The organism is Azospirillum ramasamyi, from assembly GCF_003233655.1.
GTDB classification, from domain to species: domain Bacteria; phylum Pseudomonadota; class Alphaproteobacteria; order Azospirillales; family Azospirillaceae; genus Azospirillum; species Azospirillum ramasamyi.
In genome coordinates this window covers 822380-877353 of record NZ_CP029830.1, presented here as the reverse complement: position 1 = coordinate 877353, position 54974 = coordinate 822380, and the positions used below count along the sequence as shown (strand labels likewise).

At 68.6% G+C, this 54974-nt stretch carries 58 protein-coding genes and 2 tRNA genes (2 of these 60 running past the window's edge); 31 read left to right on the top strand and 29 right to left on the bottom strand.

The annotated features are described in order from the left end of the window. From DM194_RS16435 to DM194_RS16400, 9 genes are all read right to left on the bottom strand, one after another. Positions 1-87 carry the 5' portion of a hypothetical protein gene (locus DM194_RS16435; RefSeq protein ID WP_246024363.1) on the bottom strand. It extends 300 nt beyond the left edge of the window, so only the first 87 of its 387 coding nucleotides appear in the window; the start codon lies at positions 85-87; the stop codon falls past the left edge of the window. Then, positions 51-1694, bottom strand: a complete 1644-nt coding sequence (gene tnpC / locus DM194_RS16430) for an IS66 family transposase (protein ID WP_111068036.1) — start codon at positions 1692-1694, stop codon at positions 51-53. Before tnpC ends, DM194_RS16435 begins: the two co-directional genes overlap by 37 nt. Before the next feature lie 79 nt (positions 1695-1773). Then, positions 1774-2121 carry an IS66 family insertion sequence element accessory protein TnpB gene (gene tnpB / locus DM194_RS16425; protein ID WP_111065522.1) on the bottom strand — a complete coding sequence of 116 codons (348 nt, stop codon included), beginning with the start codon at positions 2119-2121 and terminating at the stop codon, positions 1774-1776. Then, a complete protein-coding gene (gene tnpA / locus DM194_RS16420; RefSeq protein ID WP_111068035.1) occupies positions 2118-2528 on the bottom strand; it encodes an IS66-like element accessory protein TnpA in 411 nt (136 codons plus the stop codon). Before tnpA ends, tnpB begins: the two co-directional genes overlap by 4 nt. A gap of 120 nt (positions 2529-2648) precedes the next feature. Beyond that, a complete protein-coding gene (locus DM194_RS28215) occupies positions 2649-2810 on the bottom strand; it encodes a hypothetical protein (RefSeq protein ID WP_162630090.1) in 162 nt (53 codons plus the stop codon). Then, positions 2810-3088 carry a hypothetical protein gene (locus tag DM194_RS16415; RefSeq protein WP_111068605.1) on the bottom strand — a complete coding sequence of 93 codons (279 nt, stop codon included), beginning with the start codon at positions 3086-3088 and terminating at the stop codon, positions 2810-2812. Before DM194_RS16415 ends, DM194_RS28215 begins: the two co-directional genes overlap by 1 nt. Positions 3089-3091: 3 nt before the next feature. Beyond that, positions 3092-3865, bottom strand: coding sequence for a hypothetical protein (locus DM194_RS16410; protein WP_111068604.1), 774 nt, complete (start codon positions 3863-3865; stop codon positions 3092-3094). 673 nt (positions 3866-4538) lie between these two features. Beyond that, the gene (locus DM194_RS16405; protein ID WP_111068603.1) at positions 4539-4784 is read right to left on the bottom strand and encodes a hypothetical protein; all 246 of its coding nucleotides are present in this window, start codon (positions 4782-4784) and stop codon (positions 4539-4541) included. Positions 4785-5072: 288 nt separating this feature from the next. Then, positions 5073-5336: a hypothetical protein gene (locus DM194_RS16400; protein WP_111068602.1), complete on the bottom strand. Its 264-nt coding sequence runs from the start codon at positions 5334-5336 to the stop codon at positions 5073-5075. A 129-nt stretch (positions 5337-5465) separates the two neighbouring features. Between DM194_RS16400 and DM194_RS16395 the strand changes: the two genes are divergently transcribed. The 7 genes from DM194_RS16395 (at position 5466) to DM194_RS16360 (ending at position 13540) form a co-directional block, all read left to right on the top strand. Next, positions 5466-5786, top strand: coding sequence for a hypothetical protein (locus DM194_RS16395; RefSeq protein WP_111068601.1), 321 nt, complete (start codon positions 5466-5468; stop codon positions 5784-5786). Positions 5787-6430: 644 nt separating this feature from the next. Beyond that, positions 6431-6823, top strand: a complete 393-nt coding sequence (locus DM194_RS16390; RefSeq protein ID WP_246024362.1) for a ribbon-helix-helix domain-containing protein — start codon at positions 6431-6433, stop codon at positions 6821-6823. A 1-nt stretch (position 6824) separates the two neighbouring features. Further along, the gene (locus DM194_RS16385) at positions 6825-7007 is read left to right on the top strand and encodes a hypothetical protein (RefSeq protein WP_111068599.1); all 183 of its coding nucleotides are present in this window, start codon (positions 6825-6827) and stop codon (positions 7005-7007) included. A 478-nt stretch (positions 7008-7485) separates the two neighbouring features. Then, positions 7486-8433, top strand: a complete 948-nt coding sequence (locus DM194_RS16375; protein WP_246024361.1) for a tyrosine-type recombinase/integrase — start codon at positions 7486-7488, stop codon at positions 8431-8433. Between the two features lie 225 nt (positions 8434-8658). Beyond that, entirely contained in the window at positions 8659-10011 is a 1353-nt protein-coding gene (gene glmU / locus DM194_RS16370) for a bifunctional UDP-N-acetylglucosamine diphosphorylase/glucosamine-1-phosphate N-acetyltransferase GlmU (protein ID WP_111068596.1), read from the top strand. Positions 10012-10067: 56 nt separating this feature from the next. Further along, the gene (gene glmS, locus DM194_RS16365) at positions 10068-11894 is read left to right on the top strand and encodes a glutamine--fructose-6-phosphate transaminase (isomerizing) (RefSeq protein WP_111068595.1); all 1827 of its coding nucleotides are present in this window, start codon (positions 10068-10070) and stop codon (positions 11892-11894) included. A gap of 641 nt (positions 11895-12535) precedes the next feature. Next, positions 12536-13540 carry a LacI family DNA-binding transcriptional regulator gene (locus tag DM194_RS16360; protein WP_246024360.1) on the top strand — a complete coding sequence of 335 codons (1005 nt, stop codon included), beginning with the start codon at positions 12536-12538 and terminating at the stop codon, positions 13538-13540. 106 nt (positions 13541-13646) lie between these two features. On the opposite strand, the gene DM194_RS16355 is transcribed toward DM194_RS16360, so the two are convergent. Next, on the bottom strand, positions 13647-14663 hold the full coding sequence (locus DM194_RS16355; protein WP_111068593.1) for an oxidoreductase: 1017 nt from the start codon (positions 14661-14663) through the stop codon (positions 13647-13649). Positions 14664-14809: 146 nt separating this feature from the next. After that, positions 14810-15883 carry an NAD(P)-dependent alcohol dehydrogenase gene (locus DM194_RS16350; protein WP_111068592.1) on the bottom strand — a complete coding sequence of 358 codons (1074 nt, stop codon included), beginning with the start codon at positions 15881-15883 and terminating at the stop codon, positions 14810-14812. Positions 15884-16491: 608 nt separating this feature from the next. Here DM194_RS16350 and groES point away from each other — a divergent pair. Together groES and groL are read left to right on the top strand one after the other, a co-directional pair. Further along, positions 16492-16821 (top strand): co-chaperone GroES, encoded by a 330-nt coding sequence (gene groES, locus DM194_RS16345; protein WP_111068591.1) that lies wholly within the window; start codon positions 16492-16494, stop codon positions 16819-16821. 18 nt (positions 16822-16839) lie between these two features. Then, positions 16840-18465, top strand: a complete 1626-nt coding sequence (groL, locus tag DM194_RS16340) for a chaperonin GroEL (RefSeq protein ID WP_111068590.1) — start codon at positions 16840-16842, stop codon at positions 18463-18465. A gap of 246 nt (positions 18466-18711) precedes the next feature. Here the strand turns inward: groL and DM194_RS16335 are convergent, their stop codons facing one another. After that, the gene (locus tag DM194_RS16335; protein WP_162630089.1) at positions 18712-19698 is read right to left on the bottom strand and encodes a sensor histidine kinase; all 987 of its coding nucleotides are present in this window, start codon (positions 19696-19698) and stop codon (positions 18712-18714) included. A gap of 266 nt (positions 19699-19964) precedes the next feature. On the opposite strand from DM194_RS16335, the gene DM194_RS16330 reads away from it, so the two are divergent. Further along, positions 19965-21104: a PQQ-dependent sugar dehydrogenase gene (locus tag DM194_RS16330; protein WP_111068588.1), complete on the top strand. Its 1140-nt coding sequence runs from the start codon at positions 19965-19967 to the stop codon at positions 21102-21104. Between the two features lie 35 nt (positions 21105-21139). Beyond that, the gene (locus DM194_RS16325; RefSeq protein WP_111068587.1) at positions 21140-21622 is read left to right on the top strand and encodes a GNAT family N-acetyltransferase; all 483 of its coding nucleotides are present in this window, start codon (positions 21140-21142) and stop codon (positions 21620-21622) included. Between the two features lie 43 nt (positions 21623-21665). On the opposite strand, the gene DM194_RS16320 is transcribed toward DM194_RS16325, so the two are convergent. From DM194_RS16320 to DM194_RS16290, 7 genes are read right to left on the bottom strand one after another with little or no spacing between them, the layout of a single operon-like run. Then, a complete protein-coding gene (locus DM194_RS16320; RefSeq protein ID WP_111068586.1) occupies positions 21666-22727 on the bottom strand; it encodes an ABC transporter substrate-binding protein in 1062 nt (353 codons plus the stop codon). Positions 22728-22760: 33 nt separating this feature from the next. Further along, complete coding sequence (locus tag DM194_RS16315) at positions 22761-23894, bottom strand: NAD(P)/FAD-dependent oxidoreductase (RefSeq protein WP_111068585.1); 1134 nt, start codon at positions 23892-23894, stop codon at positions 22761-22763. Continuing rightward, a complete protein-coding gene (locus tag DM194_RS16310) occupies positions 23894-25279 on the bottom strand; it encodes an FAD/NAD(P)-dependent oxidoreductase (protein ID WP_111068719.1) in 1386 nt (461 codons plus the stop codon). Before DM194_RS16310 ends, DM194_RS16315 begins: the two co-directional genes overlap by 1 nt. Further along, positions 25276-25566, bottom strand: coding sequence for a (2Fe-2S)-binding protein (locus tag DM194_RS16305; RefSeq protein ID WP_111068584.1), 291 nt, complete (start codon positions 25564-25566; stop codon positions 25276-25278). Before DM194_RS16305 ends, DM194_RS16310 begins: the two co-directional genes overlap by 4 nt. A gap of 39 nt (positions 25567-25605) precedes the next feature. Then, positions 25606-26400 carry an ABC transporter permease gene (locus DM194_RS16300; protein WP_111068583.1) on the bottom strand — a complete coding sequence of 265 codons (795 nt, stop codon included), beginning with the start codon at positions 26398-26400 and terminating at the stop codon, positions 25606-25608. Positions 26401-26407: 7 nt separating this feature from the next. Then, positions 26408-27322, bottom strand: coding sequence for an ABC transporter permease (locus DM194_RS16295; protein ID WP_111068582.1), 915 nt, complete (start codon positions 27320-27322; stop codon positions 26408-26410). After that, positions 27322-28413: an ABC transporter ATP-binding protein gene (locus DM194_RS16290; RefSeq protein WP_111068581.1), complete on the bottom strand. Its 1092-nt coding sequence runs from the start codon at positions 28411-28413 to the stop codon at positions 27322-27324. Before DM194_RS16290 ends, DM194_RS16295 begins: the two co-directional genes overlap by 1 nt. 191 nt (positions 28414-28604) lie before the next feature. On the opposite strand from DM194_RS16290, the gene DM194_RS16285 reads away from it, so the two are divergent. The 7 genes from DM194_RS16285 to DM194_RS16255 all read left to right on the top strand — a co-directional run bounded on the left by DM194_RS16285 (position 28605) and on the right by DM194_RS16255 (position 35827). After that, positions 28605-29474 carry an IclR family transcriptional regulator gene (locus DM194_RS16285; protein ID WP_111068580.1) on the top strand — a complete coding sequence of 290 codons (870 nt, stop codon included), beginning with the start codon at positions 28605-28607 and terminating at the stop codon, positions 29472-29474. 19 nt (positions 29475-29493) lie between these two features. After that, positions 29494-29664, top strand: a complete 171-nt coding sequence (locus tag DM194_RS16280; RefSeq protein ID WP_111068579.1) for a DUF2256 domain-containing protein — start codon at positions 29494-29496, stop codon at positions 29662-29664. Between the two features lie 332 nt (positions 29665-29996). Next, positions 29997-30992 (top strand): BMP family protein, encoded by a 996-nt coding sequence (locus DM194_RS16275; protein ID WP_111068578.1) that lies wholly within the window; start codon positions 29997-29999, stop codon positions 30990-30992. Positions 30993-31009: 17 nt separating this feature from the next. Next, complete coding sequence (locus DM194_RS16270; protein WP_111068577.1) at positions 31010-32578, top strand: ABC transporter ATP-binding protein; 1569 nt, start codon at positions 31010-31012, stop codon at positions 32576-32578. After that, the gene (locus DM194_RS16265) at positions 32568-33617 is read left to right on the top strand and encodes an ABC transporter permease (protein ID WP_111068576.1); all 1050 of its coding nucleotides are present in this window, start codon (positions 32568-32570) and stop codon (positions 33615-33617) included. Before DM194_RS16270 ends, DM194_RS16265 begins: the two co-directional genes overlap by 11 nt. Before the next feature lie 6 nt (positions 33618-33623). After that, positions 33624-34547 carry an ABC transporter permease gene (locus DM194_RS16260; protein WP_111068575.1) on the top strand — a complete coding sequence of 308 codons (924 nt, stop codon included), beginning with the start codon at positions 33624-33626 and terminating at the stop codon, positions 34545-34547. Beyond that, a complete protein-coding gene (locus DM194_RS16255) occupies positions 34547-35827 on the top strand; it encodes an amidohydrolase family protein (RefSeq protein WP_111068574.1) in 1281 nt (426 codons plus the stop codon). Before DM194_RS16260 ends, DM194_RS16255 begins: the two co-directional genes overlap by 1 nt. 63 nt (positions 35828-35890) lie before the next feature. Here DM194_RS16255 and hisC read toward each other — a convergent pair whose 3' ends face one another. Both hisC and pheA read right to left on the bottom strand, forming a co-directional pair. Next, positions 35891-36982 carry a histidinol-phosphate transaminase gene (gene hisC, locus DM194_RS16250; RefSeq protein ID WP_111068573.1) on the bottom strand — a complete coding sequence of 364 codons (1092 nt, stop codon included), beginning with the start codon at positions 36980-36982 and terminating at the stop codon, positions 35891-35893. Between the two features lie 150 nt (positions 36983-37132). Continuing rightward, positions 37133-38029 (bottom strand): chorismate mutase, encoded by an 897-nt coding sequence (pheA, locus tag DM194_RS16245; RefSeq protein WP_111068572.1) that lies wholly within the window; start codon positions 38027-38029, stop codon positions 37133-37135. Between the two features lie 194 nt (positions 38030-38223). On the opposite strand from pheA, the gene metX reads away from it, so the two are divergent. From metX to DM194_RS16225, 4 genes are all read left to right on the top strand, one after another. Beyond that, positions 38224-39441, top strand: coding sequence for a homoserine O-acetyltransferase MetX (gene metX, locus DM194_RS16240; RefSeq protein ID WP_111068718.1), 1218 nt, complete (start codon positions 38224-38226; stop codon positions 39439-39441). A gap of 20 nt (positions 39442-39461) precedes the next feature. Continuing rightward, positions 39462-40073 (top strand): methionine biosynthesis protein MetW, encoded by a 612-nt coding sequence (gene metW / locus DM194_RS16235; protein ID WP_111068571.1) that lies wholly within the window; start codon positions 39462-39464, stop codon positions 40071-40073. Between the two features lie 80 nt (positions 40074-40153). Then, on the top strand, positions 40154-40417 hold the full coding sequence (locus DM194_RS16230) for a DUF3072 domain-containing protein (RefSeq protein WP_111068570.1): 264 nt from the start codon (positions 40154-40156) through the stop codon (positions 40415-40417). A gap of 129 nt (positions 40418-40546) precedes the next feature. Next, positions 40547-41146, top strand: coding sequence for a PRC-barrel domain-containing protein (locus DM194_RS16225; protein ID WP_111068569.1), 600 nt, complete (start codon positions 40547-40549; stop codon positions 41144-41146). Between the two features lie 50 nt (positions 41147-41196). Here DM194_RS16225 and DM194_RS16220 read toward each other — a convergent pair whose 3' ends face one another. Then, positions 41197-42621 (bottom strand): MFS transporter, encoded by a 1425-nt coding sequence (locus DM194_RS16220; protein ID WP_111068568.1) that lies wholly within the window; start codon positions 42619-42621, stop codon positions 41197-41199. 152 nt (positions 42622-42773) lie between these two features. On the opposite strand from DM194_RS16220, the gene DM194_RS16215 reads away from it, so the two are divergent. Together DM194_RS16215 and DM194_RS16210 are read left to right on the top strand one after the other, a co-directional pair. Next, complete coding sequence (locus DM194_RS16215; protein WP_111068567.1) at positions 42774-42959, top strand: hypothetical protein; 186 nt, start codon at positions 42774-42776, stop codon at positions 42957-42959. Positions 42960-42962: 3 nt separating this feature from the next. Next, a complete protein-coding gene (locus DM194_RS16210) occupies positions 42963-43160 on the top strand; it encodes a hypothetical protein (RefSeq protein ID WP_111068566.1) in 198 nt (65 codons plus the stop codon). Positions 43161-43203: 43 nt separating this feature from the next. Here DM194_RS16210 and cueR read toward each other — a convergent pair whose 3' ends face one another. Both cueR and DM194_RS16200 read right to left on the bottom strand, forming a co-directional pair. After that, positions 43204-43590 carry a Cu(I)-responsive transcriptional regulator gene (gene cueR / locus DM194_RS16205; RefSeq protein ID WP_111068717.1) on the bottom strand — a complete coding sequence of 129 codons (387 nt, stop codon included), beginning with the start codon at positions 43588-43590 and terminating at the stop codon, positions 43204-43206. 8 nt (positions 43591-43598) lie between these two features. Further along, positions 43599-46097 (bottom strand): heavy metal translocating P-type ATPase, encoded by a 2499-nt coding sequence (locus DM194_RS16200; RefSeq protein WP_111068716.1) that lies wholly within the window; start codon positions 46095-46097, stop codon positions 43599-43601. A 164-nt stretch (positions 46098-46261) separates the two neighbouring features. Between DM194_RS16200 and DM194_RS16195 the strand changes: the two genes are divergently transcribed. Together DM194_RS16195 and DM194_RS16190 are read left to right on the top strand one after the other, a co-directional pair. After that, positions 46262-46822 (top strand): hypothetical protein, encoded by a 561-nt coding sequence (locus tag DM194_RS16195; RefSeq protein ID WP_111068565.1) that lies wholly within the window; start codon positions 46262-46264, stop codon positions 46820-46822. A gap of 76 nt (positions 46823-46898) precedes the next feature. Next, positions 46899-47552 carry a trimeric intracellular cation channel family protein gene (locus DM194_RS16190; protein WP_342792451.1) on the top strand — a complete coding sequence of 218 codons (654 nt, stop codon included), beginning with the start codon at positions 46899-46901 and terminating at the stop codon, positions 47550-47552. A gap of 194 nt (positions 47553-47746) precedes the next feature. On the opposite strand, the gene DM194_RS16185 is transcribed toward DM194_RS16190, so the two are convergent. Further along, the gene (locus DM194_RS16185) at positions 47747-49009 is read right to left on the bottom strand and encodes an ABC transporter substrate-binding protein (RefSeq protein WP_111068564.1); all 1263 of its coding nucleotides are present in this window, start codon (positions 49007-49009) and stop codon (positions 47747-47749) included. 278 nt (positions 49010-49287) lie between these two features. On the opposite strand from DM194_RS16185, the gene DM194_RS16180 reads away from it, so the two are divergent. Together DM194_RS16180 and DM194_RS16175 are read left to right on the top strand one after the other, a co-directional pair. Next, on the top strand, positions 49288-50088 hold the full coding sequence (locus DM194_RS16180; protein ID WP_111068563.1) for a metallophosphoesterase: 801 nt from the start codon (positions 49288-49290) through the stop codon (positions 50086-50088). A gap of 168 nt (positions 50089-50256) precedes the next feature. Continuing rightward, on the top strand, positions 50257-51000 hold the full coding sequence (locus DM194_RS16175) for a substrate-binding periplasmic protein (protein ID WP_111068562.1): 744 nt from the start codon (positions 50257-50259) through the stop codon (positions 50998-51000). Between the two features lie 58 nt (positions 51001-51058). Here the strand turns inward: DM194_RS16175 and DM194_RS16170 are convergent. The 3 genes from DM194_RS16170 to DM194_RS16160 all read right to left on the bottom strand — a co-directional run bounded on the left by DM194_RS16170 (position 51059) and on the right by DM194_RS16160 (position 52523). Further along, positions 51059-51135: transfer RNA gene (locus DM194_RS16170), tRNA-Pro, on the bottom strand. Between the two features lie 177 nt (positions 51136-51312). Continuing rightward, positions 51313-51389, bottom strand: a tRNA-Pro gene (locus DM194_RS16165). Between the two features lie 117 nt (positions 51390-51506). After that, positions 51507-52523 carry a polyprenyl synthetase family protein gene (locus DM194_RS16160; protein WP_111068714.1) on the bottom strand — a complete coding sequence of 339 codons (1017 nt, stop codon included), beginning with the start codon at positions 52521-52523 and terminating at the stop codon, positions 51507-51509. Between the two features lie 100 nt (positions 52524-52623). Here DM194_RS16160 and DM194_RS16155 point away from each other — a divergent pair, with 100 nt between their 5' ends. Genes DM194_RS16155 through DM194_RS16145 form a run of 3 tightly spaced genes read left to right on the top strand, consistent with a single transcriptional unit; the run spans position 52624 to position 54557 of the window. Continuing rightward, positions 52624-52830: a putative signal transducing protein gene (locus DM194_RS16155; protein WP_111068561.1), complete on the top strand. Its 207-nt coding sequence runs from the start codon at positions 52624-52626 to the stop codon at positions 52828-52830. A 32-nt stretch (positions 52831-52862) separates the two neighbouring features. Next, complete coding sequence (locus tag DM194_RS16150) at positions 52863-53609, top strand: tRNA1(Val) (adenine(37)-N6)-methyltransferase (protein WP_246024358.1); 747 nt, start codon at positions 52863-52865, stop codon at positions 53607-53609. Between the two features lie 60 nt (positions 53610-53669). Continuing rightward, a complete protein-coding gene (locus tag DM194_RS16145; protein WP_111068559.1) occupies positions 53670-54557 on the top strand; it encodes a S49 family peptidase in 888 nt (295 codons plus the stop codon). Between the two features lie 42 nt (positions 54558-54599). On the opposite strand, the gene DM194_RS16140 is transcribed toward DM194_RS16145, so the two are convergent. Further along, on the bottom strand, positions 54600-54974 hold the 3' portion of the coding sequence (locus DM194_RS16140; protein WP_111068558.1) for a hypothetical protein. It continues 33 nt past the right edge of the window; only the last 375 of its 408 coding nucleotides appear in the window; the start codon falls outside the window, past its right edge — the gene reads right to left on this strand; it ends in the stop codon at positions 54600-54602.

The following is a 54974-nucleotide window of genomic DNA, read 5'->3' as shown; positions in this document are numbered from 1 at the left end:
GGACAGCGAGGCGATGTCGATCCGCTGTAAGCATCCGCTGAGTGCCGCGGTCAGGCAGCTTTCGTCTGCTCGCGGATTGCCTTCCATTCCCAGGGGAGGAGTTCGTGCAGGCGGGTTTGGGGGATGTCGTTGATGCGGGCCAGGACGTCGGCGAGCCATGCCTGGGGATCGACGTCGTTGAGCTTCGCCGTGGTGATCAGGCCGTACATGATCGCCGCCCGCTGCCCGCCGCGATCGGAGCCGCAGAACAGCCACGCTTTCCGGCCCAAAGCGATCCCGCGCAGGCCGCGTTCGGCGGCATTGTTGGTCAGGCACAGCCGGCCGTCGCCGAGGAAGCGCGTGAAGCCGTCCCAGCGCGTCAGCATGTAGTCCATCGCCTTGGCCACGGGGGCATGGCGGGAGAGCCGGGCGCGCTCCGTCCGCATCCAGTTCTCCAGCGTGGCCACCAGGGCGACGCCGTGCTCCTGGCGGGCCGCCAGCCGCTCGGCCGCGGGCTTGCCGTTCAGGGCGCGCTCGAGATCGAAGAGGGCGTCGATGTGGGTCACGGCTTCCAGGGCCAGCGGTGAGATCGGCGGGGCATCCTTGCCGCGTCTGGTGTTCGCGGCGATGTCGGCCAGCTTGAAGAAGCCGCGCCTTGCATGCGCCCAGCACAGTGCGGCGCTGATCGGCCCCGGTCGGCGCTCAGGTTCGTACAGCCGGTTATAGCCGGCGAACGCATCGGCCTGCAGCCAGCCCGTGAAGCCGGCCAGGTGCCGTTCGGGATGCTCGCCCTTGCGGTCTCGCGAATAGTGGAACAGCGCTGCCGGTGGGGCTTGGCCGGCAAACGGCCGGTCATCACGCACATACACCCACAGCCGCCCGGTGTCGGTCTTGCCTTTGGCCAGCACGGGCACGGGCGTGTCGTCTCCATGCAGCCGCTCGGCTGCCAGTACATGCGCGGCGATCAGGTCGTGCAGCGGCTTCAGCACCGCGGCGGCGGCGCCCACCTGGTCGGCCAGGGTGGACAGGCTGAGCGGCACGCCCTCGCGCGCAAAGCGTTCGGCCTGCCGGTTCAGCGGCTGATGCTGGCCGAACTTCTCGAACAGGAGGGTGGCCAGCAGGTTGGGGCCGGCCCAGCCCCGTGGGGTGGCGTGGAACGGCGCCGGCGGCTGGCTGATCGTCTCGCAGGCCCGGCAGGAGAACCGCTCGCGCACCGTCTGGATCACCTTCCACTGGCGCGGGATCACCTCCAGCGTCTCGGTGATCGTCTCGCCCAGCTTGCACAGCTTGTCCGAGCCGCAGCACGGGCAGCTCGCCGGTGCCGGCACAACGACGCGCTCGCGCGGCAGGTGGTCGGGGAAGGGCTGGCGTGATGGCCGTTTGCGGGTAAAGGCCGCCACCGCGGTGGTTTTGGCAGCGGCCTGCTCGGCCGCCAGTTCGTCCTCGCCGGCCGTCGCTTCCAACTCTTCGAGCTGGAACTCCAACTGGTCCAGCAGACGCGCCTTGCGCTCGGAGCGCGTCCCGTAGAGTTCGCGCCGGAGTTTCTCGATTTCCAGCTTCAGGCCGGCGATCAGCGCCTCGGTGTTCGACGCCATCGCCTTGGCCCGCGCCGCTTCGGCTTCCGCCGCATCCGCCCGCGCCTCGGCCTGCGCCAAGGCAGCGCGCAAGTTGGCGACGTCGTCGGCCGAGGTGGAGGGGAGCGGGGCGGCGGTCATGGCGCCAGTTTACCTGGGAACGCGCCGTCGAGCCGCCGCAATCGCCCCTGAACCGGTGCGTCGATTCACCGTGTCGCAGTCACCCCGCGGCCTCGGGACGCCAGGTCTTCTGCGGGTTGCGCCAGTCGATGCCTTCGAGCAGATAACCCATCTGCCCAACCGAGATCGACACCGCGCCGTCCGCCGGCGTGGGCCAGATGAAGCGGCCCCGCTCCAGCCTCTTCATGAACAGGCAACTGCCCTGGCCGTCATACCAGATGATCTTCACCAGATCGCCGCGGCGCCCGCGGAAGATGAAGAGATGGCCGCTGTGCGGGTCTTGGGCGAAGCGTTCCTGCACCAGCAGCGCCAAACTCGCCCAGCCTTTGCGCATGTCGGTGTGTCCGCTGGCCAGCCACACCCGCACGCCACTCGGCACCGGGATCATGCCAGGGCACCGACGACGGCCGCCGCCAGAGCCGGATCGACCGGCCCTTCCAGACGCAGGCGTGCCCCGCTGGGCAGGATGACCTCGAGGATCGCCGGGCTCGTGGTCGGACCCGCTGGAGGCGGCAATGGTTCAGGGGGCTCCAAGACCGGCGGTTCTGTTACGGTCGGCTCCGGCGTGATGGTCACTGCGACGAAGCTGGACGGTTCGGCCACCGCGCTCCCGCTCGCCTGCATCAGCCCTCGCCAGCGGTATAGCAGACTTTCGTGCACGCCCAGCCGGCGGGCCGCTTCCGTCACCACCACGCCGGGGCGGAACGCCTCCTCGACCATTCGGACCTTCTCCGCCGGCGTGTAATTTCGCCGCCGCTCCGTCCCCGTCAGAACCTCGACCCGCTGATAAGCCATGACGTTTGCAACTCGTTTGCGTCCGCGCAATGACGCGCCACGCAAAACTCAGACGTCGGACCCTATTTTGCCAAGGCGGCACTCACCGGAGGCGTACCCTGTTCATCGATTCCACGCTACCTAACCGGATCGGGGCGGCTCCCAGCGTAAGCCCGGAAACAGGATCGTCACGTCCGCCCGTCGCCCCAGCAGCCAGCGGGCGGCGCAGCGCCCCAGTTCCCACCCGAAGCCGCCCAGCATGGCGGCGCCGAGCAAGGCGAAGACCAGCCCCAGCCCGGCCATCACCGCTCCCCCTCGGGCTGTCGGCAACGCGGATCGGCGTGGCGCAGCCGGATCAGGTCCGCCGTGGTCAACAGGCGCTCGTCCACCCGGTGCAGCGCGCCGCAGCGATAGACCCGATGGCCGGTGGCGCGCAGGGCCTGGACGGCGCGATAGAGGGCGTCGGCCTCGCGCTGGGGCTGCACCGGCCGGTGGCGCGCGGTGCGGGGCGGATCGCCCAGATCCAGGCGGAACTGCCGGTCGGGCTGGCGGCGGGACAGGGTGCCGGGCTGGACGGGCATGGCTCAGGCTCTCCCCTCGATCAGCGGGAAGGCCGAATCGGCGGCAGCCGGCGGAACGGCGACCGTGATGTCCACCGCCTCGACATGGAACAGCCGCAGCAGCTCCAGCTCGTAAGCCACCCGAATCCGGTCGGCGACGCAGCGATTCGGCGCGGTGACGGTCAGCCTGCGATCCCCGGATAGCCCAAGCCTGCATCCCCGGAACCACGTCGCATGCTGGACGGCGCCGATCCGGCGGGCGATTCGGGCGTGGCCGTCGCGCTCGATGGCGGCGGCGGATGGCGGCGGGCTGGTGACGGCGCTCGCGTGTGGGCTCGCGCACGTGGGTTCACGGGTTTTATCACAGGGTTTGGCGACACCGCTGTCGGGCGATGGATCGTCGGACGGATCGGGGGCGTCGCCGGCCGGGCCGTCCTCGCGCTCCAGCCAGTCCAGGCACAGGCGCATGCGGGTGGGCTGGCCCCGGCCGCCGGCGCGGTCGCGGACGATGACGCCGGCGGCCAGCAGCGCGCTGCGCGCCCGCTCCACATCGCGGGTGGACAGGGCGCAGAGCCGCGCCACCGCCTCCACCCCGGTCCAGGTCAGCAGCAGGCCCAGCGCCTCGAACATCTGGCGGTTGACGCGCTCCAGCATCACCAGGGCGACCAGCTTGTCGCGCGGCTTCAGCGCCGGGCAGGCCAGAACGGCGCAGCGGAAGCGGCCGACTGTCTCGCGGAAGGCGGCTTGTGGCTTGGCGGCGGGGGTTGCGGGGGTGGTCGAGACAGATGGCGAGGACATGGGGGCACCTCCCCGGCGGCGCGGTGGCCGGCCGGCGGCAATGCGGCTCCCTGCGGGCGCACGAAGCCGTGGCTGCAAGGAACAGCGGATTTTAATCCTGATTTCTGATGCCCTCCGGACACGCATCGCCGCGTTCCCGCCGTGGGCACGGCAGGGGCATGGGGCATTGGCGATGATTGCGGTCCTGGCGGGGCGGCCTCGGCGGGGCCGTCCCGTCTCAGGGCGGGGCGCGCGGATACAAGGCAAGGCTCCGGCGTTCACCGCCGCGCGGGCGCGCAACGGTGGGGACAAGACGGGTGCGGCGCGGCCACCGGCAAGGGCGGACGCTGGGCACCGGATGACGGGGGCTTACGGGGAGAAGCCGGCGCCGGTCAGGGCGGCGCGCGTGGCGATGCCATCGGGCAAAACTCCAGGGTTCACCGGCGCGAGGGCGCGCGGCGTCAGGGGGTGAAGACGCGCATCGCTTCCGGCCGTCTGGCGGCCGAAAGCGGCACGGTCTTCAAAGTCGATGGGGGCGGCTGACTGGTGACCGTCGAGCGGCCGCACGGCGGGCCGCGCGCCATGGCGCAGCCGGCGCGATGACGGGCCTTGGGGCAGGCCTCGCGGGGGAAGCGGTTGGTTTTCTGGATAGATCTGGGATCCGAAGGGGAGCTGGCAGTCGGGCGGCGCCCGATCATGCGGATCCCCGCTGCGGCGATGCCGACCGCAGGGCCTGCAAGCGGGTGGTGGCGCGCTGCATCAGCGCCAGCAGCTCGGCCGCGTCGTCGTCGGGCAGATCGGCGAGGGAGTCGCGGTGGCAGAGCGTCCGCACCAGGCGGTCGACGCTGCACCATGTCACCGCGGCGGCGGCCTCGAAGGCTGGCCAGGCGGCCAGGACGGCGCGCTGCGCGTCGGTGAGGGCCGGGTCAGCGGGGGGCATGGCCGGCCTCAGACAGGGAAAGCGGCCGGAGTCTGATGGCGACTCCGGCCGCGGCCGCTCCGCCGGTACGGACAAGGAACCCGGCGGATCGGTGGCTGTGGCGGCGGGCAATGCGGCCGGTCGGACTCGGGATGCTCCCGATTGACCGCGCCGGGCGGCCGGCGCCTGATCCGGCGATGGGACACTGTCGCGCCCAAGCCGGAGCTTCGGGGTTGCGCAGTCGCTCAGCGCGAGCGATGCTTCCCGCCGAAACAACCATGGGTGTGGGGCCTTGCCGGATCTCCCTGTTCATGTCCGCCTCTTTTTGCGCGGCTTTCCCAGGATCGGCGCGCAGAGGCCGCTGGTGGCCAGCGCGACGGGATCGGTCATGAAATCGTGGGGAATCACCGCTTCCATGGCCCGCAGGGTCGTGGCGGTGGGGTTGCTTTCCTGGCGGAGCACGTCACGCACGGTGCTGGGCGGCACGGCGGCGGCTCGGCCGAATGACTGCGCGTTCCAGCCCTGATGCCGGGCGAAGGCGCAGATCCGATGAATCGAGGCATCGATGTGCATGATGTGTTTCACGCCCAGCAAGATTTAACGCTATACCGTGGATTCTAAGGGGGTTCATCGGTGCCGCACGAGAAAGATTCATCGGCACAGCGTTCTCGCGCTATTGCACGAGGTCCTCATAATGCCGGCATGGATACGCCGCCCAAGACCGACATCGCCGCAGTTCTCAATCGTGTTCTTCAGACGCACAAGGAGCGCCTGCGGTCCAAGAACCATTGGGCTGGCTTGTCGAAGCTGCCAGCCACAACGGTTCTGGACGCATTCAATGGCGCCAACAGCACCATCGACACCTTGACCAAGCTTGCGGACGGCGCCGGCCTGTCGCTGGCCGAACTGCTGGCCTACGGCGATCCCGATTGGGAAATGCGGGTGAAGACCCGCCGGACCTTCCGCTCATGGTCTACCGAGGATTTCGATGCCCTGATCCGGGTTCTTGAGCGGCGCACCTAGCCGCGCGACTGCGCCTCATCCTGATCCAGCGATCGATCAGCGGCAGGATCTTGTCCGCGCCCTCGCGGCGGCATAACTGCGTCACCGGCTCGACCGCGCGGTCCTCGCGCGCCTTGCGATGCGATAAGTCTTCGATCTTCTCGTTCTTCGGTGTGCTCGGCACCACCAACCCCCCATAAATCAACACTCCACCGGGGCCGGCCCCGGTAGGACAGGTGTGCGGCTGGGCACGGGTGCGCGCCCCGGCTCAGCACGGCTCATCGATGCGGTTGGCAGCCGCGTGGGTAGGGAGATGGCGTCTCCCTGCCTCCGCCTTCCCGGCTGGGAAGGCGAAAGGCCGCGGCATCCTATGGCGCCGCCCAGTCCAAACAAACGAAAAAGCTGCATCCTTTCTCGAACGGTTTCCGAAGGTTGCGCGATAGCAGCCGACGGCGAAGACAAGCTCCACCGGGCGGCACGCAGGCGGGGCTCCAGATTGGTCGCTTTACCGTGATTTTTGCCATTGACGAAATCACGGCATACCGCCCATCCCAGTACAGGGTATGGCGTGGACGCCAGCACCCTTGGATGCAGGCGCTGTTGGAGTGCGACCGATGAAGGGAGCGATCAAGGTCCCGTTACAACGCAGGGACGGACCGCAGAACATGGCGATGGTTCGAAGCTTCGGCGATCTGTCCGGGAAGATGGAGCGCACGCTGCGCCACATGGCCCCAGCGCTGCCGAAGGACGGCGCCACGCCGCTGGTCACCGACAACGTGGTCATCGCCAACCGCCGGCTCTCGCACCGGACCTCGATGCGGCTGGACGTCACGTCCTGGCTGCTGCTCGACCACATCGCCGAGCTGGAGGGCTACGCGAACCGCGACGTGCTGGTCAGCGCGGTGCATGAGCGGTTCCACGCCACCGAACTGCCGCTGACGGCGATGGTGCGGCTGTTCCTGCAAACCTACACGGCGCCGGCGGCGGTGCTGGAGTTCCTGGGCGCGGCGCGGCGGCCATGTGGGCGCGGCTTCGTCGCCAACCCGCTGAAGAACTGACATGACCGCCGCAGGGCAAGAGACCGCCGCCGTGGCTGGCCGCATCCAGTGGCATCTGGAAGAAGCCGGCCGCGCAGAGCTGGAGGCGGGAAACACCGGCCTTCCCCTCCGCCGCCTGCGCCTGCTGTCGACCGCGCGCTATCACCGTGACTGCGCCGCACTGGCGCGGGAGGAACTGTCGTGAACATGACTCTGTCGGATTTCCTCGCGGGACCTGGCGGCAATCTGGTCCGCCGCCTCGGCCTGCCAGCCGATCTCATTGCCGGCTGCACGTGCTGGGCGGGTTGAGCGCAGTGGCGATCGCCCACAACAGCCGGACCGACGGCGGCGTGTGGCGGGCGGCAGAGCGGCTGTTCGGTGTCCTGTCCTCCGCGAGCGGGCGGTCCTGCTGGCACTGCTGGGTGCGCTCGATTTCAGCAGCCTCGCGGACCAGCTCGCCGGCAGGTCCGGAACCTGGACCCTGATGGACGTCACCCATGGCAGGCACCGCGACGCGGTCGCTCCCTGCATCCTTCGTCGTGATCCCTGACATGCCCTTTCAACGGACTGGCCGCAGGGGGCGGCAAATGCGGGAGGCGGACCGGTGAACGCCCAGGAACGCGAATTGGCCTTTCTCCGCCGCCGGGTGGCCGATCCCGATCAGGCATTCGAAAGGGCAAGTCATGCCGCGCGAGAAAATCGTAAGGCGGCGCCTGGCAAGCGGTGAAGTGAGAGAGTACCGCTATCCAGAGCGCCGTTACGAACCAAGAACCGTGGGCGCCATCGTCGAGGAATACCGGCGGTCGCCCGAATACACCAAGCTCGCTCCTTCGACGAAGAAGGACTATCTGGGCGTCCTCGGCAAGTTCGAGGAGGTGCTGCATGTTCCCATCGTGGATGTCCGGCGGCGGCACATCCTCGGGATGCGCGACAGCTACGCGGACCGGCCGGGGCTGGCGAACAGCATCATCAGCATCTGGTCGATCCTGCTGAAGTTCGCTGTCGACCGGGAGTATGTGCTGGCGAACCCGGCCGCCGGCGTCGAACGGCTCCCGCTTGGTGAATGGGAGCGGTGGCCGGACCGGGCGGTCGATTTCGCCCTTGCCCACTTCAAGGAGCCTATGCGCCGGGCCGTGGTGCTGGCGCTCTACACCGGCCAGAGGTCATCGGACCTCATCAAGATGCGGTGGGACGACTATGACGGCACCGCGATCCAGGTTACCCAGAAAAAGACCGGTACCCGCCTGTGGGTACCGTGCCACGCGGACCTAAAGGCCGAGTTGACGGAGTGGAAGAGAAACGCTACCTCCGTGACAATACTGGTCAACCCCGCTTCCGAACAGCCCTGGAACAGAATAGGATTTTCCAATGCCGTACGTTTGGCAATCAAAGCACATCCAGAGCTGAAAGGTTACGTTTTCCATGGCCTGCGCAAAGCCTCTGCCTCGCTGCTGGCAGAAGCAGGCTGTTCGGCTCTGGAGATCGCGGCCATCACCGGGCATATGTCGTTGAAAAATCTCGAAATCTATACACGTCAGGCGGACCAGCGACAAAGGGCGAACGCCGCCATCGCGAAGCTGGAAAACTACCGACGGAAAACGCAGGAAAATTGGGCGGGCAACCCGTTGTAAACATTTGATTATTGCAGATTGAAACAAAAGTTGACTTGGGCTTCCTGCGCGGGCTGTGGCACACCACTCTCGGAATTGCCGATGATGCCGTGCGCACTCCGGAAGATGCGTCGCCCGCAGGAGCAGTGATGTCTTAACCTTTCCCGGCACAAGTACGGCGCTTTCGTCACTCCGCTTCCCCAAACCCTTTCCCGTCCACATCAAGGTCCGACCAGGAACACCCCCATGGCCCATCGTCCGCTCGCCTGCGTGATCCTCGCCGCCGGCAAGGGCACGCGCATGAAATCCGATCTGCCCAAGGTGCTGCACCGGGTGGCCGGCCGGCCGATGGTCGGGCATGTGCTGGCCGCGGTGAAGACGCTCGACCCCGATCATGTCGTGGTGGTGGTCGGCCCCGGCATGGACAGCGTCGCCGCCGCCGTCGCCCCCTACCCCACCGCGGTCCAGCACGAGCAGTGCGGCACCGCCGACGCCGTACGCGCCGCCTTCGGCCTGCTGGAAGGCTTCACCGGCGACGTCATCGTCCTGTACGGCGACACGCCGCTGGTCACGCCGGACACGCTGCGCGCGCTGGTGCAGGCGCGCCGGCAGGCCGCCGATCCGGCGGTGGTGGTGCTGGGCATGCGGCCCGACGATCCCGGCGCCTATGGCCGCCTGATCCTGAACGCCCGCGGCGGGCTGGAGAAGATCGTCGAGTATCTCGACGCCAGCGAGGAGGAGCGCGCGGTCACCCTGTGCAACGCCGGCCTGATGGCGTTCGACGGCGCCCGCATGTTCGACCTGATCGGCAGCGTCGGCAACGACAACGCCAAGTCCGAATATTACCTGACCGACGTAGTCCAGATCGCGCGGCGCGCCGGCATGGCCTGCGCCGTGGTGGAGGCCGCCCCGGCCGAGGTGGTCGGCGTCAACTCCCGCGCCGAGCTGGCGGAGGTGGAAAAGCTGCTGCAGCGCCGCCTGCGCAAGGCCGCGATGGACAACGGCGCCACGCTGATCGATCCCGACAGCACCTTCCTCAGCGTCGACACCAGGCTCGGCCGCGACGTGGTGGTCGGTCCCGGCTGCTTCTTCGGCGCCGGGGTGACGGTGGGCGACCGGGTGGAGATCAAGCCCTACTGCCATCTGGAGGGCGTGCGCATCGACAGCGGCGCCGTCATCGGCCCCTATGCCCGGCTGCGTCCGGGCGCGGAAATCGGCCCGGACGTCCACATCGGCAATTTCGTCGAGGTCAAGAACGCGGTGATCGAGGCCGGGGCCAAGGCCAACCACCTGACCTACATCGGCGACGCCCGCGTCGGGGCCAAGGCCAACATCGGCGCCGGCACCATCACCTGCAACTATGACGGCTTCGCCAAGAGCCGGACGGAGATCGGCGCCGGGGCCTTCATCGGCTCCAACAGCGCGCTGGTCGCCCCGGTGGTCATCGGCGACGGCGCCATCGTCGGCGCCGGCAGCGTGGTGACGATGGCGGTGGAGGCCGACGCGCTGGTGGTCGCCCGCGGCAGCCAGAAGTCTTACGCCGGCTGGGCGCAGCGTTTCCGCGAACGGAAGAAAAACGAGAAAGCGAAAAAGGCGTAAGGTCGGTTCGGGTCCTCACTCTCCGGTCGGCATCTTCTTTCAGGAGCATCAGGTCCATGTGCGGCATCATCGGCATCAACGGCATCCACGACGCGTCCCCCCGGCTGGTGGAAGGTCTGCGCCGGCTCGAATACCGCGGCTATGACAGCGCGGGTGTCGCCACCCTGGTGAACGGCCACATCGAGCGCCGCCGCGCCGAAGGCAAGCTGGTCAACCTGGACATGAAGCTGCGCGACCAGCCGCTGTCCGGCACGGTCGGCATCGGCCACACCCGCTGGGCGACCCATGGCGGCCCGACGGAGAACAATGCCCACCCCCACGCCACCAAGCGCGTCGCCGTCGTCCACAACGGCATCATCGAGAATTACCAGGAGCTGAAGGACGAGCTGACCGGCCACGGCTATGTCTTCGAAAGCGCCACCGACACCGAGGTGATCGTCCATCTCGTGACCTATTACCTGGACCAGCACGGCATGACGCCGGTCCAGGCGTCGGCCGCCGCCTTCAAGCGCTTCACCGGCGCCTTCGCCCTGGTGCTGATCTTCGCCGGCGAGCATGAACTGATGATCGGCGCCCGCCACGGCACGCCGCTGGCCGTCGGCTATGGCGACGGCGAGATGTATCTGGCGTCCGACGCCTTCGCGCTGGCGCCGCTGACCAACCGCATCTGCTATCTGGAGGACGGCGACTGGGTCGAGGTCAGCCGCACCGCCGCCATCGTCCACGACGCCTCCGACGCGGTGGTGGAACGGGCGGTGAAGACCACGGCGGTGTCCGGCGCCCTGATCGGCAAGGACGGCTACCGCCACTACATGCTCAAGGAAATCTACGAGCAGCCGCAGGTCATCGGCGACACGCTGAACGCCTACATCAACCCGGAAACCGGCACCTTCACTTTGCCGGACTTTCCCTTCGATCTGGCCGGCGCGTCCAAGCTGACCATCGTCGCCTGCGGCACCGCCTATTACGCCGGCTTCGTCGCCAAATACTGGTTCGAGACGCTGGCCCGCATCCCGGTCGAGGTCGACATCGCCTCGGAGTTCCGCTACCGCGAGGCCCCGCTGCCGCCGGGCGGCATCGCGCTGTTCATCTCGCAGTCGGGCGAGACGCTGGATACGCTGGAGGCTCTGCGTTACTGCAAGCGCCAGGGCCAGAAGATCCTGTCGATCGTGAACGCCCCGGAAAGCACCATCGCGCGGGAATCCGACGCCGTGCTCTACACCATGGCGGGGCCGGAGATCGGCGTCGCCTCGACCAAGGCCTTCACCACCCAGCTGACCACGCTGGCCTGCCTTGCCGTCACCGTCGGCCGCGCCCGCGGCGCCATCGACCAGGAGCGGATGCAGCAGATCGCCCACGCCCTGCGTGAAGTCCCCGCCCGCGCCGCCGACGTTCTGGCCCATGACGAGCGGCTGAAGGAACTGGCGCAGGAGGTGTCGGAGGCCCGCGACGTGCTGTATCTGGGCCGCGGCGCCATGTACCCGCTGGCCCTGGAAGGCGCGCTGAAGCTGAAGGAGATCAGCTACATCCATGCCGAGGGCTATGCCGCCGGCGAACTGAAGCACGGCCCTATCGCGCTGATCGACGACAATGTCCCGGTGATCGTCCTGGTCCCGTCCGACGCCCTGTTCGAGAAGGTGGTGTCGAACGTGCAGGAGGTCTGCGCGCGGTCCGGCAAGGTCCTGCTGCTGGCCGACAAGCGGGGCATCGATAAGCTGAAGGACAAGGTCCGCTGGTCCGTCGAACTCCCGGCCTGCGACCCGCTGGTTGCCCCGCTGCTGTACGCAATTCCGGTGCAGCTGCTGGCCTATCACACCGCGGTGCTGAAGGGGACGGATGTCGATCAGCCGCGCAATCTGGCGAAATCGGTGACTGTCGAATAGGGCAAAAGAAACGGAGCCTCTTGTTGTCGGCGGACGTGATAGCTTGCACCTGCCGGTCCGAACGGGGTTTCAGATAAAATACTTGCGCATGCTTGAGCTTTGCAGCGCCCCGGAAAAGCGTGTCCTCAGTTGAGGAAGCGCTTTTCCGGGGAGCGAGCATGGCTCGAAATCACTGCGATTTGGGCGAAGACAAGATCGCGCGCTTCCACAAGGTAAGGACTTGGTAGCGGGTGTGGAGCCGATTACGTGCCCCGGTTCGCCGTTCGTGATGTGACGTCGGGGGGATGCTCGCATCGGCCGCACGGCTTCAAGATTGGCCGCATCCATCACCTGCTGTCCGATATCGAGCGTGACTGCTCCCTGAGCTTGATGGGAGCGATCACCGCCTTATCGAGCGACGCGGACGTCGAACGCGTAAGCGTCGATGGAACGACTGTCCGGCACATCAGTTCCGCATCGTGGAACCGTTTCCACTCTTCATGAAACCGTTTTCCTGATGTCACGCGAATGCAACATGCCGCCGTCACTCTGCCCCGCGCCGGATCGGCCGGTGCTGAAGGGACGGGTGGTCGATGACGCGGGATGGGATGCGGTTCACGGACGGACGGACGCCGCGGGGCACCGCCCGCGGAGTGGAGCGCGTGGCGACGATCCGCGATGTGGCGGCGCGCGCCGGAGTGTCCATCGCCACCGTGTCGCGCGTCCTCAACGCCAGCGGCAACGCCACGCCGGAAACCATGGAGAAGGTCCGCGCCGCGGCGGCGGAGCTGTCCTTCCGGCCGAGCACCATCGGGCGCAGCCTGAAGGCGGCGCGCACGCGCACCGTCGGCGTGCTGGTGCCGTCGCTGACCAATCCCGTCTTCGCCGAGAGCGTCGCCGGCATTCAGGATGCCGCTGCCGAGGCAGGATACAGCGTGCTGATCGCCTCCACCGACTATGACCCGGCCAGGGAATCCCGCGCCATCGAAGGACTGCTGTCCAACCGGGTGGAAGGGCTGGTGCTGACCGTCGCCGATGCCGACCGCAGCGGCTCGCTCGACACGCTGGACGAGGTGCGGCTGCCCTATGTGCTGGCCTACAATCAGCCGGAACGGGCGCCGCGCGCCCATGTGTCGGTCGACAATGTCGCGGCCTCCCGCGCGGTGGTGGAACGGATGACGGCGCTTGGCCACCGGCGCATCGGCATGATCGCCGGACGCTTCCGCCAGTCCGACCGCTCACGGCGGCGCCATGCCGGCTGGCGGACGGCGCTGGCCGATGCCGGCTTGCCGCCGGGGCCGGTGGTGGAGGTCGATTACAACGACCTGCGGTTGGCCCACCGGCTGGCTCCCCATCTGGAGGGGCCGGAGCGGCCGACGGCGTTCTTCGCCTCCAACGACATGCTGGCGCTCGCCGCCATCCGGGCGCTGTGCGACCTCGGCCTGCGGGTGCCGGACGACGTGTCGGTCTGCGGCTTCGATGGAATCGAGGTCGGCCGGCTGATGTCGCCCAGCCTCGCCACCCTGGTGCAGCCGGCCCGCGCCTTGGGCGCCACCGCCTTCGAATACCTGCGCACCGGCATTTCCGACGACCTGCGGGGCCGTGCCGTGATGCTGCCCTTCACTCTGCGCCAGGGAGAATCGCTCGGCCCGGCGGCCGCTGCCTGACGGGATGCTCGTGCTTCTGACCGTCCCGCGCCTGCTGGGGGGCTGGCGGTGAGGTAGGGCGGCCTGACCTGGCGGGATTAAGGCAACCCATGTCAGGCCGGCCACGTCAGGCCGGAAGCCCCGCCGCCTTGCGCACCGCTTCCAGAACCGTCAGCACGTCGCGCGCCTGTTCCGCCGTCACCGGCGGCGGCGCGCCGTCGAGAATGGCGGCCGCCACGCCGCGGTAGAAGGCGGGATAGTCGCCGCGCAGGGTTTCCACCCGGCGTTCGGTCCCGTCGGCCTGGACCAGCAAGGCATGGTTCTCAGGTTCGTCCCGCCCCCAATCCACCCCGGTCGGCATCCTGCCGGCGCGCAACGCCGCCTCCTGCCCGTCCATGCCGTGCTTGAGGAAGCTGCCGCGGTCGCCATGCAGCTGGAAGCGCGGTCCCGGCCGGCAGACCACCGTCCCGCAATGCAGGATCGCCCGCATCGGGCCATAGCCCAGCACGATGTGGAACCAGTCGTCGACCTGCGCGTCCGGCCGCTGGGCGCCGACATCGGCGAGGATGCGGTCGGGCATGCCGAACAGGGTGAGCGCCTGATCGATCAGATGCGCCCCCAGATCGAACAGCACGCCCGATCCGGCCAGGGTCTGCTCCCGCCATCCCTGCTTGATCTGCGGCCGGAAGCGGTCGAAATGCGCCTCGTAGTGATAGGGACGGCCGATCTCGCCCTTCTCCAGGCAGGCGCGCAGCGTGAGGAAATCATTGTCCCAGCGGCGGTTCTGGAAGACGGTCAGCAGCCGGCCCTGCCGCTTGGCGAGGTCGATCAGCTCGCCGGCCTCCGCCGCGGTGGTCGCCATCGGCTTGTCGATCACCACATGCTTGCCGGCCAGCAGGGCCTCTCGGGCCAGCGGGGCGTGGCTGGTGTTGGGGGTGGCGATCACCACGAGGTCGATGCCGGGGTCGGCGATCACCGACTCGGCCGTCGTCGCCTTTGCCTCCGGCGCGGCGCGGCGGATGTCGTCGATGCGCGAACTGGCGACCGCCTTCAACCTCAGGCGCGGCTCGCTCAGGATCAGCGGCGCGTGGAACACCGACCCGGCAAGGCCGAATCCCAGCAGACCGACCGACAGGCTCCTCATCGGCTTCCCCTTCCTCGACGCTGGCAACCGGCACAGCAGATGGGAGGCCGATGGGGAGCGGCCAAGGGGAAGCAGCCGAGGAGGAGCAAGTCAAGGGGCGTTCCGCCGGGGCCGGGCGACACCACCCGGCCCCGTACGGTCCCGGCCTAGGGAGTGATCGCCACCTTCAGCACGCCGTCGCGCTGGTGGCCGAACAGGTCGTAGGCCTCCTCGATCCGGTCCAGCGTGAAGCGGTGGGTGACCAGCGGCTTCAGGTCCACCCGGCCGGAGGCGACGACCTCCAACAGCCGGCGCATCCGCTCCTTGCCGCCGGGGCAGAGCGAGGTGACGATGGTATGGTCGCCCAGCCCCGCCGCGAACGGTCCCAGCGGCAGGCGCAGGTCGCTTGAATAGACGCCCAGGCTGGACAGCGTTCCGCCCGGCCGCAGGACGCGCAGCGCCGCCTCGAAGGTCGCCTGGGTGCCCAGCGCCTCGATGGCGACATCGACGCCGCGGCCGTCGGTCAGCCGCATGATCTCCTCGACCGGATCGACCTCGCGGAAGTTGACCACGTGATCGGCGCCCATTCGCTTCGCCATCACCATCCGCGCCGGCACGGCGTCGACGGCGATGATGGAGGTGGCGCCCTTCAGCTTGGCCCCGGCGGTGGCACACAGCCCGATGGGCCCCTGGGCGAAGACCGCCACCGTGTCGCCGATGCGGATGTCGCCGCGCTCAGCCCCGGAGAAGCCGGTGGACATGATGTCGGGGCACATCAGCACCTCTTCGTCCGTCAGTTCGTCGGGGACGCGGGCGAGGTTGTTCATCGCGTCCGGCACCAGCAGATATTCGGCCTGGGCGCCGTCGATGGTGTTGCCGAAGCGCCAGCCGCCCAGCAACTTCAGACCATGGGCGGTGTCTGGGCCGTCCTGGGAGGGGCAGCCGCATTGGCAGGCGTTGCTGTGGCCGCTGGGGGTGATGGCCCCGGCGATCACCCGCTGCCCCTCGCGATAGCCGCTGACGGCGGAGCCAAGCTTCTCGATGATGCCGACCGGCTCATGCCCGATGGTCAGGCCGCGATTGACCGGGTACTCCCCCTTCAGGATGTGGATGTCGGTTCCGCAGATCGTCGTCGTGGTGATGCGGATCAGCGCGTCAAGCGGCCCGACATCGGGGATCGGTTTGTCGTCCAGCACGATGCGGCCCGGTTCGACGAACACTGCCGCTTTCATCATGACCATGGCGTTCTCCCGTTACGGTAGACGCCGGTTCCGAAGCTGTTTGGCGTGACCTTCGCAAACGGCCCGCGGCCGGCGATATGCTTCACACCGACCAGTCTAGCGCGGCCGGATGAGCGCCGCATTGACCCATGTTAATGGGCGGCGCGCGGGATCTGCATCGCTGCGCCGACGGCCATCTTGACGCCAGCTTGAGCTTGATTAGATTTCGCCCGCGCCGGGGTGCCGCCGCTGCGCCGCTGCCCACCGGATCCCGGCGCGCCCGAAGACCGTGTCCTGCATGTTGCTCCGCGGAGGATGTGTGAGATGCCGATGACCAGATATTTGCGCGCTCCCCCGGTTCGCCCGGCCTCGGCGTCCAAGTGAGACGGCCGTCAAGCTCAGCCGGGAAGACCCAAAGAAAAACTCGCACAGAGCATTAACCCGTGCCCGATATTTCGGACATGGGCAATCACCGCTTGAGATTTAAAAGAAATAGTGCTTGATTTTTTTCTTTAAAAATCCTCTTGACGACAAATATGCAGCGAGTAAATTCCCGCTTTGAAAGCACGGCCCATTCGGGCGTGCTTGAGAACCAAAGACATTCGCTTAGACTCAAGGAGTGTCACGCCATGAAGTTCAAACCGCTTCACGACCGCGTTCTGGTCCGCCGCGTCGAATCCGACACCAAGACGAAGGGCGGCATCATCATCCCCGACACCGCCAAGGAAAAGCCGCAGGAAGGCGAGGTCATCGCCGTCGGCGCGGGCGCGCGGGACGAGGCCGGCAAGCTGATGGCCCTCGACGTGAAGCCCGGCGACCGCGTGCTGTTCGGCAAATGGTCCGGCACCGAGGTGAAGATCGACGGCGAGGATTTCCTGATCATAAAGGAGAGCGACATCCTCGGCGTGATCGAGGGCGCCGCCGAACCCGCCGAGAAGACCGCCCGGAAAGCTGCGTAACAGGGGAGGAACAGGACCATGGCTGCGAAGGACGTGAAGTTCGGCTCCACCGCCCGCGACAAGATGCTGCGCGGCGTGGACATCCTGGCCGATGCCGTGAAGGTCACTCTCGGCCCGAAGGGCCGCAACGTGGTGATCGAGAAATCGTTCGGCGCCCCGCGCATCACCAAGGACGGCGTGTCGGTCGCCAAGGAAATCGAGCTGGCCGACAAGTTCGAGAACATGGGCGCGCAGATGCTGCGCGAGGTGGCGTCGAAGACCGCCGATCTGGCCGGTGACGGCACCACCACCGCCACCGTGCTGGCCCAGGCCATCGTCCGCGAGGGCGCCAAGTCGGTCGCCGCCGGCATCAACCCGATGGACCTCAAGCGCGGCATCGACATGGCGGTCGACGCCGTGGTGACCGAACTGAAGGCCCGCTCCAAGAAGGTGACCACCAACGAGGAAATCGCCCAGGTCGGCACCATCTCCGCCAACGGCGACCGCGAGATCGGCGACATGCTGGCCCGCGCGATGGAGAAGGTCGGCAACGAGGGCGTCATCACGGTCGAGGAGGCCAAGAGCCTGGAGACCGAGCTAGATGTCGTCGAAGGCATGCAGTTCGACCGCGGCTACACCTCGCCCTACTTCGTCACCAACGCCGAGAAGATGCAGGTGGAGCTGGATGATCCCTACATCCTGATCCACGACAAGAAGCTGTCCGGCATCCAGGCCATCGTCCCGGTGCTGGAGAAGGTGGTGCAGTCGGGCAAGCCGCTGCTGATCATCGCCGAGGAGGTGGAGGGCGAGGCGCTGGCGACCCTGGTGGTCAACCGCCTGCGCGGCGGTCTGAAGGTCGCGGCGGTGAAGGCCCCCGGCTTCGGCGACCGCCGCAAGGCCATGCTGGAGGACATCGCCATCCTCACCGGCGGCCAGGTGATCAGCGAGGATGTCGGCATCAAGCTGGACAGCGTCACCATCGACATGCTGGGCCGCGCCGGCAAGGTGGTCATCACCAAGGACAACACCACCATCGTCAACGGTGTCGGGTCGTCGGACGACATCAAGGCCCGCTGCACCCAGATCCGCCAGCAGATCGAGGAGACGACCTCCGACTACGACCGCGAGAAGCTGCAGGAGCGGCTGGCCAAGCTGGCCGGCGGCGTCGCGGTGATCCGCGTCGGCGGCGCCACCGAGGTCGAGGTGAAGGAGCGCAAGGACCGCGTCGACGACGCCATGCACGCCACCCGCGCGGCGGTCGAGGAAGGCATTCTGCCGGGCGGCGGCGTGGCGCTCGCCCGTGCGGTCGCGGTGCTGGAGTCCGTCAAGCCGGCCAACGACGACCAGCGCGTCGGCGTGGAGATCGTGCGCCGGGCGCTGAGCGCGCCGGTCCGCCAGATCGCCGCCAATGCCGGGGTCGACGGCTCGATCATCGTCGGCAAGCTGCACGACAGCAAGGAGTACAGCGTCGGTTACGACGCGGCCAAGGGCGAATGGTGCGATCTGGTGAAGACCGGCATCATCGACCCGGCCAAGGTGGTGCGCACCGCGCTGCAGGACGCGGCCTCCGTCGCCGGCCTGCTGATCACCACCGAGGCGATGGTCGCCCAGCTGCCGGAGAAGAAGCCCGCGGTTCCGGCGCCCGGCGCCGATATGGACTTCTGATCCCGGATTTCCGATCCTGGAGTTCCAATCAGGGCCGTTTTCCACAGGCCTCCCAGCCGAACGGTTTCGGACTGGATGTTCCCTGGACGGGGTCGCGCCACACCGGCGCGGCCCCATTTTTTCATTCGCTCGCCCTCAAACGGCGGGCGCGGCCGTCCGGCCGCTTGCCTTCGCAGGCATGGGCCTGCGGGGCCGCAGTCGCGGCCCTTGCCGCCGAGCATAAGTCAGAACTTGCGCTCGGCGGTATCAGTGGACGAACGGCTTGCCCGCTTCCGGCAGGGGAAAGCGCAGGGTTGCCTTCACCCCCTCCTTCGGCTGCGGCCGGATCTCCAGGCTGCCGCGCAGCTGCTGGGCCAGTTGCTGCATGATCTTGCCGCCCAGCCCGGTCCCTTGCGGCTTGTCGGATAAGATACCGACGCCGTTGTCGCAGACGCGCAGCACGCAGTCCCTCCCCTCCCTGCGGAAGCTGAGGTCGATCCGGCCGGTGCGGCCGTCGGGAAAGGCGTATTTCAATGCATTGGTGATCAGCTCGTTGGCGATGGTGCCGACCGCGATGGCGACGCCCATGTCCAGCACGACATCCTCCACCTCGGCATTGACCGCCACCGGCCGCACCCCGACCACGCCGAGCTGGAGCTCCTCCACCAGGCTTTCCAGGAACTCCTTGGAATTGACGACGGTGACGCCCTCGACACGGCGGAGGCGGACATAGACCCGGGCCAACACACCGATGCGCTCTATGGTGCCGCTGACGATCTCCTGCGGATTTCCCGAGCGGTGGGCGGCCAGCATCAGTTGGGCGCAGATCTGCTGCAGATCGTTGCGGATCCGATGGTGGATCTCGTGCAGCATCAGCTCCTTTTCCTCGTTGACCGCCGACAGCTGCTCCCCGGATTGGCGGAGCTGCTCGTTTGCCCGGTGCAGGGCGTCCGCGACCACGGCGATGCCGAATCCCAACGCCATATAGATGAGGAAGGCCAGCCGGTCGCCCGGATCCATGATCCACAGCAAGCCCTCCGGCTTCATGAAGAACCAGGCCGAGCACACTCCCGACAGGATCACGGCCAAAAGCCCCGATACGCGGTCGAACAGAATTGAAACCAGGAAGATGGTGGGAATGAAGACGAGAAACGGATATTTGAAAAGGAGCGGATCGAGCATGTGGCGCACCAGCGCCGTCAGACCGACCAGCGCAATTGTAATTCCGTAACGTGCCCAGGCGGAACGCGGCAAGCTCGACGACAGTTGATGCAGGACTTTTTCCATACCATGCGCACGGTTCACGACGACAGGACTCCGAACAGCAGGACGGAAGCCATAACAGCTGAACTCTGAATACGGTCAGCGCCGGCTTACGGATTGCGGAGGACGCCCGGAAACTGCGGTTCGCGGGCCGACCGAAAGGGATCTTTCGGCGAGCGGATCTTTCGGCGAACGGATCTTGGCCGCCCCGCCGCCACCCCCATCTGATAGGCCCAACCGCTCACCGGAGGATCTTGATGCGCAGCACCCTGACCCTGTCGGCCGCCCTTCTCGCCGCCTTTGCAGCCACGCCCTCCCTGGCCCAGTCGGGCGCCGGGCCGGTGGTAAAAACCGTCCAGACCAGCGCCGGCCCTGTGGCGGTCAGCCGGTTCGCCGACGGGCTGGAACGGCCTTGGGGCATCGACTTCCTGCCGGACGGCCGGGCGCTGGTGACGGAAAAGCCGGGAAGGCTGCGCATCATGGCGCCGGACGGCTCGCTCTCCGCCCCGCTTGCCGGCACGCCAAAGGTCTTGGTCCTGGGCCAGGGCGGTCTGATGGACGTGGCGGTCGATCCGCAATTCGCGCAGAACCGCACCATCTATCTCGCCTATGCCGAGCCCGGCGACAACGGCTTATCGGGAACCGCTCTCGGGCGCGGCATTCTGACCGACGGCGGGATCGAGGATTTCCAGGTGATCTTCCGCCAGTCGCCCAAGACGGATGGCGGCCATCATTACGGCACCCGCATCGTCTTCTCGCCGGACGGCCACATCTTCCTGACGCTGGGCGAGCGCAACAAGATGACCCCGGCACAGGACCGCAATGCCACGCTGGGCAAGGTGGTGCGCCTGAACCGCGACGGCTCGCTGCCCAAGGACAACCCCTTCGCCGCCGAAGGCAAGGTGGCCGGCACCGTCTGGTCCTACGGCCACCGCAACATCGAGGCGGCGGCCATCGACCCGCGCACCGGCTCGCTGTGGATCGCGGAGATGGGACCGGCGGGCGGCGACGAGCTGAACCGGCCGGAGGCCGGCAAGAATTACGGCTGGCCGCTGGTCAGCTGGGGCAATCACTATGACGGCCGCGACATCCCCGATCCGCCGACCCGCAAGGAGTTCACCGATGCGGTCATCCACTGGACGCCGGTGATCTCGCCGTCCGGCATGGCCTTCTACCAGGGCGACCTGTTCCCCAACTGGCAGGGCAGCGCCCTGATCGGCGGACTGAGCGCCAGGGGCCTTGTGCGGGTCGCCATCGACGGCACCACCGCGAAGGAGGTGGAGCGCATTCCGCTCGACGCGCGCATCCGCGATGTGGCACAGGGTCCGGACGGCGCCCTCTACGTCATCACCGATGCTTCCGACGGCGCGGTCCTGCGGCTGGCGCCCGCGAAATAGCCTTCGACGGATGGGGGCGCGATGGACAGGGGCCGATGAGGATCCGCGATTACCGACCGTCAGACGCCCCTGTGCTGGCGCAGATCTACGCCCGTTCCGTCCGCGGCATCGGCCCGCGCTTCTACACTCCCGAGCAGGTGGAGGCCTGGGCGGCGTCCGCGCCGACGGTGGCGCGGGTGCGGCAGGCCTATGGCGACGGGCGCATCGCCCTGGTCGCGGTGGACGACGACGACCGGCCGGTTGGTTTCAGCGACGTGGAGCCGGACGGCCACATCAACTTCCTCTACTGCGCCCCGGAGGCGGCGGGACGGGGCGTGATGTCGGCGCTTGTCGACCTGCTGGAGCAGCGCGCCGCGGCCTTGGGCTATCGCCGCCTGCATGTGGAGGCGAGCGAGGCCGCCCGCCCCTTCCTCCTGCGCCGCGGCTTCACCCTGCTGGCCCGCCGCGAGCTGCGGATCGGCGGCGTGCCGATCCACAACTATGCGATGGAGAAGCGGTTGGGAACGGGCGGAGAATAGGGGGCGACGATGCGAGCACCGGCTCCCCCCAAAACACCCGTCTTTACCGTTCGATTTCCTTGTTCCAGCGCTGGTTCCATTCCGGGCGCTTCTCGTTGATGACGTCCCAGTCCACCGGTATGGCGGTCTTCATGTAGCCCTGGAACCTGTTCATGTCTTCGGCAACGTCGGCCGGCGGCTTGACCGTGGTGTTGGACGGGATCTGCGCGCCGTACTGCAGGGCGGCCAGCTGCGCTTCCGGGCTCAGCAGATAGGCGGCAAGCTTCTGCGCGGCCTCGTTGTCGGGGTTCTTGGCGACGACGCATTGGCCGACCATCAGGACGACCGAGCCTTCCTTGGGCTGGACATACTCCACCGGGATGCCCTTGGCCTTCAGCGTGCCGACGCCGGTCGGGGTCAGCGGGAAGATGGCCGCCTCGTTGGTCTGCACCATCTCCGCGATCTTGGCGGAGCTGGGGATGTATTCCAGCACGTTCGGGCCGATGGTCTTGCGCCAGGTGGTGAAGCCCGGATCGACGTTGGTCTCGCTGCCGCCCTTGATGCGGTTGTACATCAGGAAGGCGTGCAGGCCGAAGGAGCTGCTGGCGGCGGACTGGACGACGATCTTGCCCTTGTACTTGGCGTCGGCCAGATCCATCCAGCTGGTCGGCGGCGCCCAGCCATTCGCCTCGAACATCGCCTTGTTATAGGCGAGGCCGGTCATGCCCATGTTGACGCCGACCGCCATGTCGCCCTTCAGGCGGGCCGACGGATAGACCTGGTCCAGCACCGGCGACGGTTCCATCTTCTGGCACAGGCCCATGCCGATGGCGCGGTACATCAGCCCGTCGTCCAGGAAGACGACGTGCATCTGCGGATTGTCCTTCTGCGCCTGCAGCTTGGCGAGGATGTCCGACGAGGTGCCGGGGACGACCACCACCTTGATGCCGGTCGCCTTCTCGAAGGCGGGGAAGACATGCTCGGTGTAGGTCTTCTCCATCGTGCCGCCGTTCATGCCGATATAGACCGTCTTGGTCTGGGCGGCGGCGGGAGTCGACAGCGCGGCGGCGGCGGTGATGGCAACCGTGGCGAGACCGGTGAGCGACAGGGAACGCAAGGTGGGCATGCACGTCCTCCAATGGGCCAAAGGGGAGAGGTTTTAGGCGGTCTGTTTGGATGCTAAGGGCGGAAAACGGTCGATGCGGAAAGCCTCCAGCGGCATCGGAGTCTCGCCGGTGGCGACCAGTTCGGCCAGGGTCTGGCCGACGCCGGGGCCGATCTGGAAACCGGCGCCGGAGAAGCCGAAGGCGTGGAACAGGCCGGGCGTGGTGCGGCTGGGGCCGATGATCGGATTGCGGTCGGGCGTGTAGCCCTCCACCCCGGTCCAGCAGCGGATGACGTGGGCGTGGCGCAGCTGCGGGAACAGCTCCGCCGCGTCGCGCATCAGCGTCAGCACGGCGTCGCGCTGCGGCCGGGCGCGGTCGGCGTCCAGCGCGAAACCACGCCCGCCGCCGACCACCATGTTGCCGCGCGGCACCTGCCGGCCATAGACGCCGCCGCCCTCCACCCCGATGTTGACGTCGAGGAAGCGGGGCAGCGGCTCCGTCACCGCCATGTTGGGATGGAGCGATTCCAGCGGCACCGGCTCGCCGAAGGCTTCCGCCACCCGCCAGGACCAGGCGCCGGCGGTGTTCAGCAGGAAGCGGGAGTGGACCTCCAGCTTATCACCGCTCAGCAGGACGAAGCGGTCGCCGTCTTTCTCCACCCGGTCGACCGGCGTCTGTTCACGCACCGCCGCGCCCGCCGCCGCGGCGGCGCGGGCGAAGGCGGGGGAGACCAGGCGCGGGTTGGCGTGGCCGTCCTCCGGGCAGAGCGACCCGCCGATGGCCCGGTCGCCCAGCGCCGGCCAGCGCCGGCGGAACTCCTCGCCCTGGATGATCTCCAGCCCCAGGCCGAAGCCCTGGCTGCGCTCGCGATAGGCGATCAGCGCATCGAGGTCGGCCTCGCTGCGCGCCAGCTTCAGATGGCCGGAGCGGATGTATTCGGCGTCGGTGCCCAGCAGTTCCGGCAGGCGGCCCCAGACGGCATGGGCGCGCTGGGACAGCGGCAGCTGCTCCAGCGGGCGGCCCTGCCGGCGCACGCCGCCGAAATTGACGCCGCTCGCCTTGGCGCCGCACCAGTCGCGCTCCAGCAGCGTCACCGACAGGCTGGCCTGGCGCAGGAACAGCGCCGCCGACCCGCCGACGATCCCGCCGCCGACGACGGCGACGTCACACTCGATACGCTCCCGCATCACGCGACCTCCCGCCGCTCGACGCCCGTCGCGATGGGCAGCGGCTTGATCGGCGGCTGCGCCCGCAGGCGCCCCACCCCGTCGGGGCCGGTGCCGAGGGTGCGGGACAGCAGCTCCGCCGCGGTGGCGCCGCACATGCGGCCCTGGCAGCGGCCCATGCCGGCGCGGGTCAGCGCCTTGGCCCGGTTCATCTCGCGGGCCTGCCCGCTGCGGGCGACCTCGCGCACCGCCCCGGCGGTCACGCCTTCGCAGCGGCAGATCATGGTGTCGTCGGCGATGGCGTCCGCCCAATCCGCCGGAAAGGGAAAGGCCGCCGACAGGCTGCGGCGGAAGGCGGCGATGCGGCCAAGCCGGCTGTCCAGCTCCCTGACCCGCGCGCCGTCCACCGGCCGGCCGAGATCCTCCAGCAGGGCCAGCGCCGCGCGCTCCCCCGCCAGCTCCGCCGCATCGGCGCCGGCGATGCCGCTGCCGTCGCCGGCCAGATAGACGCCGGGAACCGAGCTGCGCCCAGCCCCGTCGCGCTCGGGCAACCACGCCCGGTCGGCCTCGTCGAAGCGGAACCGGCAGCCGGCAAGGTCGGCCAACTGCGTCTCCGACCGCAGGCCGAGCCCGAAGGCGACGGCGTCGCAGGGCGTCCGCCGCTCCTGCCCCCGCGCATCGCGCCAGACCAGCGCCTCGACCCGTTCCGCACCTTCGGCGCGCCGCGGGCGGATACCGTTGTGGATCGGCACGCCATGGGCGCGCAGCCAGCCGACATACAGCAGCCCCTTCGCCAGCGTCGCCGGATCGCGCAGCATGCCGGCGGTGGCGCGGGCCTGGACGGCGAAGGGCGTGGTGTCGAACACCCCCGCCACCTCGACACCGGCCTTCAGATACTGGTAGGCGACCAGATAGAGCAGCGGCCCGGTGCCGAGGAAGGCGACCCGCCGGCCGACGGCGCAGCCCTGGAACTTCAGCGCCACCTGCGACCCGCCCAGCGTGAAGACGCCGGGCAGCGTCCAGCCGGGGAAGGGAAGCACGCGGTCGGTGGCTCCCGTCGCCAGGATCAGCCGGCTGTAGGGCAGAGTCTCGCTCGCCCCGTCGCACAGCAGGTCGAGCGCCCCGGCCTCGCAGTTCCACACCAGCGTGCGCGGACGGTAATCGACGCGGTCGCGGATCGCGGCCATGGCGCGGTGGACCGCATCGGCCTTCCCCGCCTCGAAGCCGTAGAGAGCCGTCTTCGGCCGGGTGAAGCCGCCATCGGGCGGTTGGCGGTAGATCTGCCCGCCCCAGCGCGCCGCCTCGTCCACCACCACCGGGCGCAGACCGGCGGCGACCAGCCGTTCCGCCGCGCGGATGCCGGCCGGACCGGCGCCGACGATGACGGGGGGAAGATTCCCGCTCACGACGCCCACTCCCCGTCGCTCAGCAGGCGCATGCCTTCGGCGATGAAGGTGCCGCAGGCGCGCAGCCGCTCGCCCTCCTCCGTCCGCACCCAGCAATCCTGGCAGGCGCCCATCAGGCAGAATCCGGCGCGCGGGCTGTCGGCGAACTCCGTCCGGCGCAGCCGCTCCCCGTTGGTGAGCATGGCGGTCATGACGGTGTCGCCCTCCAGCGCCTCCGCCGGGCGCCCGTCGAGGGTGAAGCGGACCACGCGCCGGCCCTGTTCGGCCACACGCTGCAGCAAAGCCATGATGAATGGTCTCCGAGGAGAGGAGGGCCGGCGCGACGTTCAGCGCTGGCCGACCAGGATGCGGTCCAATCCATAGACGCGGTCGAGCAGGAGCACGGCGACCGCGGTGATGCCGATGATCAGAGCCGACACCGCCGCCATCATCGGGTCGATGGATTCGGTGGCGTACATGTACATCCGCACCGGCAGCGTCACCGTGGACGGCGAGGTGATGAAGATGGACATGGTCAGCTCGTCGAAGCTGTTGATGAAGGCGATCAGCCAGCCGCCGGTGACGCCGGGCAGGATCATCGGCAGGGTGACGCGGCGGAACACGGTCGCCTCGCTGGCGCCCAGCGAGAAGGCGGCCTGCTCCACGCTGCGGTCGAAGCCGGAGATGGCGGCGATCAGCAGGCGCATCACATAGGGCGTGACGATGACGATGTGGGCGGCCACCAGCCAGCCGAAGCTGCCGGTGGCGCCGATGACGGCGAACAGACGCAGCATGGCGACGCCCAGCACCAGATGCGGGATGATCAGCGGCGACAGGAACAGCGCGTTGAGGAAGCCGCGGCCGGGAAACTCCCAGCGCGTGATGGCGAGGGAGGCCGGCACCGCCAGCACCACCGCCAGCGTCGCCGCCAGGAAGGCCAGCCACAGGCTGTTCCAGAAGGACTGGACGAAGTCGGGATGGCGGAACACCGCCTCGAACCAGCGCAGCGAGAACCCGCTGGTCGGCAGGGACAGCGTGTTCTCGGGCGTGAAGGCGACGAGGCAGACGATCGCCAGCGGCGCCAGCATGAAGATGACAACTGCCGTGTGGAAGATCAGGGCGACGGGTCCGTTGCGGGTCATGGCGTCCTCACCCCAGCCGGCGGCGGTAATGGCCTTCCACCACGCGGTGGTAGGTCAGCATGATGATCAGGTTCGCGGCCAGCAGGATCACGGCGACCGCCGCCCCCATCGGCCAGTTCAGGTCGCTGAGATACTGGTCGTAGACCACCGTCGCGACCATCTTCAGACGCCGCCCGCCGAGCAGGCCGGGAATGGCGAAGGCGCTGGCGCTGAGGCCGAAGACGATCAGGCTTCCCGACAGGATGCCGGGCAGGATCTGCGGCGCCACCACCCGGACGATGGCCGTCCCGCGCGAGGCGCCGAAGGACAGCGCCGCCTGCTCCACCGCCGGATCCAGCTTCTGCAGGGAGGTCCAGACCGGGATGACCATGAAGGGCAGCATGACGTGGACCAGCGCCACGACCACCGTGCCTTCGGTGTAGAGCAGCTTCATCCTGCCGATGCCGAGCGCGATCAGCGCCCCGTTCACCGGCCCTTCCGGCCCCAGCAGCATGCTCCAGCCGAAGGCGCGCACCACGACCGAAACGAGCAGCGGCGCCAGGATCACCAGCAGGAAGACCGAGCGCCAGGGATTGCCCATGCGGCTGAGGATGTAGGCCTCCGGCACGCCGATCACCACGCAGATGGCGGTCGCCAGCGCCGAGATGCGGAAGGTGCGGAAGAAGATCTCCAGGTAATACTCGTCGGTCAGCACCGACAGGTAATGCTCGACCGTGAAGCCGCCGGTGCGCCCGGTCGCATAGTCGAACTGGTTGAAGGACAGCAGCGCCGTCAGGAACAGCGGCGTCAGCACCAGCGCCAGGAACAGCAGCGCCGCCGGCGCCGACAGGATCAGCGGGGCGGAGCGCACGCGGCGTTCCGGCGCCTCGTCGTCCACGGCGGCCGGTGTGGCGGGCGCGCTGTCGGGAAGGGTGGCGCTCATCACACCACCTCGAGAGCCACGTCGGGCGCTTCCGCCATGGCGCCGCGATGGACGCGGACCACGGACGGCGCCCATTCCAGCCCGACCGGCGCGCCCTGATCGGCGGGGGCGGAGCCGTCGTTCGGCGTCACCACCATCACCGTGCCGAGCGGCCCGTCGATGTGATAGAGCCACTGGCTGCCCAGGAAGAAGCGGTCGGCGACCCGGCCGGCCAGCAACCCGGCGGACGGCGCGGTCAGCCGCAGCTTTTCCGGCCGGATGCACAGCGTCACCGTCTCGCCCACCGAAAGGCCGGGCGTTTCCACCGGCACGGCGATGCCGGCCAGCGACACCGAGGCGCCGGCATCGGTGACGGCGGCGACCTTGCCCGGCAGCAGGTTGGTCTTGCCGACGAAGCGGGAGATGAACTCCGTCTCCGGGTGCTCGTAGATGCGGTAGGGCTGGTCGATCTGGGTGATGCGCCCGGACTCCATCACCACGACGCGGTCGCTGATGGAGAAGGCCTCCGCCTGGTCGTGGGTGACCATGACGGTGGTGGTGCCGACCTTGCGCTGGATTTCGCGCAGCTCGAACTGCATCGCCTCGCGCAGCTTGGCGTCCAGGTTCGACAGCGGCTCGTCCAGCAGCAGGACCGGCGGGCGGATCACCAGCGCGCGGGCCAGCGCCACGCGCTGCCGCTGCCCGCCCGAAAGCTCGCGCGGATAGCGCTTGGCGTAGGGGGAGAGGTGGACCAGCGACAGCGCCTCTTCCACCCGCGGCTTGCGCTCGCCCTTGGGCACGCGCTGCATCTCCAGTCCGAAGCTGACGTTGTCGAACACGGTCATGTGCGGGAACAGCGCGTAGCTCTGGAACACGATGCCCAGCCCGCGGCTGTTCGCCTTGGCCCGCGTGATGTCGCGTCCGTCCAGCCAGATGGTGCCGGCCGACGGCTCGACGAAACCGGCGATCATCTGCAGGGTCGTGGTCTTGCCGCAGCCGGACGGGCCGAGCAGAGAGACGAACTCCCCCTTTTCCACCGAAAGCGACACGTCGCCGACCGCGGTCAGCGGGCCGTAACGCTTGGTGATGTTTTTCAATTCGAGGAACGACACGGGGGAATTCTCCCTCTTGCTGACCGGGCCTCTGCGTCTCGGGGCCTTACCTGTATGACCCGATGGTTCAGCCTGAGGCGTGACTGCGTCAATCCGGTTTTTCCGTCAGAAGAAAAGATTTTGTAAAAGTTTCCGGTATACGGAATAGATTGTGCGACAAACATTCATTGATTTTCACACGGAGCCGGAAGATGAGCGCCGACCCCCGCGGCAAGCCGAGCGAGAGTGCGGGCAGCGACGAAACGGGAGCGAAATCCAGCCTGCAGCGTGGGCTGGCGATCCTGCGCCTGCTGGCCTCGTCGAACGAGACGGGGGCGCGGCTGACCGACATCGCCCGCGCGCTCGACCTCACGCCGCCGACCGTCCACCGCCTGCTGAAGATCCTGGTGGAGGAAGGGATGGTGGAGCCGGACCGCGCGACCAAGCGCTACCGCCTGGGCATCGACCTCTTCGGTCTGGCGGCGCAGGCAGGCAATCCCAACAACCTGCGCGACATCTGCCGGCCGATCCTGCTGCGGCTGTCGGCGACGCTGCGCGACACCATCTTCCTGCTGGTGCGCAGCGGCTTCGACGCGGTGTGCCTGGACCGCAGCGAAGGGCCGTTTCCGATCCGCTCCTTCACCGGCGACATCGGCGGCCGGGTGACGCTGGGCGTCGGCCAGGGCAGCCTCGCCATCATGGCCTTCCTCCATGCGGAAGAGCGGGAGGAGGTGATCCGCTTCAATCTGCCGCGCATGCAGGGCGTGGGCATCATCGACGAGGTCTATTTGCGGACGGAAATCGCCCGCGTCCGGGATCTGGGCTATGCCAGCCGCTCCACCGGCCTGCTGCCGGGCATGTCCGGCGTAGCCGTCCCGGTGCTGGACCGCGACGGCTACGCCGTGGCCGCGCTCAGCGTCGGCACCATCAGCGAGCGGCTGAACGAGGAACGGCTGCCGGTGGTGGTCGATATCCTGAAGCGCGAATCGGCCGCGATCAGTCGCCAGCTGAACCCCTTCGACCCTGTGCTGCGCCGCCCCGCCGCGGTGCTGGGCAGCGGATCGGCCAACGGCTCGGCGTAACCGCGGAAGCGAGGGCGCGATGAAGGGCGTCAGGAAGTCCGACCTCCCAACCAAGATCTGCCCGGTCTGCAACCGCCCTTTCACCTGGCGGAAAAAATGGGAGCGGGTATGGGACCAGGTGAAATACTGCTCCGACCGCTGCCGGGGGGAGGCACGCAAGGGCGCGGGGCGGAGGGATGGCCCCTCATGACGCATGGTCGTCGACGCACGGGCGGCGCCGCCGGGATCCTGACCAAATCGTCAGGAAACATTGCCCGTTTTTCAATCACATGCCCGCGTTCTGACCAATGAAGTCACTGTGGATGCAAGGCGACCGGCGGAATCGGCCGATGGCATTTTCGTTGCATTTGGATGCGCAGCCTGCAAGGTCCCATGGATTTGCGGGGGCATTCCCGAGTATTCATACTTTCGGCGGAGCTGCCGCCTTGCGGCCAACGATACGCGCCTAACGATATACAGCGACGAAGGGGACTTACGATGTCGGTTCGGGGGATGGGGAAACTGGGCATGGGTGCAATCGGAATGACCCGCCGCGCGGTGCTCTGCGGCGTCGCCGCGGTCGCCTTCGCGGCGGCGGCCGGCGGCTCCCTGCCGGCATTCGCGCAAAGCAAGCTGAAGGTCGCCGGCGTCTACACCGTTCCGATCGAGCAGCAGTGGGTCAGCCGCATCCACGTCGCGCTGAAGGCCGCCGCCGACCGCGGCGACATCGAGTATGTCTGGGCCGAATCGGTCGCCAACACCGACTATGAGCGCGTGATGCGCCAGTATGCCGAAGCCGGCCAGCAGCTGGTCTTCGGCGAGGTGTTCGGGGTGGAGCGCGCCGCCCGCGCCGTCGCCAAGGACTATCCGAAGACCGCCTTCGTCATGGGTTCCAGCTTCAAGCCGCAGGAGCCGAACTTCTCGGTCTTCGACAACTACATCCAGGAGCCGGCCTATCTGTCCGGCATGATCGCCGGCGGCATGACCAAGTCGAACATGATCGGCCTGGTCGGCGGCTATCCGATCCCCGAGGTCAACCGCCTGATGAACGCCTTCATGGAAGGCGCCAAGGAGGTCAACCCGCAGGTCAAGTTCTCCGTCACCTTCATCGGCTCCTGGTTCGACCCGCCGAAGGCCAAGGAAGCCGCCTTCGCCATGATCGACCGCGGCGCCGACGTGATGTACGCCGAGCGCTTCGGCGTGTCGGACGCCGCCAAGGAGCGCAAGGTTCTGGCCATCGGCAACGTCATCGACACCCAGCCGCAGTATCCCGACACCGTCGTCGCCAGCGCCCTGTGGCACATGGAGCCGTCGGTGGAGCGCGCCATCGCCGCGGTGAAGGCCGGCACCTACAAGGCCGAGGATTACGGCCCCTACAGCATGATGGCCCACAAGGGTTCCAGCCTCGCCCCGCTCGGCACATTCGAAGCGAAGGTGCCCGACGACATCAAGGCGAAGGTCAAGGAGCGCGAGCAGCAGATCCTCGACGGCAAGTTCACCGTGAGGGTCAACGACGCCGAGCCGAAGTCGACGATGTGACGCCCGGCGCATTCCCGATGTCATCACCCGTGAAAGGCGGGCCGGAGGTCGTCCTCCGGCTCGCCGGCATTTCCAAGCGGTTCGGCCCGCTGCTCGCCAACGACGACATCTCGCTGACGCTCCGCGCCGGCGAGGTGCTGGCCCTGTTGGGCGAGAACGGCGCCGGCAAGACCACCCTGATGAACATCCTTTTCGGCCACTACGTCGCCGACGAGGGCAGCATCGAGGCGTTCGGCCGCCCCCTGCCGCCGGGCTCGCCCCGCGCGGCGCTGGAGGCCGGCATCGGCATGGTCCACCAGCATTTCACCCTGGCGGACAACCTGTCGGTTCTGGACAACATCGCGGTCGGGACCGAATCGCTGTGGCGCTGGCGCTCCGACCGGGGCGCCGCCCGCCGCCGGCTGCTCGACCTGTCGCAACGCTTCGGGCTGGAGGTGCGGCCGGACGCGCTGGTCGGCGACCTGTCGGTCGGCGAGCGTCAGCGGGCGGAGATCCTGAAGGCGCTCTACCGCGACGCCCGCATCCTGATCCTGGACGAGCCGACCGCGGTGCTGACGCCGCAGGAATCGGCCGGGCTGTTCGACACGCTGCGCCGGCTGACCGCCGACGGGCTGGCCGTCGTCTTCATCAGCCACAAGATGAACGAGGTGTTCGCCGCCAGCGATACCGTCGCCGTGCTGCGCGCCGGGAAGCTGGTCGCCACCCACCCCACCGCCTCCACCGACCGCGCCAAACTGGCCGAGCTGATGGTCGGCCGCAGCGTCAAGCCGCCGGCCCCCGCCCCGCTCAGCCCCGGCGAGCCGGTGCTGGAGCTGGCGGGCGTCACCGTCGCTTCCGGCCATGGCCGCCCGCTGCTGGACGGCGTCGACCTGACGGTGCGGCGCCATCAGGTGGTCGGCATCGCCGGGGTGTCCGGCAACGGTCAGACCGCGCTGGCCGAACTGGTCAGCGGCCTGATCCGCCCCGACACCGGCCGGCTCTCGCTGAAGGGCGGCGTGGTGGAGCATGCCAGCCCGGCCGACATGGTGCGGCGCGGCGTCGCCCGCATCCCGGAGGACCGGCACAGCGCCGGCCTCGTCGGCGCCATGGCGGTGTGGGAGAACCTGATCGCCGAACGCTACCACGACCCCGCCTTTTCCCGGTTCGGCGTGCTGCGGCGCGGTGCCGCGCGCAGCTATGCCCGCAAGGTGATCGAGGAGTTCGACGTCCGCTGCCCCGGCCCCGACGCCCGCACGCAGCTGCTGTCGGGCGGCAACATGCAGAAGCTGATCCTGGGCCGCACGCTGGCCCATGGGCCGGACCTGATCCTGGCGAGCCAGCCGACGCGCGGGCTCGACATCGGTGCGGTGTCCTACGTCCACGGCCGGCTGCTCGACGCCCGCGCCGCCGGGGCCGGCGTCCTGCTGATCTCCGAGGATCTGGACGAAATCCTGGCGCTGGCCGATTGCGTCACCGTCGCCTATCACGGGCGGCTCACCCCGCTTCTGCCGCATGACCGGGTGTCGGTCAGCCAGCTCGGCCTGCTGATGGCCGGGCACTGGGACATCCTGCGCGACATTCTGCCGGAGACAGTCGATGCGGCTTGAACCGCGCACCGATACCCCGCTCGCCCTGCGGCTGCTGGCGCCGGTGGGCGCCGTGGTTGCGGCGCTGGCGCTCTGCGCCCTGCTGGTCGCCTGGACCGGCGCGCCGGTTCTGCAAGCCTATGGCCTGCTGTTCGAAGGAGCGGTCGGCTCCCGCTTCGCATTGACCGAGACGCTGACCCGCGCCACGCCGCTGATCCTGACCGGCCTCGCCGCCGCCGTCGCCTTCCGCGCCAAGCTGTGGAACATCGGGGCGGAGGGACAGCTCTACATGGGCGCCCTGGCCGCCGTGGTGGTCGGCGGCGGCATGCTCGATCTGCCGGCCTGGGCGCTGATCCCGGTGGTCATGATCGCCGGCATGGCGGCGGGCGGCGTCACGCTGCTCGGCCCCGCCGTCCTCAAGGTCCGCTTCGGCGTGGACGAGGTGGTGACGACCCTGCTGCTGAACTTCGTCGTTCTGCTGCTGGTGTCGATACTGCTGGAAGGCGCCTTGAAGGATCCGATGGGCATGGGCTGGCCGCAATCGGCGCCGATCGCCGAGGCGGCGGAACTGCCCAAGCTGGTGGAGCGAACCCGCCTGCATGCCGGGCTGGCCATCGCGCTCGGCCTGTCGGTTCTGCTGTGGCTGGTCGATACCCGGACCATCTGGGGCTACGAGAACCGGGCGGTCGGCGCCAACCCGCGCGCCGCCGCCTTCGCAGGAATGCCGGTGACGCGGATCATGCTGCGCACCGCCCTGCTGTCGGGCGGCCTCGCCGGTCTCGCCGGCGTGGCGGAGGTCTGCGGCCTGAAGGGCTATCTGACGCTCGACCTGTCGCCGGGCTTCGGCTACAGCGGCATCGTCGTCGCCATGCTGGCGCAGCTGCATCCCATCGGCGTGGTGGGTGCGGCGCTGTTCATCGCCGGCATCTTCGTCGGCGCCGACGCCATGAGCCGCGCCATGCCGGTTCCCAACTACATCGCCGACGTCCTGGTCGCCGCCAGCCTGCTGTGCATGCTGGTCGCCGGGCTGCTGGCGCGCTACCGGCTGCGGCGGGGGTAAGGGATCATGGATTTCCTGTCGATCATCCTCGACATCCTGCTGTCCGCCGCCTTCTGGACCGCGGTACTGCGCATCGCCACCCCCTATGTGCTCGGCACGCTGGGCGAATTGCTGTGCGAGCGCGCCGGCGTGCTGAACCTGGGCATCGAAGGCATCATGACCTTGGGCGCCATGGCCGGCTGGATGGCGGTCTACCAGGGGGCCGACCTGTGGACCGGCGTGCTGGTGGCGGCATCCTGCGGTGCGCTGCTCGGCCTGCTGCATGCGACGCTGACCGTGCCGCTCGGCCTGTCGCAGCATGTGACCGGCATCGGCGTGACCCTGCTGGGCGCCAGCCTGTCCTATTTCATCTACCGCCTCGTCCTGCCGCAGGCCAGCACCCCGCCGACCATCGAGCCGTTCCAGCCGCTGGACCTGCCGGGCGCGCTGGCCCAGACGCCGCTGACCTATCTGGCCTTCATTCTGGTCGTGGTCGTCGCCTATGTGCTGTACCGCACGCCGGTCGGGCTGGCGGTGCGCATGGTCGGCGAGAATCCGGCCGCCGCCGAGGCCCAGGGGCTGAACGTCACCGCCATCCGCATCGGCGCGGTGATGGCCGGCAGCGCGCTGATGGCGCTGGCCGGCGCCTTCCTGACCCTGTCGGCCTTCAACGCCTTCTTCTTCAACATGGTCAACGGACGCGGCTGGATCTGCATCGCCCTGGTGGTCTTCGCCTCCTGGCGGCCGGGCAAGGCGCTGCTGGGCGCCCTGCTGTTCGCGGTGTTCGACGCGCTGCAGCTGCGGCTGCAGCAGGCGAGCGGCGGCGTCCTGCCCTACCAACTGTTCCTGATGATGCCCTACCTGTTGAGCATCCTGGCCCTGGTTCTGGTGGCCCGCCGGGCCTCCTACCCGCGCGCCCTGATGATTCCGTACCGTAAAGGAGAACGCTGATGTTCGATCTGATCCTGCGCCGCGCCACCCTGCCGGATGGCCGAAGCGGCATCGACATCGGCATCAAGGACGGCCGCATCGCCGCGGTCGAAGCCAATCTGGCCGGAGAATCGGCCGCGGAGCTCGACGTCACCGGCCGGCTGGTCAGCCCGCCCTTCGTCGATCCCCATTTCCACATGGACAGCACGCTGAGCTACGGCATGCCGCGCGTGAACCAGAGCGGCACCCTGCTCGAGGGCATCGCCCTGTGGGGCGAGCTGAAGCCGCAGCTGGTGCAGGACGCCATCGTCGAGCGGGCGCTCGCCTATTGCGACTGGGCGGTCGGCCGCGGCTTGCTGGCGGTGCGCAGCCATGTCGACGTCTGCGACCCGCGCCTGCTGGCGGTGGAAGCCCTGCTGGACGTGAAGAAGCGCGTCGCGCCGTACCTCGACCTGCAGCTCGTCGCCTTCCCGCAGGATGGCGTCCTCCGTTCGCCGGGCTGCGAGGAGCTGCTGCGGCGCGCGCTGGACATGGGCGTCGAGGTGGTCGGCGGCATTCCCCATTTCGAGCGCACCATGGCCGACGGCGCCGCCTCGGTCCGCCTGCTCTGCGAGATCGCGGCGGAGCGCGGCCTGCTGGTCGACATGCATTGCGACGAGACCGACGATCCAATGTCCCGCCATGTCGAGACCCTGGCCTACGAGACGCAGCGGCTCGGTCTGCATGGCCGGGTGACGGGATCGCACCTGACCTCAATGCACTCCATGGACAACTACTACGTCTCCAAGCTGATCCCGCTGATGGCGGAGGCCCGGCTGGGGGTGATCGCCAATCCGCTGATCAACATCACCATCCAGGGCCGCCACGACACCTATCCGAAGCGCCGCGGCATGACCCGCGTTCCGGAGCTGATGGCCGCCGGCCTGACGGTCGCCTTCGGCCACGACTGCGTGATGGATCCCTGGTATCCGCTGGGCTCCGGCGACATGCTGGAGGTTGCGCATATGGGCCTGCATGTCGCCCAGATGACCGGCCAGGACGGCATGAAGGCCACCTTCGACGCGGTGACGGTCAACCCGGCCCGCCTGCTTCACCTGGAAGGCTATGGGCTGGAGCCGGGCTGCAACGCCGACCTCGTGGTGCTCCAGGCCGGCGGCCCGGTGGAGGCGATCCGCACCCGCGCCACCCGCCTGTTCGTCCTGCGCCGCGGCCGGATCGTCAGCCGTTGCGAGCCGGTGCAGGCCCGGCTGGATCTGCCGGGACGGCCGGAGTCGGTCGATTTCCTGCTGAACCGGGGGTGACGCAAACATGGAAAAGCCCGCCGAAGCAGATGCTTCGGCGGGCTTTTCTTTGCCGGGAAACCGTTACGCCTTCAGAAAGTCCCGCAGCGCGTCGGCCACCGCACGCATCTCCTGCTCGGTGCCGATGGTGATGCGCAGGCAGCTCGGCAGGCCGTAGGACGGCATCTGGCGGACCAGGATGCCGCGGGACTTCAGGAACTGGCGGGCGGCCTCGGCGTCGTCCTTGCCGGCGGGCTGGCCCTTGAAATCGACCAGGACGAAGTTCGTCACGCTGGGATGGACCGTCAGGCCGAGCTCCCGCACGCTGGCGGAGAACCACTCGCGCCACTCGTCATTGTGGCGGCGGGAGCGGTCGAGGAACTCGGCGTCCTCCACCGCGGCGACGGCGGCGACATGGGCGGCGGTCGACACGTTGAAGGGGCCGCGCACCCGGTTCAGCACGTCGACGATCGCCGCCGGGCCATAGCACCAGCCGATGCGCAGCGAACCCAGCGCGAAGATCTTCGAGAAGGTGCGGGTCATCACCACGTTGGAGAACTTCTCCACCAGCTCCTCGCCGGCGGTGTAGTCGTCCTTGTTCATGTATTCGGCATAGGCCGCGTCGATGACCAGGATGACGTCCGGGGGCAGGCCGGCATGCAGCCGCGCCACCTCCGAAGCCGGCAGATAGGTGCCGGTCGGGTTGTTCGGGTTGGCGAGGAAGACCAGGCGGGTGCGCGGGGTGACGCGGGCGAGCAGCTGGTCGACGCTGGCGGTCAGCCCGTCCTCCGGCGCGGTCACCGGGGTGGCGCCGACCGACTTGGCGCCGATCGGGTACATCAGGAAGCCGTATTGCGAATACAGCACCTCGTCGCCCGGCCCGGCATAGGAGCGGATCAGCAGGCTGATGATCTCGTCGGAGCCGGCACCGCAGACGATGCGGTCGGCATCCAGGTTGAAGCGCTTGGCGATGGCGCCGCGCAGGGCCGCCGAGGCGCCGTCCGGGTAGCGGTGCAGGGAGGAGGCCGCCGCCGCATAGGCGTCCATCGCCTTCGGGCTCGGCCCCAGCGCCCCTTCGTTGGAAGCGAGGCGGATATGACCCTGATGCTCGCCGCCGACATAGGCGGCGATGTCGAGAATCCCCGGACGCGGCTGCGGGCCGTTCGGCTGGGTCATGGTCTGCTTACCTTCCGACGCTGGTGGATGGGCGGTTTCTGGATGGGATGGAACAGGATGGAACGGTCCCGTCCTTGGTGTTCCATCCCGGAATCAGGGGGTGCAGGATAAGGCGGGAGCGGCCACGGCGGCCCGCTTCATTCGCGCGCATCAGCCCAGAGCGAGCGGCACGGCATAGCCGCCGACGACGTTGACCCGCACCGGGATGTCGCCCGACCGTTCCAGCAGCATGGCGAGGCGGGGATCGGCCTGACCGACGAAATCGGAAACCTCCACCAGATGGACCGACGGTCCGCCGCCGCTCATCCCGATGGCGTGGCCGGCCGGATGCCAGGTGCAGAAGCTGACCGGCGGCAGGCCGCAGGCCTCCAGCATGTCCTTCAGCCGGCCGCGGCTGAGATCGCCGCCGATCTCGATGCTCAGCAGCGTGCGGTCGTCGCCGGTCGGCTCGTGCGGGACGGCGGCGATGGCCAGCGCGTCGCGGTTCTCGCCGCGGGCGTTGCCGCGCCCGCCGAAGGGCAGCCGCGCCACCACCTGCGGCCGGCCGGCGTCGGCCGACACCAGGAAGCGCCACCAGGGATCCGAATCGTCGTCGGCCGGATAGGGCACCACGGCGACGGTGGCCGTCCCCTCCGACACGGCGCGGAGCGCGGCGGCCGGGGTGTTGACGGCGGTCATCGGCACGAAGCCGCCGAAATGGTCGCGGGCGACGTCCCAGAAGCCGCGGCGGTCCTCCGGCGCATAGACGGCGACGGCGAAGGGGCCCTGCATGCGGGTGAAGGCGGTGATCATCTCGCGCCAGATGCGGGCGACGACCTGGGCCGGGAAGGTGCCGGCATGACGGGCCATCAGGCGCCGCAGGATCGTCGCCTCCCGCGCCGGGCGCAGATAGACGGGCTGCGCGCCGTTTTCCGCGGCGCCATTGCCTTTCGCCGCCCCGATGCGTTCCACCACGGCGGCGCGGCGCATCAGCAGGTCATGGATCGCGTCGTCGATCTGGTCGATCTCGCGGCGCAAATCGTCGAGCGGGGTCCGGGCGGGGGCCATGGGTCACAAAACCATCGAATGCAAAGCCGGTTAGTAGTAGTCCGCACGCGCCGCGAAATCAAAGAAAACATTGACACTCCGAAGCCCGGCTTCGTAGCTATACCCTCCCGTTCCGCCACAGCTCACCGAGGGTTTCCGCCAAGACGCCGCAAGGCTTCCGAATGCCGGAACCGCTTCTCAAGGCACGAAACGACATGTCCGCGCCCCCCACCGCGCAGCAGCCCCCCCTGGTCACCCCCTCGGTCGCCGACAGCCCCCTCATGCCGGGCAAGCGCGTGCGTCTGGCGGTGGACCGGCCGATGCGGCTGGACAGCGGGGTGGAGATCGGCGGCTTCCAGATCGCCTACCAGACCTACGGCACGCTGAACGCCGACAAGTCCAACGCGATCTTCATCTGCCACGCCCTGACCGGCGACCATTTCGTGGTGGAGAAGCATCCCGTCACCGGCAAGCCCGGCTGGTGGGAAATGCTGGTCGGCCCCGGCAAGCCGGTGGACACCGACCGCTATTTCGTCATCTGCTCCAACGTGCTGGGCGGCTGCCTGGGCAGCACCGGGCCGAAGGACATCGATCCCGCCACCGGCCAGCCCTATGGCCTGTCCTTCCCGGTCGTCACCATCGGCGACATGGTGCGGGCGCAGAAGCTGCTGGTCGAGCATCTGGGCATCGAGCAGCTGTTCTGCGTCATCGGCGGCTCGATGGGCGGCATGCAGGTGCTGCAATGGGCGGTGGCCTATCCCGAATCGGTGTTCGCGGCGGTGCCCATCGCCACGGCGGCCCGCCATTCGGCGCAGAACATCGCCTTCCATGAGGTCGGGCGCCAGGCGATCATGGCCGATCCGAACTGGCGCGGCGGCAACTACCTGCTGGAGGGCACCAAGCCGGAAGCCGGCCTCGCCGTCGCCCGCATGGCCGCCCACATCACCTACCTGTCGGAAGCGGCGCTGCACCGCAAGTTCGGCCGCAACCTGCAGGACCGCAAGGCGGTCACCTATGGCTTCGACGCCGATTTCCAGGTGGAAAGCTACCTGCGCTACCAGGGTGCGGCCTTCGTCGAACGGTTCGACGCCAACTCCTACCTCTACATCACGCGGGCGATGGATTACTTCGACCTCGCCGCCGATGCCGGGGGCACGCTGGCGAACGCCTTCCGGCCGGGGGGCAGGACGACGCCGGTGCGCTTCTGCCTTGCCAGCTTCTCCAGCGACTGGCTGTTCCCGACCTCGGAATCGCGGGCCATCGTGCATGCGCTGAACGCCGTCGCCGCCAATGTCAGCTTCGTGGAGATCGAGACCGACAAGGGCCACGACGCCTTCCTGCTGGACGAGCCGGAGTTCCATCAGGTCATCCACGGCTTCCTGGAGGGCTGCGCCGAGCATCGCGGCCTGTCCGTCCGCCGCCGCGCGCGCTGACTGGGGCAAGACGACCGACCATGGTGGACATTCGCGACGACCTGAAGCTGATCGCCGAGATGGTGGAGCCGAACAGCCGCGTGCTGGACGTCGGCTGCGGCGACGGCGCCCTGCTGGACTATCTGACCCACGCCAAGAACGTCGACGGGCGCGGCATCGAACTCAGCATGGACGGCGTGCGGCAATGCGTGGCGCATGGCCTGTCGGTGATCCAGGGCGATGCAGAGACCGACCTGAAGGACTATCCGGCCGACGCCTTCGACTATGTCATCCTGGGCCAGACGCTCCAGGCGATGCGGCAGCCGCGCGACGTGCTGCAGATGATGTGCCGCATCGGCCGCCGCGCCATCGTGTCGGTCCCCAATTTCGGCTATTGGCGGGTGCGGCTGCAGCTGTTGCTGACCGGCCGCATGCCGGTGACGGAAAAGCTGGGCTACCAGTGGTGGGAAACGCCCAACATCCATTTCTGCACGCTGCGCGACTTCGTGGTGCTGACCGAGGAAATGGGCATCACCATCGAACAGACCCGCATCCTCGACCATGCCGGCCGGGTCACCAGCCACGCCCATTCCGGCTTCGCCAACCTGTTGGGCGAGCAGGGCGTCTTCCTGCTGAAGCGCAACGGCGGGTGAGTTTTCCGGCGGCCGGCCGGGAACCTTCCGCCTCGCCATCATGTTCTTGATACGTTCCTTTTTTTGAAGAGGTACGGATCATGACCGCCAAGCATTCGGCCGCTCCCCGCGACCAGTCGCACGACAATTCCAAAACCGGCCCCAAAACTGGCGCCGACACCTCCAACCGGGACAAGAACCCCGACGACTGGACCACCGGCGACGAGCCGATGACCGGCGCCCAGGCCTCCTACCTGAAGACGCTGAGCGAGGAGGCCGGCGAGTCCTTCGACGGCGGCCTGACCAAGGCGGAAGCGTCCAAGCGGATCGACGCGCTCCAGGACAGGACCGGGCGTGGGAAATAAGGGGCTGCGACAGATGGCCCTCTCCCGGGACGGGAGAGGGAGTCATCGGCGACCACCCCGTCGGCAACCCGCGGGCATGTTGGACTGTTAACCAGAGCGATACCGAATCCGAATGGAAGGGTCGCCCTCATGCTCCGCCCCCTCTTGCTTCTGTCCGCCGCAGCGATGCTGATGACCGGCACCGCCATGGCCCAGACCGCGCCGGCGCCCGGCGCCACGACCGACACCATGTCACAGACGGCGCCGGGGTCACAGACGGCGCCGGGCACCGCCCCGCCGCTGATGACCGCGCCCCGGCCGGACGACCAGCCGACCACCGGTCCGGTCGCCTCCCCGCCGGGCGTCAGCGGCGAGGCTCCCTCGCGGGAGATGCAGAACCCGGCGGCGCCGGTTGCCGGTTCACCGCCGGTCGCCGCCCTGCCCTCCGCCGCCCTCAACCCGGATCAGGCGCGATCCATGGTGGGGACGGAACTGCGCACACGCGACGGCCAGCCGGGCGGCCGCATCCTCGACTTCACCCTAAGCCAGCCGGGCGACCTGATCGACCGCATCGTCGTGGCGCCGAACGATGTGCTGGGATTGGGCGACAAGCTTGTCGTCGTGCCGGCCGGCGCCCTGACCAACGGGCCGGACGGGCCGATGCTGGACATGGAGCAGTCCGACATCGGCAAGGCGCCGGCCTTCGCCTATGGCGACGTGCCGACGGTGACCCGCCCCGACAGCCAGTAAGGCCGGAAGGCCGATAACGCCGGATGGCCGATAACGCCGGAAGGCAGGGCTCAGGCGGCCGGGCGGCGGCGGAAAAGGCCGGTCAGGCAGGCGACCGCGCACAGCCCGGCGCCCAGCCACAACACCGTGACGCTGCCGTCCGCCTTGCCCGCCGCGCTGAAGACCAGCCCGACCGTCGCGGCGCCCAGCGTCTGGCCCAGCAGCCGGCCCGTCGCCTGGATGCCGCTGGCGCCGCCGCTGCGCTCCTTGGGCGCGCTGGTGACCAGCACCTTGTTGTTCGGGGTCTGGAACAGGCCGAAGCCGAAGCCGGCCAGCGCCATCCGCCACACCACGTCCAGCGTGGCCGGATCGGGCGGCAGCAGCGCCAACAGCGCCAGACCGGAAGCGAACAGCGCCAGGCCGATGGCGGCAAGGCGCGTCGGCTCGTACCGGTCGGCCAGCCGGCCGGAGATCGGCGCGACCAGCGCCACCATCAGCGGCCAGGGCGTCATCAGCAGCCCGGATTCGGCAAGCGACCGGTGCAGCACGTCCTCGAAAAAGAAGGGCATCGCCACGAAGACGATGTTCTGCGAGGCGAATGCGCAGACCGACGTGACCACGGTCAGGGCGAAGACCGGCCGGCGCAGCAGGTCCACCGGCAGCAGCGGCGCCGATCGCGACAGCTCCCGCCGCACCAGCGTCACCCCCAGGACCAGCGCGCCCGCCAGCTCCGCCGCGACCTGCCATCCGGGCTGGCTGCCGTCGATCCCCTTGAAGCCGATGATCAGCAGGCCGAGCATGCCGGCGTTCAGCAGGGCGCTCACCCAGTCGAAGCGGTGGCCGGCGGGGGTGGAGACCGGCATCGCCCGCGCCGCCACCGCCAGCGCCGCCAGCCCCAGCGGCACATTGACGGCGAACAGCCAGGGCCAGGAGGCGACCGACAAAATCATCGCAGCAAGGCTCGGCCCCGCCGCCGAGGACACCGCGACGATCATCGCGTTGTAGCCGACCCCGCGCCCGAGATGGGTGGACGGGTAGATGTGGCGCACCAGCGCCAGATTGACGCTCATGATCCCGGCGCCGCCGATGCCCTGCAGCACGCGCGCGGCGGTCAGGGCCGACAGGCTGGGCGACAGCGCGCAGGCCAGCGACGCCACCGTGAAGACGGCCAGCCCGGCCCAGTAGACCTTGCGGTAGCCGATGATGTCGCCCAGCGAGGCCAGCGGGAACAGCGAGACGGTGACCGCCAGCTGATAGGCGTTGACCACCCAGATGGCATCGGCGGCATCCACCCCAAACTCGCGCTGGATCGTCGGCAGTGCGATGTTGGCGACCACCCCGTCCAGCACCGCCATGATCAGCGCGACGGTCATCGCCGCCATCGCCCAATAGCGTTGCGGCACCGGCAGTCCGTCGGAAACGGCCGGCGGCTTCGGAAGGGCGGAGGGGGTGGCGGAGACGGTCGGCATGGGGGGAGTGGACATGGCCGTCAGCATAGAGGCCGACCGTCGTTGCGCGGCCGCAGCAATTTCGCATGAAAGCATTGCGGAAGCCGAGCGCAACCCTCGGTCTCTCCGCCTCCGTCCGGAACCCCTTCGCGTCGGCCCCTGTTGGAATGGGACGCGAGCCAACAAAAAGGAGCGCCACCATGACCAAGCACATCCCGCCCGTTCCGCCCGAGGGCCGCAGCGACAAGGGCCCCGGCGAGCCGGCGACCAGCGCCTCGCCCGACGACGGCGTCAGCAACCGCGGCGCCCCCAACACCAAGGAACAGGGCCAGCCCGGCAACACCCGGCAGAACACCACCCACCAGGGCTATCAGCAGGATCGGTAAGGCATGAGCAAGCGCATCGATGCGACCGACCGCCACCACGGCGGCCCCGGCAGCAGCCAGCAGAACGCGGACAAGCCGGCCCCCGCCCCCGAGAAGCACCCGCATCCGGGCGAGCCGACCAACAGCCGCCACTCCGGCAAATCCGGCGGCGGCGGCGAACGCGACCTCCACCACACGCATGATCCGAAGACGAAGCGGTAGGACGCGGCTGTAACTCCCTCTCCCCAGGGGAGAGGGAGCTCCCCTACGACGACAAGTCCTTCAAGATCGGGCATTCGGGCCGTTCGTCGCCGTGGCAGGCGTCGGCAAGCTCGTGCAGCGTGTCGCGCATCGCCTGCAACTCGGCGATCTTCGCGTCCAGCTCGTCGATGTGCTGGAGCGCGATCCGCTTGACCTCCGAACTGCAGCGGGAGCGGTCCTGCCACAGCCCGACCAGCTTCTGGATGCGCTCGATCCCGAAACCCAGCGTCCGCGCCCGCTTGATGAAGCGCAGCACATTCACGTCCGTGCCGCTGTAGACGCGATAGCCCGACGCCGTCCGCCCGGCCTCCGGGATCAGGCCGATGGATTCGTAATAGCGGATCAGCTTGGCGTTGACGCCCGAGGCCTTGGCGGCGTCGCCGATGGTCATGCCGTCATTCATCGCATATCCTCTTCGACCGGCCCGTTCTCGACCGGCCCGTTCTGCGGCGGTGCCCAGCCGCGCAGGGTCAGGGCGTTCACCACCACGCTGACCGAACTCAGCGCCATCGCGGCCCCCGCCAGCACCGGGCTGAGGTTGCCCGAGGCCGCCAGCGGGATGCCGACCACGTTGTAGGCGAAGGCCCAGAACAGCCCCTGCCGGATCTTCGAATAGGTCCGCCGCGACACGTCGATGGCCCCGGCCACCAGCCTGGGGTCGCCGCGCATCAGGGTGACGCCGGCGCTGTGCATCGCCACGTCGGTGCCGGTCGCCATGGCGATGCCGACATCGGCGGCGGCAAGCGCCGGGGCGTCGTTGATGCCGTCACCGACCATGCCGACGTGGCTCCCCTCCCCCTTCAGCGTCGCGACCACGGCGGCCTTGTCGCCGGGCAGCACCTCGGCGAACACCCGCTCGATGCCCAGCGTGGCCGCAACGGAGCGGGCGGCGCCCCAGCCGTCGCCGGTCACCATCACCGGCTCCACCCCCTGCGCCTTCAGCGCGGCGACGGCGGCTATCGCACTTTCCTTCACCGTATCGCCGAAGGCGACGAGGCCCAGCAGGCGCGGCGCGTCCCCGACCTCGATCAGCCAGGACAGGGTGCGGCCGCTTGCCGCCAGCGCCTCCGCCCGGGCGGCAAGCGCGCCCGGCTGCAGGCCGGCCTCCTCCACCGCGCGGGCGTTGCCGAGTTGCAGCCGCCGCCCCGCCACGGTGCCGGCGACGCCGCGGCCGGGCAGCGCGCGGAAGCCGCTCACCGGCTCCACCGCCATGCCGGCCGCCATTTCAGCCGCCTTGGCCCGCTCGCGCAGCGCGTGGGCGAGCGGATGCTCGCTGCCGGCCTGGAGCGCGGCGGCGAGGCGCAGCAGGGTCGCGCCGTCCACACCATCGGCCGGGATAAGGTCGGTGACCCGCGGCTTGCCCTCCGTCAGGGTGCCGGTCTTGTCGAAGGCGATGGCGGTCAGGGCGTGGGCACGCTCCAGCGCCTCGGCGTCCTTGATCAGGATGCCATGACGGGCGGCGGCGCCGGTGCCGACCATGATCGCGGTCGGCGTCGCCAGACCCAGGGCGCAGGGGCAGGCGATGACCAGCACCGACACCGCGGTGACGATGGCCGTCTCCAGATCGCCGCCGGCGATCCACCAGCCGGCGAAGGTCAGCGCCGCCACCACCAGCACCGCCGGGACGAACACCGCGCTGACCCGGTCGACCAGCCGCTGGATCGGCGCCTTGGACGCCTGGGCGCCCTCCACCATGCGGACGATCTGCGCCAGCATGGTTTCGGTGCCGACCGCCGTGGTCTCCACCACCAGCAGCCCGTCGCCGTTGATCGAGCCGCCGGTGACGCGGGCGCCCGGCTCCTTGTCGACCGGCAGGCTCTCGCCGGTCAGCATCGATTCGTCGACGCCGCCGGAGCCCTCGACCACCCGGCCATCGACCGGCACCCGCTCGCCGGGACGGACCACCACATGGTCGCCGACGCGCACGCGCTCCACCGGAACCTCGGTTTCCATGCCGTCACGGCGCAGCCGGGCGGTGGCCGGGCGCAAATCCATCAGGGCGCGGATCGCCGCCGCCGTCTGGCCCTTCGCCCGCGCCTCCAGCCATTTGCCGAACAGCACGAAGGTGATGAGGACGGAGGACGCTTCGAAATACAGGTGCGGCTCATGCCCGGCCCCATGACCTGTGGCCGCCGTCAGCATCAGGTAGAGGCTGAGCCCCCAGGCCGCCGAGGTGCCGAGCGCCACCAGCAGGTCCATGTTGCCGGCCCCGGCCCTGACGGCGTTCCAGCCGGCCCGGTAGAAGCGCGCGCCCAGCCAGAACTGCACGATGCTGGCGAGGATCAGCTGCACCCAGCCCGGCAGCATCCAGTCCGCGCCGAACAGGTCGCCGACCATGCCGGCCAGCAGCGGCAGCGACAGGGCCGAGGCGATCAGCACATGGCGCAGGTCGCGCCGGGCGCGGTCGGCCCGCGCCTCCTCCTCCGCCTGCTCGCCGCCTTGGGCGACGGGCGCGGCGGCGTAACCGGCCCTCTCCACCGCGGCGACCAGATCGGCGCCGTCGAGGCTGCCGGCGAAGGCGACGACATGGGCGCGCTCCGTCGCCAGGTTGACCGTGGCGGACTCGACGCCCGGCAGCCGGCTCAAGGCCTTCTCCACCCTACCCGCGCAGGAGGCGCAGGTCATGCCGCTGACCGACAGATCGAACTCGCGCCGCTCCGCATGGAAGCCGGCGGCCTCCACCGCCTCCGCCGCCGCCTTGGCGTCGGGCGGGCCGTCGAAGGTCAGCCGCGCCCGCTCCGTCGCCAGATTGACCGAAACGGCGATGACGCCCGGCACGCGGCCCAGCGCCTTCTCCACCCGGCGGACGCAGGATGCGCAGGTCATCCCCGACACGCCGAGGTCGAGCTCGGTCCGCGGTGCGGCGGAAGCCGCCGCGCTGCCGCTTTTCTGGGTCATGGTCATGCCGGTTCTCCTTCGCTTCCTCTCGGCATGGAGTGATATGGGGGTTCCAGCCATTGGAAGGTCAAGGGCCGATCGACGCAGTGTCGCCGTTTCATGAACAAAAGGCCGGATGGCGGCGTTCGTCTCCTGACCGCAAGCCAGAGGAAGGGACCAGCCCCTTGATCCGCCTGACCATCGCCGAGGCGCAGAGCCGCGTTTCCCGCATGCTGACCCATGACGTGGTCGAGGACCTGCGCGCCGTGGAGTATGAGACACCGCCGCTGGCCGACGCCCCGTCGGCCACGCCGCTTGACGAACTGCGGCGGGCGGAGGTCGCCTTCAGCCACGCCCCCGGCTCGCCCGATTGCCTGTACCGCATCGGCGCCTTCGGGGATTCGCTGCTGATGCGGCTTCAACTGAATGTCTGGCGCTTCGTCGCGCTCTATCAGGTGCCGGTGAAGGATCCCATCGACAGCAACACCATCGCTCCGCATTTCGAACGCTGGGCCATCGGCGCCGGCCATGCCGGCTGGACCATCGGCTGGCGCGACGGCATCGATCCCTGGAATCAGGATCTGCGGGTGGTGGAGACCTATTGCTACGCCATGCTGCCCGAGGATTTCCTGGACGAACCGCTGACCCAGCTCTACTGGCGGACCGACCTGCTGCAGATGACCCGCGCCTTCATGCTGGAGGCGCGGCGGATGGGCATCCGGCTGTCGGCGCCCGATACGGTTTAGCACAGGTTTCACTTGGCGCCGCGGGGGGTGCTGTGCTCAATCCACGGGCATTGCATTCCTCCGTCCGAGTCCCGCCATGCCGACCTTGCCGACTTTTCCCATTCCGATGCCGACCGACCTGACCATCCTGCTGACGGTGATGGATTTCGTCGGCGTCTTCGTCTTCGGGCTCAGCGGCGGCACGCTGGCGGTGCGCAAGCAACTGGATCTGTTCGGGGTGATGGTGCTGTCGCTGGCCGCGGCGCTCGCCGGCGGCGTGGTGCGCGACCTGCTGATCGGCGCGCTGCCGCCGGCCAGCCTGCAGGACGACCGCTATTTGCTGGTCGCGCTGGCCGCCGGGCTGGCCGCCTTCCTGTTCCACAAGCCGATCAACCGGCTGGGCAAGCCGGTGATGGTGCTGGACGCCGCCGGTCTGGGGCTGTTCACCGTCGCCGGCTGCAGCAAGGCGCTGTCCTATGGCCTCACCCCGCTGCCGGCCGCCCTGCTGGGCGTGATGACCGCCTGCGGCGGCGGGGCGATGCGCGACCTGCTGGTGGCCGAGGTGCCGCGGGTGCTGCGCGAGGAGATCTACGCCATGGCGGCGCTGCTGGGGGCCGCGGTGGTGATCGCCGGCCGGCAGCTGGATTTGCCTCCCGTGCCGGTCGCGGTGGTCGGCGCGCTCGCCGCGTTCCTGCTGCGCGTCGTGAGCGTGCAGCGCAACTGGAGCGCGCCGAAGGCTCCGTGGAGCTGAGGCTCCCTTCCCATACCATCGGGCGTAAAGCCTGACCCATCAGGCTTTACGCCCGCCCTCGAACGGCGGGCGCGGCCATCCGGCCGCTTGCCTTCGCAGGCACGGGCCTGCGGGGCCGCAGTCGCGGCCCTTACCGCCGGACGTAAGTCAGAACTTACGCCCGGCGGCATCACATGGGAGAGGAAAGCCTCACATCAGGCCCGCTTGGCCCAGCCCGGCATCGGGAACACCGGGTCGGCTTCGGCCGAGGCCTTCGGCAGCACCACGGTCGGGCGCAGCTTGTGGTTCTGGATGCAGGCGGAGACCAGGCTGGTGTTCTGGCCCTTCTCGTCGAAGGTGATCGCCGGACCGACCATCAGCTTGTCCGACAGGTTGGTCTGGCGCAGCGCCGTCAGCAGGGCCGAGGATTCGGCGGTGCCGGCGCGCTTGAAGGCGTCGGCGGCGACCAGGATCGCCTCGAAGGTGAAGGCGACGTTGAAGGCGTAGCCCTCGAACCGGTCGTTGGGGAACTGCTTGCGGAAGGCCGCTTCGACCCGCTCGGTCATCGCCGCCTTGGGGTCGTACCAGGGCAGGTTGGTGATGGCGAAGTCGGAGTATTTGCCCAGCACCTTGTAGAACTGCTCGTCATACAGGCCGGGCGAGCCGGGGGACATGATGCCCTGCGGCTCCCAGCGCTGCTTCACCATCTCGCGCACCATCATGATGGCGTCGTTGGCGCGGGTGGTGACGATGGCAAGCTCGGCACCTGTGGCCTTGGCCTTCGCCACCTCCACCGCCAGATCCTGCGCCTTCGGGTCGTAGGCGATCGACTGCAGGATCTGGAAGGGCATGTCCAGCGTGGGGAACAGCGCGTCGATGGCCGCCTTGTTCGCCATGCCGAAGGTGTCGTTGGCGTGCAGGAACACCGCCGTCTTCGGCGTGGTGCCGGACGCGGCGAACAGATCCTTCATCAGCGACATCCCGTTCGTCACCAGCATGGTGGAGGTCGGGAAGTTGCGGAAGACGGTCTTGTAGCCCTGCTCCGTCAGCTTGTCGGCGGCGGCGATGTTCATCACCAGCGGCACGCCGCGCTGCTCGCAGACCTGGGCGGCGGCGGCGGTCTGGCCGCTGTCGAAGGCGCCGACGATCACATGGGCGCCGTCGTTGATCAGCTTTTCCGTGCGCGAACGGGCGACGTCGGCGTTCGATTCGGTATCGGCCGACATCACCTCCACCTTGTAGCCGAGTTCGGCCAGCACCGCCGGCGCGATGTCGGCGCCGCGCTGGCAGGCCTGGCCGGCCTGGGCCAGCAGGCCGGAGCGCGGCAGCAGGACGCCGACCTTCAGCGTGGTGTTCTGGGCGAAGACCGGGGCGCGGCCAAAGCCGGCCAGCACGCCGCCGGCGATCGCCGCCTGGCCGAGCGTGCGGCGGGAAAGGGCGAGTCCTCCGGTGGAACGGTTCTTATGATCGTTGGTCATGATGCGACAGGGGCCTTTTGGCTGTACGCGATGCGAGATTTGTAGACGGAAGATTCCACCGGCACGCCCCTCCATGTCAAAGTGGAATCGCCGAAGTCCCTCCATGCGCAATGGAACAACCGCACCCCCTCCGGCCGCCACGCCTTCGCCATGGGGATGAGGCCGGGAGAAGGACGCATTGCGATGCAACAGGATTATCCTTTTGAGGGGGTACTTGAAGGAGGCGCGGACCGTCCAAAGGTTACGGAACGGGATGTGACGACTTCGAGAACGACCACGTGTTGAGCCTGGCACGGAAGCTGTGGGCGGAGGCCATATCGGGCGGCTCCTCGACCGGTCCCTTCGGCGGCCGGGGGGGAGCCGCGTCGGTGCCGCGCGGCATGCGCGTCTATGCGGTCGGCGACATCCATGGCCGGCTCGACCTGCTCGACCAATTGCTCGGGCAGATCGCCCGCGACGCCGACCAGGCGCCGGACCTTTTGAAATATCTCGTCTTCCTCGGCGATTACGTCGACCGCGGGCCGGATTCGCGGCTGGTGATCGAACGGCTCGCCTGCGGTCTGCCGCCGGTCTTCGGCGCCGTGTTCCTGCGCGGCAACCACGAGGACACGATGCTGGGCTTCCTGTCCGACCTGCGCGTCGCCCCCGGATGGCTGACCTATGGCGGCGACGCGACGCTGGAAAGCTATGGCATCCCGGCACCCGACCCCGAAGCGCCGCCGGAACATCTGCTGCAGGCGCAGATGATGCTGAACAGCCTGCTGCCGCCCCATCACCGCGCCTTCCTGACCGGGTTGCGCAACCACCTGACCATCGGCGATTACCATTTCGTCCATGCCGGCGTCCGCCCCGGCGTTCCGCTCGACCGGCAGGAGGACAAGGACCGCCTGTGGATCCGCGAGATCTTCCTGACCTCGCGCGCCGACCATGGCAAGATCGTCGTCCACGGCCACACCATCGCGCCCGAACCGGAGATGCTGCACAACCGCATCGGCATCGACACCGGCGCCTACGCCACGAACCGGCTGACCGCCCTGGTTCTGGAGGGGACGGATCGGCGCTTCCTCTGCACGGTCTGACCGAGGCGGCCACCGACTGTAACCCTAACAAATCGTCAAGCGTCCAACTCGGATAGACTGCGAATTGACGGGACCGCTCCAGCCATTCATCTGAATGGAATCCGCCCCGGAAGCGCTGCGCCCTTGGGAGCTTTCGCGGCGGGCCGGAGCCGGCCAGGGAGGAAGCGCATGCGGACCGTCAGTCTCGCCGTGATCGCGGTTTGCGCCTCGGCAGCCGCGGCACCGGCCGCCGCCGAAACGCTCCGGATCTACAGCGTCGATGCGGCGCCGATGACGATGGTGACGATGGATCGGCAGGACCAGCGCGGCTTCGTCGCGGAAATCACGCTGGAGGCCCTGAAACGCGCCGGATACCAGGGCGAAATGCAGTTCATCCCGTGGAAGCGCGGGCAGCAGGAGGTCGCCGAAGGTGAAAACCTGCTGATCATCCCGTTCGCGCGATCTCCGTCACGGGAAGCGCGCTACACCTGGATCGCCAAGATATTCACGCTGGATCGAAGCTTCGCGGCGGTGGGCAAGTCGATCGACAGCTACGATCAGGCGAGGGCCGAACTGACCAGCATCATCGTCGGCCGGGGCACCGCCCAGGAAGAACTGCTGAAAAGCAAGGGCTTCCCGCCAAGCCAGCTTCGCACCATCCAGGTCGGGCAGAAGGAGACCGAGGTTCTCAGTGCGAACGGCGACGAGGCCTGGTTCAACGGGACGCCGGAAACCCTGTGGAAATGGAAGCATTCCGGCCGCCCGGAAAGGATCGTGATCGGCAAGGCCGTCGATCAGAACGACGTCTACCTCGCCTGCTCCCTCAAATGCTCGCCGCAGATCGTCGAGAAGCTGAAGGCGGCGGTCGAGGGCATCAAGGCGGACGGCACCGCCCAGCGCATCATGGATGCCTATCTGAAGATGCCGCCCTGAACCGGCTGCGGCTCCAAAGGAAAAGGGCCTCCGGATTTCTCCGGAAGCCCTTTTCTGTTGGTCGGAGAGAGAGGATTCGAACCTCCGGCCCCTGCCTCCCGAAAGCAGTGCTCTACCAGGCTGAGCTACTCTCCGATCATGTCACCGTCGGGCGTGTCGTCCGCCGGTGGAGGGGGTGTATAAACGGTTCCGCTCCGCCGCGCAATGCAAAGTCACAGGCTGGATGCTGCAATTTTGCCATGCCATTTCGCCATGGCGGCGAAGCCCGAAACGACGAAGGGCTCCCGGATTTCTCCGGAAGCCCTTTTCTGTTGGTCGGAGAGAGAGGATTCGAACCTCCGGCCCCTGCCTCCCGAAAGCAGTGCTCTACCAGGCTGAGCTACTCTCCGATCATGTCGCCGGCAGGCGTGTCGTCCGCCGGTGGAGGGGGTGTATAAACGCTCCGGCCCCGGCACGCAACGCAAAAAATGCGTCACCGCCAAAAAGATCCGCCCCCTCCCCTCCCGTCAGAAATCGCGATCGATCACGAAATCAATGACTTCCAGCAGGGCCTGCTTGATCGGCCCTTCGGCGAACAGCCCCAGGCTGTCACGGGCGATGGATCCGTAATGGCGCGCCCGCTCCACCGTATCCTTCAGCGCGTTGTGGCGGGCCATCAGCGCCTGGGCATGCTCCAGATCGCCGTCCTTCTGGTCGAGATCCTCCATCACCCGGCGCCAGAAGGCGCGTTCCTCGTCGTTGCCCCGGCGGAAGGCCAGCACGACCGGCAGGGTTATCTTGCCCTCGCGGAAATCGTCGCCGACGGTCTTGCCCAGCTTCGCCTGCAGCGCCGAGTAATCCAGCACGTCGTCCACCAGCTGGAAGGCGATGCCGAGATTCATGCCGTAGTCGTAGAGCGCCATCTCCTCCGCCTGCGGGCGGTTGGCGACGACGGCGCCGACGCGGCAGGCGGCGGCGAACAGCTCCGCCGTCTTGCCCTTGATGACCTCGAGATAGGCCTGCTCGCTGGTCTCGGTGTCGTTGGTGGTGCGCAGCTGCAGCACCTCGCCCTCGGCGATGATGGCCGAGGCGCCCGACAGGATGCGCAGCACGTCGAGCGACTGCACCTCCACCATCATCTCGAAGGCGCGGGAGAACAGGAAGTCGCCGACCAGAACGCTGGCCTTGTTGCCGAACACCGCGTTGGCCGAGGCCATGCCGCGGCGCAGGTCGCTTTCGTCGACGACATCGTCGTGCAGCAGGGTCGCGCTGTGGATGAACTCGACAACCGCGGCCAGCAGCCGGTGATGCTCGCCCTGATAGCCGCACATGTTGGCGGCGGCCAGCGTCAGAACCGGACGCAGGCGCTTGCCGCCGGCCGCGATCAGATAGCCGGCCAACTGGGGAATCATCTCGACCTGCGACTGCATGCGGTCGAGGATGATCTGGTTGACGGCGCTGAGGTCCTCGGCAACCAAAGCGGTCAGGTCGTCGAGCGGGGTAGACTTGCGCCGTTTCGGCTCGAAGTTGGTCACGACCGCCAAGGTCGACTCCACGGGTGATTGACGCCAGAATTTGCGCTAGGGAGCATAACGGCCTAGCCTCTTCGGTCAAGTCCGCAGGGGACCGTTCTTTCGAGACGCCATGATAGAGCTGCTGCGCATCACCGACCCCGTCCGCCTGTCCTGGCTGGTCGCCCTGCTGGCCGATGCCGGGATCGAGGCCATCGTGCTGGACACCCACACCAGCATCATGGAGGGCTCCATCGGCGCCATCCCGCGACGGCTGATGGTCGATGCCGACGATGCCGACGACGCCGTCCGCGTCCTGCGCGAGGCCGGCGAAGCTTGAGCGACGATATCGTTCCGCATCCGGAATCATCCTTGGAAGCACTCCCTGAATCGCGGCCGGATTTCCTGCTGAACGGGCGGGTGCGGCTGCTCCAGCCCGCAGGCGGCTACCGGGCCGCCATCGACCCGGTCTTCCTCGCCGCCATCACCGCCGCGACCGGCGGCGAGCGGGCGCTCGACGTCGGAACCGGCACCGGGGCCGCGGCCCTGTGCCTCGCCGTCCGGGTGCCGGGCGTCGCCGTAACCGGGCTGGAGCAGCGGGCCGACGCCTGCGCCTTCGCCCGCCGAAATGCCGTCCTCAGCGGGGTCGCCGACCGGGTGGAGGTGGTCCAGGGCGACCTTCTGGCTCCTCCAGGCACCTTGCCCGCCGGCGGATTCGACCGGGTGATGATGAATCCGCCCTATCTGAAGGCCGGCGCCGCCAGCCGCCCGCCCGACGACTGGAAGGCCGCGGCGAATATGGAAGGAGCGGCGCGGCTGCCGGATTGGGTGCGCTTCGCCGATGCGATGCTGAAGCCGCGCGGCACGCTGACGATGGTCCACCGCGCCGACCGCATCGACGACATCCTGCAGGCGCTGCGCGGCCGGTTCGGCAGCCTCGTCCTGGTGCCGCTGTGGCCCAAGCCGGGCGTGGAGGCCAAGCGGCTGCTGCTGGTCGCCCGCAAGGGCGGCAAGGCGCCGGCCCGGCTGACCGCAGGATTGACCGTGCACAATGCCGAAGGCGGCTACAGCCCGGCGGCGGAGCGGGTGCTGCGCGACGCGGAAGCGTTGGTGGTCTAGCCCTTTTTTAGCGGTGGCGCAGCCTTTCAAACGAGAGACTTCAATCCCATCTTTGCGGGCATGAGCCTGCAATCCCTCCTCGCCAAACTCCCCTTCGGCCCCTGGCGCAAGGCCGGGCCGCTGGTATCCGTCGTCCGCCTGTCCGGCGTCATCGGCCAGGGTGGCCCGTTCCGTTCCGGCTTGTCGCTGGCCGGCGTCGCCCCGCTGCTGGAGCGCGCCTTCGCGCCCAAGGACCAGAAGGCGGTGGCGCTGATCATCAACTCGCCGGGCGGATCGCCGGTGCAGTCCGCGTTGATCGCCAAACGGATCCGCGATCTGGCGGAGGAAAAGAAGGTGCCGGTCTTCGCCTTCTGCGAGGATGCGGCGGCGTCCGGCGGCTATTGGCTCGCCTGCGCGGCGGACGAGATCTGGGCCGACGAAAGCTCCATCCTCGGGTCCATCGGCGTGGTGTCGTCGGGCTTCGGCCTGCATGAGCTGATCGAGCGTCACGGCATCGAACGGCGCCTCTATACCGCCGGCGACAAGAAGGTTCTGCTCGACCCCTTCTCGCCGGAACGCGAGGACGGCGTCGCCCATCTGAAGTCCCTGCAGGCCGACATCCACGAGGCGTTCAAGGCAATGGTGCGCGCCCGGCGCGGCGCCCGCCTGACCGGCCCGGAGGACGAGTTGTTTTCCGGCGCCTTCTGGGCCGGGCGCAAGGCGCTGGCGCTGGGGCTGATCGACGGGCTGGGCGACCTGCGGTCGGTCATGCGCGGCCGTTTCGGCGAGAAGGTTCGGCTGCGGCTGGTGCATCAGGAGCGCGGCATTCTGCGGCGGCTCGGCCTGCGGTCGGGCGGAGGCGCGCCGCTTCCGCAAGCCGGCGCACCGGAAGCCTTCGCCGAGGCGCTGGTGGCCGCCGCCCGCGCCTCGCTGGACGATTGGGCCGCCCGGTCGAGGCTGGGGTTGTAGCCGTGGGGGCTGTAGCCGGTTTCAGCCCAAGCCGGTCACGGCTTACGCGGCGGAGTTCTGGGTCAGCAGAGTGGTCAGCCAGCGGAAGTTGGTGCCGTCGCCGGCCTGTATGGCGCTTTCCACCACCTGCATCGCGGTGGCCGGATCCCAGGGGTCCGGCACCGCGGCGGCGGCGTCCATGCCGGAATCGGCCTGCCCCACGTCCTGGGCGAACAGGGTGACCGCACCGACGCCGAGCCGCACCGCGGGCTGGGCGTTCGGCACCACCCCGGCGCCGTCGGCGGCGGAGACGCCGCCCTCCCCCACCCCGTTCAGGGTTTCCAGCATCGCCGCGAACTGGCCGGCCAGCGCACCCGCCTGCCTGGACGCACCCGTCCCCTTGCGCTCCAGGACGTCTTCCGCCCGGATGCGCATGGC

Bases quoted from the DNA above. Each gene is read 5' to 3' on its own strand.
- tnpC (WP_111068036.1), bottom strand. From the start codon at position 1,694: ATGACCGCCGCCCCGCTCCCCTCCACCTCGGCCGACGACGTCGCCAAC.
- tnpB (WP_111065522.1), bottom strand. From the start codon at position 2,121: ATGATCCCGGTGCCGAGTGGCGTGCGGGTGTGGCTGGCCAGCGGACAC.
- tnpA (WP_111068035.1), bottom strand. From the start codon at position 2,528: ATGGCTTATCAGCGGGTCGAGGTTCTGACGGGGACGGAGCGGCGGCGA.
- DM194_RS28215 (WP_162630090.1), bottom strand. From the start codon at position 2,810: ATGGCCGGGCTGGGGCTGGTCTTCGCCTTGCTCGGCGCCGCCATGCTG.
- DM194_RS16415 (WP_111068605.1), bottom strand. From the start codon at position 3,088: ATGCCCGTCCAGCCCGGCACCCTGTCCCGCCGCCAGCCCGACCGGCAG.
- DM194_RS16410 (WP_111068604.1), bottom strand. From the start codon at position 3,865: ATGTCCTCGCCATCTGTCTCGACCACCCCCGCAACCCCCGCCGCCAAG.
- DM194_RS16405 (WP_111068603.1), bottom strand. From the start codon at position 4,784: ATGCCCCCCGCTGACCCGGCCCTCACCGACGCGCAGCGCGCCGTCCTG.
- DM194_RS16400 (WP_111068602.1), bottom strand. From the start codon at position 5,336: ATGCACATCGATGCCTCGATTCATCGGATCTGCGCCTTCGCCCGGCAT.
- DM194_RS16395 (WP_111068601.1), top strand. From the start codon at position 5,466: ATGGATACGCCGCCCAAGACCGACATCGCCGCAGTTCTCAATCGTGTT.
- DM194_RS16390 (WP_246024362.1), top strand. From the start codon at position 6,431: ATGGCGATGGTTCGAAGCTTCGGCGATCTGTCCGGGAAGATGGAGCGC.
- DM194_RS16385 (WP_111068599.1), top strand. From the start codon at position 6,825: ATGACCGCCGCAGGGCAAGAGACCGCCGCCGTGGCTGGCCGCATCCAG.
- DM194_RS16375 (WP_246024361.1), top strand. From the start codon at position 7,486: ATGCCGCGCGAGAAAATCGTAAGGCGGCGCCTGGCAAGCGGTGAAGTG.
- glmU (WP_111068596.1), top strand. From the start codon at position 8,659: ATGGCCCATCGTCCGCTCGCCTGCGTGATCCTCGCCGCCGGCAAGGGC.
- glmS (WP_111068595.1), top strand. From the start codon at position 10,068: ATGTGCGGCATCATCGGCATCAACGGCATCCACGACGCGTCCCCCCGG.
- DM194_RS16355 (WP_111068593.1), bottom strand. From the start codon at position 14,663: ATGAGGAGCCTGTCGGTCGGTCTGCTGGGATTCGGCCTTGCCGGGTCG.
- DM194_RS16350 (WP_111068592.1), bottom strand. From the start codon at position 15,883: ATGGTCATGATGAAAGCGGCAGTGTTCGTCGAACCGGGCCGCATCGTG.
- groES (WP_111068591.1), top strand. From the start codon at position 16,492: ATGAAGTTCAAACCGCTTCACGACCGCGTTCTGGTCCGCCGCGTCGAA.
- groL (WP_111068590.1), top strand. From the start codon at position 16,840: ATGGCTGCGAAGGACGTGAAGTTCGGCTCCACCGCCCGCGACAAGATG.
- DM194_RS16330 (WP_111068588.1), top strand. From the start codon at position 19,965: ATGCGCAGCACCCTGACCCTGTCGGCCGCCCTTCTCGCCGCCTTTGCA.
- DM194_RS16325 (WP_111068587.1), top strand. From the start codon at position 21,140: ATGAGGATCCGCGATTACCGACCGTCAGACGCCCCTGTGCTGGCGCAG.
- DM194_RS16320 (WP_111068586.1), bottom strand. From the start codon at position 22,727: ATGCCCACCTTGCGTTCCCTGTCGCTCACCGGTCTCGCCACGGTTGCC.
- DM194_RS16315 (WP_111068585.1), bottom strand. From the start codon at position 23,894: ATGCGGGAGCGTATCGAGTGTGACGTCGCCGTCGTCGGCGGCGGGATC.
- DM194_RS16305 (WP_111068584.1), bottom strand. From the start codon at position 25,566: ATGGCTTTGCTGCAGCGTGTGGCCGAACAGGGCCGGCGCGTGGTCCGC.
- DM194_RS16300 (WP_111068583.1), bottom strand. From the start codon at position 26,400: ATGACCCGCAACGGACCCGTCGCCCTGATCTTCCACACGGCAGTTGTC.
- DM194_RS16295 (WP_111068582.1), bottom strand. From the start codon at position 27,322: ATGAGCGCCACCCTTCCCGACAGCGCGCCCGCCACACCGGCCGCCGTG.
- DM194_RS16285 (WP_111068580.1), top strand. From the start codon at position 28,605: ATGAGCGCCGACCCCCGCGGCAAGCCGAGCGAGAGTGCGGGCAGCGAC.
- DM194_RS16280 (WP_111068579.1), top strand. From the start codon at position 29,494: ATGAAGGGCGTCAGGAAGTCCGACCTCCCAACCAAGATCTGCCCGGTC.
- DM194_RS16275 (WP_111068578.1), top strand. From the start codon at position 29,997: ATGACCCGCCGCGCGGTGCTCTGCGGCGTCGCCGCGGTCGCCTTCGCG.
- DM194_RS16270 (WP_111068577.1), top strand. From the start codon at position 31,010: ATGTCATCACCCGTGAAAGGCGGGCCGGAGGTCGTCCTCCGGCTCGCC.
- DM194_RS16265 (WP_111068576.1), top strand. From the start codon at position 32,568: ATGCGGCTTGAACCGCGCACCGATACCCCGCTCGCCCTGCGGCTGCTG.
- DM194_RS16260 (WP_111068575.1), top strand. From the start codon at position 33,624: ATGGATTTCCTGTCGATCATCCTCGACATCCTGCTGTCCGCCGCCTTC.
- DM194_RS16255 (WP_111068574.1), top strand. From the start codon at position 34,547: ATGTTCGATCTGATCCTGCGCCGCGCCACCCTGCCGGATGGCCGAAGC.
- hisC (WP_111068573.1), bottom strand. From the start codon at position 36,982: ATGACCCAGCCGAACGGCCCGCAGCCGCGTCCGGGGATTCTCGACATC.
- pheA (WP_111068572.1), bottom strand. From the start codon at position 38,029: ATGGCCCCCGCCCGGACCCCGCTCGACGATTTGCGCCGCGAGATCGAC.
- metX (WP_111068718.1), top strand. From the start codon at position 38,224: ATGTCCGCGCCCCCCACCGCGCAGCAGCCCCCCCTGGTCACCCCCTCG.
- metW (WP_111068571.1), top strand. From the start codon at position 39,462: ATGGTGGACATTCGCGACGACCTGAAGCTGATCGCCGAGATGGTGGAG.
- DM194_RS16230 (WP_111068570.1), top strand. From the start codon at position 40,154: ATGACCGCCAAGCATTCGGCCGCTCCCCGCGACCAGTCGCACGACAAT.
- DM194_RS16225 (WP_111068569.1), top strand. From the start codon at position 40,547: ATGCTCCGCCCCCTCTTGCTTCTGTCCGCCGCAGCGATGCTGATGACC.
- DM194_RS16220 (WP_111068568.1), bottom strand. From the start codon at position 42,621: ATGCTGACGGCCATGTCCACTCCCCCCATGCCGACCGTCTCCGCCACC.
- DM194_RS16215 (WP_111068567.1), top strand. From the start codon at position 42,774: ATGACCAAGCACATCCCGCCCGTTCCGCCCGAGGGCCGCAGCGACAAG.
- DM194_RS16210 (WP_111068566.1), top strand. From the start codon at position 42,963: ATGAGCAAGCGCATCGATGCGACCGACCGCCACCACGGCGGCCCCGGC.
- cueR (WP_111068717.1), bottom strand. From the start codon at position 43,590: ATGACCATCGGCGACGCCGCCAAGGCCTCGGGCGTCAACGCCAAGCTG.
- DM194_RS16200 (WP_111068716.1), bottom strand. From the start codon at position 46,097: ATGACCCAGAAAAGCGGCAGCGCGGCGGCTTCCGCCGCACCGCGGACC.
- DM194_RS16190 (WP_342792451.1), top strand. From the start codon at position 46,899: ATGCCGACCTTGCCGACTTTTCCCATTCCGATGCCGACCGACCTGACC.
- DM194_RS16185 (WP_111068564.1), bottom strand. From the start codon at position 49,009: ATGACCAACGATCATAAGAACCGTTCCACCGGAGGACTCGCCCTTTCC.
- DM194_RS16175 (WP_111068562.1), top strand. From the start codon at position 50,257: ATGCGGACCGTCAGTCTCGCCGTGATCGCGGTTTGCGCCTCGGCAGCC.
- DM194_RS16155 (WP_111068561.1), top strand. From the start codon at position 52,624: ATGATAGAGCTGCTGCGCATCACCGACCCCGTCCGCCTGTCCTGGCTG.
- DM194_RS16145 (WP_111068559.1), top strand. From the start codon at position 53,670: ATGAGCCTGCAATCCCTCCTCGCCAAACTCCCCTTCGGCCCCTGGCGC.